Here is a 57,671-nt window from a genome sequence, read left to right as displayed (position 1 = left end):
TGAAGCTGTGCCAGCAGTACTGTAGGACAAGTTAGACCAACCTAATATGACATGAGAAAGCTTATTCATTTGCTCAATCGCAGCATAGGACTGGATCGCATAATAACCTGTGACATCGATCTTTTGCTCGGCAATACGCTTATCAATCAAACGATAGATAACAGCAGCAGCCTGTTTGCGTATCAAAGACTCCTTCGGGTTAAATCCCGCCTGATCTCCCTCCATAATGCCACGATGCGCTGCATAATACACATATGGCTTCATAGCTTCGTTCATTGCCGAATCATCTTTAAAACCTCTAACGATCCGCTCGTTCAACCAATCCGAAGTTAGCCATTGTTGGCGTGTCTTCTCGCTTTCGGAATCTAGCAACGATTTCCCTACGAGCATCGCAACTTCTTCTCTAGTAATCGTCTGCTCTGGATGAAATAAACCAGCTTGATCTATCAAGTTATCTAACCATTTCCGTTCATGAACAGCAGCAATATAAGGTGCCGACCAGCGATCCTTTGTAACATCTGCGGGAGTAGGCCCAATGGCGGCTTTGTTCTCTATTTTGCCTGCCATAACGAGTAACTTAACGAAAGCCTCTCTAGACAAATCATTATTGGGACGATAAGTTTGATCCTCGTAGCCGTTAATAATACCTAGTGCGGATAGTGTATAAATCGGATCCTTGGCATAATCTTGTTCTTCATCCTGAAAGGGCTTGAGTTGCACATCATAAGCAAACGCGTTATTTGCAAACAATAGGACAAACAGCGTGCCGAATAAGATTATCTTTTTCATAATAGACTTCGTCTTCCTCTCCACTATATCTGCGAATGCTAGAATTAGTTTTTTAGCAACATAGTAATAGACGCTTTAGGCACATGATTAGTTACGTTAAAATGAAAAAACCGCCCTATCACAGTTGGTGTGATTAAGGACGGTTTGTTTGTGGTAGGATTCCAATAAAAATTTCAATCCTCTTCTTCATCAAATCCGCCAACGTGTTGGTAATAGACATCAGCCAGTCCCGCTTGGAATCCCCAACCTACATTCCCTGCTCTCTCCATAATACGTATTAATCTATCACGGAACATGTGATACAGCCCGCCGCTATCATCAGTAGCGACTTTTTGAACGGCCGATTGATACATAGACACCATGCTGTTATAGAAGGACTCGTACATATCCCCGTAATCATTGGTCATTTGTACACCTAACTCAACATAGTAAACCATAATTTCTATCGTTCTAACTTGGTTATTGCTGAGCTTATTGAAATCTGAAATGGCCTTCCTAGCCTCTGCAAACTTGAGTTTGGGCTCACCACGGTCAGGGTAAAATTGAACCAAAACCTTCTTTTTTGCTGCTTCAAATAATTGATCTTCCGTACTTTCTGGATCTAGCATCATGTGGATATATTTTTTGACATCCTCACTAGACTTGTAGCAATCTACAATAATTGAAACGAGTTCCTCTGGTTTATATGTTTTCAATTGTTTCTTGAGCTCTGGCAATGAAATTTTGGGCATGTCGATGTTTTTCCTTTCGCTTAAAATTCCTCATCCCCATTATATTGCTTCCTAAGATGAATATCACCCTTCAAATCTTAGTCCCTCCTACTCAGGGTTACGTTCCAATAACATTCGAATGGGCATATATAAACTCAAGATTAGAAGAATGCCACCTAGTACGTTCCACAATATCATCAACATTTGGACATGCCTCCCTCGGAATTTCATAAATCCTCTCCCTATATTATAAGTGATCCCAAAGACCTATCCAAGATGAAGAAAATCACTAGAATCGCAACTAGACTGTCGATTTATGTCAGTTTTCTATGACTTAAGTCATGTTTATGGTAAAATGAATAAAATATAGCAGTTTGCTGCCATGAGGAAAGAGTAGAAGATGTAGGAGGAACGTTTGAAGGAGTGATTGCATTGTCTCACACAACTATTCTAATCGCAGATGACCAGCCCCTGATCCGGGATGGTTTGGCCGCTATTCTAGGCATGGAGGAGGGATATAGCGTCGTAGCAACAACGGGGGATGGCATAGCCACCCTTGAACAAGTACAACTTCATCGTCCTCAACTCGTTCTGATGGATATCCATATGCCTAAACTAGATGGTCTAGAGACTACCAAACGAATCAAAGCCGAATTCCCGGAGATCAAGGTGCTTATTTTAACCACGTTTGAGGATGAATCCTATATCTGGGAAGCGATACGACACGGCGCCAGCGGCTATTTGGTGAAAGGCGTCGAGACGAAGAAAATACTCTCTACCATTCAAGTGTGTCTAGATGGCGGCATTACATATCCCTTAAGTATTCAGTCGAGGCTTGTTCAAGCAATGCGTACATCAGAGGAATGTGAAGAGCGAGCTCTGGAAGAAAAGTCTAGCGAAGTGCAGCAACAGGATGACAAGCTTGCTGGTTTATCTACCCAAGAACGAAATATACTAAGGAATTTAAAACAAGGGAAGTCCAATCAAGCTATTGCTGCTGACCTGTTTTTGACCACGGGGACTGTGAAAAATTATTTAAGCGTGATCTATAAGAAGCTGAATGTCTCTGGAAGATCAGAAACGATTGCTTATTTGCATGAGAATGATTTGGTATAGGTTAAAAAAAAGGAGTAAGGTTCTTGGAACCTTGCTCCTCTTTGTTGTCTTACGTTACAACGTCATGGCCTGACCATACCGGGCTAAGAATGCTTCCTTCTCTTTAAAATCCGGCATGAGACTGCCTACGCGTCTCCAGAAGGAGCGATCGTGGTTCATATGCAAGAGATGACACAACTCATGCACGATGACATAGTCAATGACTTCAACCGGTGCCATGGCTAAGCGATAATTAAACGTTAGCTTTTTCTCCGAGCTGCAGCTCCCCCACTTTGTTCTCGATTCATCGATTTCGATGTTCTTGGGTTTGACTTTCAGTTGGGTTTGATACGTTTTGATTCGTTCCGCTATGACCTTCTTGCAGCTTGCGAAGTAGAATTTCTTCAGGTTAATTTTCAACTCGTCCTGCGAAAGACCATTTGTTTCAATTAACTCGTGTAGGAAATAATATTTCCCAAGATGAAGGAACTTGCCCTCGTCTTCATATTCTCTAACTTTGGGGATAGGTTGTCTAGCTCGGTTGATGGCGTCTAGCTTGTCTAGAATAGACTTGCTGTGTTGTTGCACAGCGTCGATGAGTTGTTCTTCACTGGTGCCGTTGGGCGCTTTGATCGTAATGAAACCTGTTTCATCGATGTGGATATATAGTTTTTTACGGATAGCATATTGGACGTTGACGTCAATGGTTGTGTTATTGAGTTCAATTTTCATTTGGTTTTATCTTTCATTTTGATAAATTCAATGATGTGATCAACGGTTTCCTGTTGCTGCTGCTCACTGGAAATCGTCGCAGTTCCATCGCCTTTTTGAGCGCCGTAATTGCCAAATTGCCCATGATTGCCGCCTTCAATAACGAACACGTTCTCTTTGTAGGTGATCTTCGATTTATCCAGTACACCATCAAGCGAGCCGTATACGGTTAACGCATTTGCTGGCGGAATGTCACCATAAATGTAGGCGCCAAGCAATATTAGCCCCTTGATCTGATCTTGGTGCTTAGCAGCGTAATTGCTTGCCATTGCTCCGCCTAGTGAATGTCCACCGATATACCAGTTTTTGATTTCGGGCAATTTGCCAAACACGTCATCTGCGGCATTGCTATTAAAAAACGCAAGGTTAAAAGGCATATCCACCAGCACACAAGTTATCCCGTTTTGACGCAACTTCTCAAGCAGAGGTAAGTAAGCAATATGTTCAACCTTCCCCCCTGGATAGAAAATGAAACCTGTCTCGCTCGGTGTTGAAGGTGACAGAATAGTCAGTTTGCCATCCGTTGTGATCGTCTTTTCATTGACTAAGGCATCCTTGGAAACATCAACCGCATGATAATAACTAGAAGCATAGATTAGAAATGCCACTGCGATTACAAGAATGAGAGAAAGAAGTGAAATCAGTGTTATTTTGAGCCATTTCTTCATGTATGAGCCTCCGAAGGTTGGTAGTACTTGCTATTTCTTATATGATCTACGAAAAATCAACAGAATGCAAACAAGAGCACACTTGGCTATCAAGTGTGCTCTTGTTTATTTTTAAAAATTAAGGAATTGACCACGACTACTCTCATTAATTAAATATGTGATAATTCGTTTCACGACATAATTAGCTGATTCGTCAACGGATGATTGGCTCGCATCGATGTGAATTTCCGAGTTCCCCAGTGAATCCTTTGTGCCCGAGCCCACATGAATCTCAATATATTCTTTGCCAATGATATCCCGTGCGGTTTCTAGATCGTTACCGTTCGAGGAATTATACGATACTAATGCAATAAGTCCAGCATCGTTCATCAATTTAGCAACTTCTGCTAATCGCTGTGCCGATTCTCCTTGGCCTTTCCCCAGCAACATGGTGTGGTGGCCTGTTGATACTAGACGTTTTTCGACTTCCTTCGCAAGGGTCGATTGATCTGAACCCGTGAACCAAAGGGTCAACGGATTCTGACCTTTTTGCTGAGCACGAACTTCTCTGTTGATTTCCGTATCTAATCCTACCGCGTTGTCGGAGCTTTGAAGAGTCTGCTCAATCACTCCACAGGCAGAAGTCATATTGGTGACACGATCAATGAGAATAAATCCGCCGATGCTTTTATTTTGCTCGAAAGAATCAATAACGATAGCGTCAGATAAAGAAAACTCACATTTGGCCAACTCATTTTTGACAATATGATCGGTTGGAACCGTTTTTCCCGTATTAATTTCAATTTTATGTGTAATCGCCGTTACAGTACCTGGCAGGATTTTCGTTCCTACTTTGACCAGGTAGTTCTTGCCTGGCGTCAGTACGGAGTCGTCCATCCAAAGAATCGTAGCACTAAAACTGTCTGCCTCTTGCATCTGGGTATCCTTCGTGAATACACAGCCCCGCGACACGTCGACTTCCCGATCCAGTTGAATGGTTACGGGCTGTCCAGCATAGGCATAATCTCGATCTTGGTCGCCAACGAGGATCCGTTTGACTTTCGCCTTCTCATGACTAGGCAATGTGATCAGCTCATCACCAACCGCGATACGACCACCCTCAATTTGACCTTGAAAACCGCGGAAAGTATGATCCGGACGGCATACACGCTGAATCGGCATCATAAATGGCTTCGTATTATCGCTCTGATGAACGTCCACATTTTCCAAATATGGCAACAAGGCAAGGCCCTCGTACCAAGGGGTATTTGGCGATTTCTTCGTAATGTTATCCCCTTCTGTGGCGGAAACAGGGATCACCTGAATGCTTTCAAAATGAAACCCAGCAGTCAATTGCGAGAATTCTTGTTTGATCGTATCAAATACCTTAGGATCAAAACCGACTAAATCCATCTTATTCACAGCAAGAACGATATGTTTAATTCCCATAAGTGCACAAATCCGAGAGTGGCGCTTGGTTTGGGTAATAACCCCTTTCTTCGCGTCCACAAGAATAATTGCCAGATCCGCAAAAGATGCACCTACGGCCATGTTACGGGTATATTCTTCGTGTCCCGGCGTGTCCGCTACGATGAACGAACGGTGATCCGTCGTAAAATACCGATAAGCCACATCAATCGTAATCCCTTGCTCACGCTCAGCTAATAGCCCATCAAGCAGCAAGGAGTAGTCAATTTTGCCGCCGCGGCTGCCAAGTCTGCTGTCTAGTTCCAGCGCTCTTTCTTGGTCGGCGAACAAAAGTTTGGCCTCATAAAGCATATGTCCAATCAGCGTGGATTTGCCGTCATCCACACTTCCGCAAGTGATAAATTTAAGAAGACTCTTCATTTTAGAAATAACCCTCCCGTTTACGTCGTTCCATACTTCCAGCCGCTTCTTGGTCAATTACCCGCGTCGTCCGCTCGGATGATACTGCACCCAGGGTTTCTTCAATAATGGTATCAAGTGTATTCGCTTCTGACTCGGCACCGCCAGTAAGCGGGTAGCAGCCTAGTGTGCGGAAACGCATCTTCTTCATTTCAACTTTCTCATGAGGCTCGATCCTCATGCGATCATCGTCCACCAAGATGAGATGTCCGTCACGTTCGATGACAGGTCTTTCTTTGGCAAAATAGAGCGGCACAATATCAATATTTTCCCTGCGAATATATTGCCAGATATCTTTCTCCGTCCAGTTGGAGATAGGGAACACGCGCATGCTTTCGCCCTTATTAATTCTTGTATTAAAAAGTTTCCACATTTCCGGTCGTTGGTTCTTCGGATCCCAGGCATGGTTCTTATTCCGGAACGAGAAAATCCGCTCCTTCGCGCGCGACTTCTCTTCATCCCGTCTTCCGCCGCCGAACGCTGCTGTAAATCCGTATTTGTCCAATCCCTCTTTCAGGGCTTGGGTTTTCATAATGTCCGTATACGCGGAACCGTGATCGAACGGGTTAATCCCCTGGTCAATTCCCTCTTGATTGGAGTGAACGATCATGTTGATTCCGAACTCTTTGGCTTTACGGTCGCGGAATTCAATCATTTCCTTGAACTTCCAAGTCGTATCAATATGCATGAAAGAAAATGGCGGCTTCTCCGGATAAAAAGCTTTCAGCGCCAAATGCAGCATAACGGAACTGTCCTTGCCGATCGAATACAGCATCACAGGCTTTTCACATTCCGCAGCTACTTCTCGGATAATATAAATCGCTTCAGCCTCGAGTTGATCCAGATGTGTCATTTCATCTATAGAATCAAGTATCAGTTTTTCCATGGAAAAGGTGCCTCCTTTTAATTCTTACTAAATCTATCGCCTTTCTTTATATACTAACAGAAAATGGCTTTCGTGCAAAGTGGAAGAAAGTGAAAAAGTTATGATTTCTGATAACTTTGTCGAATCACGTCGCACTTGCAAAACAATCATCATTGTATCATGGGAGCCTAGAGTATCTAAATTATATATGCAAATCGTGGGCTAAAAGTTACGGATGCGTGCTGTGGTCATAGGCAAGCTGCTTTAGATCGAAATCTACAAAAGTACAGGTAGGCTGCCGCTCGTCAGGACCGTGCAAAGTAAATAAGTGAATAAAAAAAGGAGCTTAGCGGTTTGATACACGGTACCTGCTAAGTTCCTTTTTAAGTTTCCGCTTCTCGGACTCGAACAATACTGTTATTTACTAGCTGCCTTCTTTTCACCAATGAGCGAACTCAATCTCTCCAACAGATCCCCACCGCCTGTTAATGAAATCGAACCGACTTTCTCGCATATTTTCTCGAGGAATTCCAGCTCCTTCAAACGGAACAACGTCTGATTCTCGTCCATTAGCTTAGCGGTGTTTAGCAAACTACGGGTCGATGCGGTTTCTTCACGACGCGTAATGAGATTCGCCTGAGCCTTCTTCTCAGCCAGCAGCACGGTGTTTAGGATATCTTTCATTTCTCCAGGCAAAATGACATCTTTCACCCCTGCGTTCAGGAACTGTACGCCGTACTCTTCGCCCTTCTCCCGCAAACGGGATAAGACGAACGATGCAACGTCCTCTTTCTTTTTCAAGAGATCGTCTAACTTTAGATTTCCGACATATTCACGCAGTATGAGCTGAAGCTGGATGTGGATTTGCTCGTCAAACGATTTCATCTCCAAGGCACGTAATGGCTTTATGATCTTGTATTGGCAGACGAAGTTCAAGCGTAGGGTAACCTTGTCTTCTGTCATGATTTCTTGGCCGATCAGATCCATTTGCAGCTGCCTTAAATCAGTCGTTTTTACCACAGTCGAGACAGGACCTCTCCAGAAGTAGTACTTGCCAGGAGCAAGCTCACGCTGCAAAACGTGATCATAAAACAAAAATCCAGACTCATAACTCGCAATTTCATAGCCCTGTACATAGGCCATAAGCTTCGGTAGAAGCGAACGATTTACCTCAACAGGTAACTCTGGTTTTCTAATATCCGCATGTAAAAATGTATGCTTTTTTAGGACATTCCAGTAAGCGTAGACACCAGGTTTGAGCAGTTGTATAAATTGACCTTCCTCATAATGCAGCACGTATTCATGATCTTGTACGCGAACGATTTCTAGTTCCTGCACCAGGTTGTCATCGTGGAGAAATAACTGTAAATCTTTGCCCGCTACAACGAACGGATCCGCGATATTCAGTACGACAACCGTAGATTGTGACCACATGACATAGTGGTAGGTCCCTGGCATAAGCTTTTTCACATAACTTCCTTTATGAAAGAGTAAACCGCGCTGGTCAGCTTGAATCGTTACTTTTTTTAACATGTTCGTTACCTCCTAAATAGTTCGACCATCGGATGTAGAATCCCATCTGTAAGTCCAGCGGAATCCCGTTTGAGATAAGCAGTCTCCCTGTGACGTTGAAGGACATTGGATTCTGGAGGTTGACCCTACTTCAGCCACCCTTCCTTCCCCTTCTTTCCTAAAAAATCTACCGGAGTCTCACTCCATCTGTATCCACGGACTGCAAAGCCTACCAACAGTGCGCTTAAACTAGCCGCTAGGGATTCTATCCTTTGGTCTTAAAAAATGAATTTTTTGCTCGATGGGAAATCGAGTGTTCAACCAGAATCGCTCAAATATGCGATTGGGGAATTGAACCCCAATGGTAGATTCTTATCGATCCGAGCGTACAGGATACCGTCGCATAGGATGCACGGCACTGCGGGATAACGGATATCCACGCCTCGTTACGACCGTCCGACTAAGAACTAATGTGTCTTACAAGTTCTATATTCGCTTATTTTGAACAGTACGAACATGGCGAAAGTATTACGAGTAGGGAAAGTTTCTGGTGAAAGAATAAAGAGGATGTCCCAAACGTCATAAAATGACCGCTGGGCACCCTCTGATTTTTTGTGTGCAGCGACTGCAAATAAAATAACGTTATGAGAAAACGTTATTCAGCCATATTGGGCAGATAGTTGGCTAATAGCGTTACGGGTGCAGCTATTAGCTCAAATTATTCGGATTCTTACCGAATACTGCACTATAGCGTTACACCATCACTCTATTCCTCTGAAAACATAAAAAGCCCAAAATAAGATGATACGATCACTTTACTTTGAGCTGGTTACTTATGGGACGGCCTCCTACTGATGTTGTATCTATTTCAAGTCGTGCGAATTAACTGGATTGCACTGTGGCGGAGTGTAGGTAGGCTTGCAGTTGCAACCCATGTAGCTAACTCTCGAGAACACCCTTCTCGAATCTGACCTGGAGCAGCTCCGTGTCAATATCCTGTCATGGCAGACATGAAATAACTCCCAACTAAAGTTAATCCTCCAATAACAGTTCACCTGTATGCTTTACATATAACAACAAGCCACTCATCGCAGGAGGAAACGATATTTGGGAATTCATACGTACTTCCAATCGCTAACCGATTTAGAGAGAATTATCCGCTGCCCGGGTAGATTCAAGTTTCAAGAGCATAGCGTATCCGCTCATTCCTGGAAAGTTGTCCAATATGCCAAAACGTTGGCTGATATTGAGGAAAGTAATGGCGTTGTCGTCGATTGGAAGAAACTATACGAAATCACGAGCAGTCATGATTATGGCGAGATTTTTATTGGAGATATCAAAACACCAGTGAAGCATTATTCCTTGGAGCTTCGCGCCATGCTGCAACAGGTAGAAGAAGGCATGGTCGACCATTTCATTGATGAGCATATTCCGCTTCCATTACAGCCCATATTTCGCAGACAACTTCGGGAGGGCAAAGACGATTCTGTAGAAGGAAGAATCTTGGAAGTCGCTGATAAGCTTGATCAGATCTATGAGGCCTTTACTGAACTGCAGCTAGGAAATACGGAAAAAGAATTCATCACGATGTATCGAAATGCCCTTATCAAAATCAAAGGAATCGACCTCCATTGTGTGAACTATTTTCTTGAGCATATTTTGCCCGATATTGTTCGTGCAGGCTCAACATCCCCTATTAATATTGAGAAGATTACCAACGAGGCCCTGGCTTCATAAATACCAAAAAAACCGCAGAAAAGGAGCCCACCTTCTCTACGGTTTTTCTATAAATACTATCCAACACCCGCCAAACTCACCAACGGCTGCACATACGGACGGCTTTCATACAGCGGAATTCTGACCTCAAAAGCGCTTCCGATGCCCAGCTCGCTGCGCACGCGAATGCTGCCATTGTGAAGCTCGACAAGCTCTCGCACAATAGCAAGCCCCAGACCGGAAGAGTCTTTATGCTTCACGGGTCTGCCTCTCTCCACTTTGAAGAAGCGCTCCCAGATGAGCCCTTGATCCTCCGGTGATATACCGATTCCTGTATCGGTTACCGTGATGAGGACACACCCTTCCGATGGAACGGCCATCGCCTTCAATTCGATTGTTCCGTTCTCGGTGAACTTAACGGCATTTTTGATCAAATTGTTCAGAATTTGTTCCAGCCGATCCGGATCGGCATGAGCTTGCGGCGAATTGTCATCCTCATAACAGTGAATGAACGTTCCGCGAAGTTCTGCCTCCGGTTGAAATTTAAAGGCCAGCTTGGACATCATCGCCTGAACATCGACCGCCAACCACACCAGATCAATTTCCTTATTTTCCAACTTCATTAGATCCGTAATATCATCAACCAGTCGGTTCATATGTAGCGTTTCGTTATACATAATTTCGTAATATTTATCCCGCGATCCTTCTTCAATCAAACCGTCCTGCAGTGCCTCCAAAAACCCCCGCATCGCCGTTAGCGGCGTTCGCAGTTCATGGGAAACATTGGCCAAAAAGTCATGTCGCAGCTGGTTCAGCTCTCTTTTTTCCAGATCAACGCGCGCCAGCTGCTCCACCATATGATTAATGGTCGTGGCCAGCTCACCAATCTCATCCTTGGAATCAATCTGGATTCTCTCGCTATAGTCACCGATAGCAATCTTGGCTGCTGCCTTGTCGATCTGTTGGATGGGTCGGCTAATGGTCCAGGACAAGTAAAAGGATACGCTAAATGAAAAAAAGATACCGAGCAGCGTAACCCAAAGGATGGTTTCTCTCAGCTGAGCGATCGTCTCATTCATCCCTTTAAGAGGCGAATGCAGGACAATCCCCCCGTACACATCGTTGTCCTTTCCCCATGGAACGGCAACCGAAAGCATACCTTCCTTAAAACCGTCGGATTGATTCCATATGGCAGGTTCACCATTCAGAACTCCGTTGATCACTTCCTTGCTGACAATCTTGCCTACATTCACCTCATCCTTGGACGAGGTCGTGACGATGTTTCCATTCAAATCAAATATCCAAATACGCGAATCAAAGGCTTCATCGAAAAAGCGTAACTGCTCTTTAAATCTATCACTCGGTCCGGTCTGATTTTGAATCGCGAGATTCACCTGCTTGGCTTGCCGGATCATCTCATTACTTTTGGAGTCGACGATATAAGCCTTGGCATACAACGAAATAACGAGCCCCACCGCACATAGCCCAAGCAGCACCGTAACGACGGAGCTAGTCAGCATTTTTCGTAAAATGCTCTTATTTAGATTTAGATGATTTAGGTACATGCGGCTACCTCAAATTTATAGCCCACGCCCCAAACCGTGTGAATGCATACATGATGACACGGGCTTAATCTTTCTCGAAGCTTTTTAATATGAACGTCCACTGTTCGCATATCGCCTAAAAAATCATATCCCCACACCTGCTCTAGCAGCTGTTCTCTCGTAAACACGTCGCCCGGAGATTTCGCAAAAAAGGCGAGCAGTTCAAACTCCTTCGGACGCATGTCAATTTTCATACTCCCCGCGAGCACCTCTCGGCGGTTCACATGAATAACCAAATCATCAAACTCATATTGGACGGGTGCATCTACCTCAACAATAGGCTGTCCCTTCTGCATTCTGCGAAAAATCGCTTTAATGCGCGCCACCAGCTCCCTCGGACTGAAGGGCTTGGTCATATAATCATCGGCGCCTAGCTCAAGGCCCAGGACCCGATCAAACTCATCATTCTTCGCCGTCAACATAATGATCGGCACATCCTCATAACGCTTGGTAATCTCACGGCACGTTTCATAACCGTCGAGCCCCGGCATCATCACATCTAGTATCACGATATCAGGCTTAACTTCCGCTAACAGGGTCAGGGCCGCGACGCCGTCAGGGGCTTCGAATAATTCGATAAGCTGCTGACGGAAATAGAGTCGGATGATTTCTCTCACATTCGGATCATCATCCGCAATCAACACTTTCCAAGTCACAAACGGTTCACACCTTTCAATGATCCTTCCATAGATTTCTACAACATTTTCCATTTTAAGGGGGTATTCGATATCGTATCCTTCATATTACACAACAGGAATTGCATGATATCGCTTACAAAAAGTGACAAAAAGCCGCAATATTAGTCCATCTCATACCGCCAGACCCCGCGTCCTACAAGGTATTTATCGCTTATTGCCAAAAAAAGAGACTGCTTCAAAAAGTCAGTTTAGACTTTTTGAAACAGCCTCTTTTTTTCTGTAAAGATTTAGTGAATACTACATCCGTTTGACATTACCACGAAGAAAGTGCCGTTCTCTTCCAAGTATTCGGTGCTACACACACGTAGACGAACCCATCATCCCACGCCATCTCGCCAACTTCTCCGGGAGCAGTAGATGAAGCAGGCGTCATAGACTTTCGGATGCGGATGCTGTCATCACTGACGTCCAGTTTCGTCTTGGCGTCCGAATTTCCGATACCGATATTGCCGCTGCTGCGGTTAATCGATAACGGATTGTCCAGGGCTTTACCATCATCCGAATAACGGATGATCTGCAGATTGGAGCCGGCGTTTCCTCCGGTTTCCTCGGAGTTATCTGCACGCATTGCCCAGCGTGGCGTCGTCACATTCCCATCGTCGGCTTTGGCCCAAGTGAGATCTCGATTAACGCCACCCGTGCCGGCAACCCTAAGGATGCCATCCATCACATTAAAATTAGAGGAATGCGTGCGAATTTCAGCTACATCCTGGTCGAACGGTATTTCTAGTCGCGTGAAAAGCTCATTCGCGTTCTTACCGTCAGGTGCCATCGTCGTCTCGAACGACATATGATTGTGATCGTGCTGCTCCGGGTTATTCGCTTTGGCATGAGCGACGATAGCCGCCTTGTCTTTTCCCTTCTCATCTAGCCAAGAGATGGCCGGCTTCGCCCGGTCTTTGGTCCACTGCAGCCGGATAAGATCCGACAAGTGACCTTCTGAGGAGATCCACTGCTTATCGGTAGAGAGATGAATCCGATCATTGTGGGGGACCTCTAGGCCGCCTCCTGGTAAAGAAGATTTCTGAAAGGTGCCGCCCGTACCGGCCGCCTCATTACCGCCTGCGAAGGCCATTCCTGAGACACCAAGCGCTGCACCAGCCAACAGAGAGATTACTAAAGCCATTTTTTTCATGCTGCATCCTCCTCCTTCTTGTTCATCGAACCCGTTCAACGATTAGCGTTCAATAGGTCGATCCATCTCACGTAATCATGGATAGCGATGCCGATATAGCTCGGATAAAGGGAGAGGTTTTCCTTGACCTGTTTCAATTCTGACTCCATAATCGAGGAATTCGACTTATAGAAGGTCGTATAATCGGCTTCCATACTGGGCAACGTATCCACGGCAATTACGGCCTGTTTCTTCAACGTAGCTGCTTCTAAAATGATGGATTTGGCTCTGGCAATGATACCATTGCTGCCGAGTGCCTTATTCCGATAAGCCATAATGACAACACTATCCGCTTTCTCCAGAAGCCAAGCGCTAAAGGAGTAGTTAGATCCGGGAACCTTACTGTTGTTGATCCAAAAGGGAATATCGAGGCCCATCGTCATGCTGCGATCCGAGTTGTTCATTTCCGATTCGATGAATCGGATCGTTGCCATCCACCGCTCGAGCACCCAGGTCTGATTGGTCTTCCACATATCCAAGGTATAGGGTTCAATATCAAAATGGAAACCTTGGAAGCGCTCCAGAGCACCTGCCGAGGCGTTATATTGCGTTACTGCTGCAATCCATTGCCGGATATCGATTTGGTTATCTTCGTAGATCCAATCCGATTGACCGGCCAGCGCCTCAATCTTGATGCCCTGCTCATTCGCTCTGCGGATAAAATTCCGGTAAACATCCTGACCTGGATACGTTTTTTCATAGCGCAGATAAATGGACGTCAGTTTTTGGCTCGCCGCAAACTGCAGGATGCGGTCACCATCCGTCTGAATCAGCTTGCTGTCCCAGATCCAAGTGGACCTTTGCGCTTTGTCCGCCGAAGTAATCAGTACCAAATTGCGTTCTCCCACCCAATCGACATCGGCTCCGAGGCTCTCGCTAACCGCTCTCAGCGGAACCATGGTTCGGTCATTCTTCAGGACTGCCGGAGCGTCTAATTCGACTTGCTTGCCGTCGATCGAAACTATATTTTGACCAATGGTCAATAATGTGGTTGCGTGCTGACTTCGAAAAGTTACCTGTTCCAAGGAACGATTCCATGTCACTTCAGCCCCCAGCTTTTCGGCAATTTCCCTAGCCGGCACCATCGTACTCCCCGTCTGTTCATTGATGTAAGGCGGAGCATCCGTAAAGACGATCTTCTCGCCGTTGACCTGCACGCCAAGCTCCGTGACAAGCGAGTACACGGGGAAAAATAAAGGAATGCTTGCTAACATTTGAATAAGAATTAAGCATACAATCGTCTTTCTCATCGGAACGAACAGATTAAACCATACTATATTCAAGCTCTTCCTTGACCACCTCTACAATGCCTTCCACATAACCGGACAATTCCCTTTCATCAGGTCCTTCCGCCATCACACGCACCAGCGCCTCCGTGCCTGAAGGTCGCACAAGTACACGACCACGGCCGGCCATTTCACTTTCCACCCGACGGATGACGGCATCGATGCGGCCATTGCCTTCCAGCTTATATTTATGAATCACGCGTACATTAACCACCAGCTGAGGGTATTTGACGACAGGCGACACGAGCTCCGACAAAGGCTTCCCTGCTTGAAGCATGACCTGCAGCAGCTGAAGGGCCGCTAACATGCCATCCCCGGTCGTTGAATCATCCAGCAAGATGATATGACCAGAAGACTCACCGCCTAAGTTGTACCCGCCACTCTGCATCGCTTCCATGACATGTCGGTCTCCGACCTTGCTTTGATAGGAGTCGAGGCCGAGGGTTTGCAGCGCTTGATGAAAACCAAGGTTACTCATAATGGTAGAAACGACGGTGTTGTGGCGCAGCCGGCCCTGCTTGGCCAGATGAGCGGCAAGGATATAGAGGATGTGATCTCCATCCAAAATTTCGCCCCGTTCATCAACGGCAATCAACCGGTCCGCATCCCCGTCGAACGAGAGCCCCACATGGGCGCCATGTGCCAGCACAGCCTTGCGCAGATGCTCCGGATGTGTTGAGCCGCAATCCTGATTAATATTTAAACCGTCTGGCTCATGATACATGAGCACCGTCTCCGCACCCAACTCGGCGAACAGTTGTGGAGCTAGCACAGAAGCTGCCCCGTTCGCGCAGTCGAGCACGATCTTGCAGCGAGACAGCCCCACTGCAGCCGTCGATTTCAAATAACTCACATAATCCTGCGCACCCTGTGGATCATCGCGCAAGGTGCCAATCGCCGCTCCCGTAGGGCGGGAACTCCGATGCTCGTCACCTTGCAAGCGGAGCTCGACTTCCGCTTCCCAGGCATCCGGCATTTTGAAGCCGTCGCTGCCAAAAAATTTGATCCCGTTGTCCTCCACCGGATTATGAGAGGCAGAGATCATGACCCCTGCGTCCATGCTCGACTGCCGAGTGACATAAGCCACCCCCGGCGTCGGCAGGACGCCTAGTCTTACCACATCCGCCCCGGCGGATAACAACCCGGAAGTCAAAGCCGCTTCCAGCATGTGCCCGGAAATGCGGGTATCCCGCCCGATGGCGACAGTAGGCCGATTCCCTTCACAGCTGCGCGTCAGCATATAACCAACAATCAGCCCTAATTCAAAAGCCAGCTCAGGCGTTAACCCGCGGTTGGCAACTCCTCTAACACCATCCGTACCGAAAATAGCTCCCATATCAGCTCTCCTCCCTATGACTTGTTAGGCAAAAATCCCCATGTGTTCATAAAAGGCGCGATTCGCCTCTTCCAATTGTTCCGGGGTATTAATCCCCATTACCTCTGTTGGATCCTCGAGGATCATCGCCTCAAATCGCTTCTGACCTCCGGCAATACCGGTCTGGCGCATCACCTTCACGATATCGGTCAAGTAGTATTCCTGCTGTGCATTCTCATTGGTAATGCCAGAAAGTGCTCCAAACAAGCTTTCATTATCGAAACAGAAAATACCTGTGTTAATCTCGTTAATCAATTTCTGCTCTGGCGTTGCGTCCTTCTCTTCAATGATATCGACCACTTCGCCGCTAGCAGCATCTCGGATAATTCTACCGTAGCCAGTCGGATCCTTAACGATCGCGGTTAACACCACACCAGCGCTCGTATGGGCCCGCTGGGCCGCTAGCAGCCGTTCGATGGTGGATTGCCTGATAAGAGGCGTATCGCCCGTCAGCACCAAGGTTGAGCCGCTACGGTTACGTAGCAGAGGCTCAGCCTGCTGAACGGCGTGTGCTGTTCCCAGCTGGTTCTCCTGCTGGACGTAGGTAACACGCGTTCCCAAGCACTTCTTCACCAGCTCCCCCCGATGCCCGATCACGGCCAATATCCGCGTGATCGGCATCGCTTCCAGCTTGCCCACCAAACGAGCTATCATCGGTACGCCTCCGACGGGATGAAGCACCTTGGGCAGCTCCGACTTCATCCGTGTGCCTTTCCCTGCCGCCAACAGAATAGCATATGCTTCCATGTAAGTGATTCAACTCCCCTCCGGTTGGTTATTCTACCGTCACGCTTTTGGCCAAGTTGCGCGGTTTATCTATATCGTTCTCCAGCGCCAAGGAGGCGTAATAGGAGATTAACTGAAGCGGCACGACAGCCAAGATCGGCGCCAGGAGCTGGTGAGATGGCGGGATAAAGCAAATTTCATCGACGCTATTCAACAGCCCCACATTGCCTTCTATTGTAATCCCCATGACATGCGCGCCACGGGCCTTAACTTCTTTAATATTGCTAACTGTTTTTTCATACAGATCCATCTGGGTAGCCAGCGCAATCACTGGTGTATCCTTCTCAATCAGCGCCAACGTACCGTGCTTAAGCTCTCCGGCTGCATAAGCCTCGGAGTGGATATAGGAGATTTCCTTCAATTTGAGAGAGCCCTCAAGCGCAACGGCGTAATCCAAGCCCCTGCCGATAAAGAACAAGCTTTCCGCATTCTTAATTGATTCCGCATACAGCTTCACTTCATTAGCATCTTCCAGCACCGTCTCCACCTGAACGGGAAGTGACTTCAAGCCTTGGATCAGTTCCGCATGAAGCTCGGTAGACAATGTCTGTCTTTCCTGAGCCAAATAAATGCTGAACAAATAGAAAGCAAGCAATTGAGCGGTATAAGCTTTCGTCGAGGCCACAGCAATTTCCGGGCCGGCCTTCGTCGCGATGACATAGTCCGCATCTCGCGCAACGGAACTGGTTGGCACATTCGTTATCGCCAACACTTTAGCGCCTTGCCTTCTGCTCTCTTGCAGGGCAGCAAGCGTATCTGCTGTTTCCCCTGATTGGCTCACGACGATGACCAGCGTTCGGTCTGTGATAATCGGGTCCCGATAGCGGAATTCCGATGCGATATCGCACTGCACCGGGATGCGCGTTAGCTTCTCAAGGACCGTGCTGCCGACAAGGCCGGCATGATAGGCGGTACCGCAGGCGACGATAAAGATTTTATCCACCTGTTGAAATGCGTCTGCGGCATGCGCCAATTCCGGGAAGCTCACTTCATCCCCCTCATTGATGCGCCCGAGCATCGTGTTGCGAAGTGTTAACGGCTGTTCATGAATTTCCTTCAGCATGAAGTGCTCAAACGGCCCCTTCTCTACCTGATCTGCGCTCCAATCGATATGCATCAGCTTACATGCCGCTGGCTCCCCTGTCTCGACCTTTGTGATGGAGACGCCCTCGTGCGTAAGGATGGCCAAATCGCCATCCTCCAATATATACACCTCACGTGTATGCTCAATCAGCGCGGAGATATCCGAAGCAATGAAGTATTCACCTTGACCCGCTCCAACAACCAGCGGACTGGATTGTCTGACTGCGATAAGCTTATCCGGCTCATATTCCGTCATGACGCCAAGCGAGTACGCCCCTTGCAGCCTCTGAATGACCGCAAGCATAGCGATGTAGATATCACCTTCGTAGTGCTCGGCAAGCAAGTGAGCAATGACCTCAGTGTCCGTCTCGGAAGTAAAGATAACGCCTTTATCCTCCAGCTCTTTCTTCAGTTCCATGTAGTTTTCCACGATGCCGTTATGCACGACCGTGAACTTACCCGACATATCCGTATGGGGATGGGAGTTAACATCCGACGGTCTGCCGTGAGTAGCCCAGCGCGTATGACCGATTCCCATCGATCCTTTCAACGGCTGCTTATCCAGTTGACCCGATAGGTTGGCTAGACGTCCTTCCGCCTTGCTAACCTTGAGTTGATTCTGCACCAATACCGCGATCCCCGCGGAATCATACCCTCTGTACTCCAGCTTGCTTAATCCGTTCAGCAGAATCGGCTGCACGTCTCGCGTTCCAATATACCCTACTATGCCACACATCGTTGGTTTCTCCTCTCTCTTTTAGGATGATTCTACACGCCTACTGCGAGCCTTACTTCTTGCTGGCGAATACCAGTTCCTAGTTTGTAAATATTATCAGCTTTTATGTCGACAAAAGCGTTGCGTGTATCAATAATCGGCACACCCAGATCCGCTAGTTCACGGTTATTGAAGATACGGTGATTCGTGATGAGGACCATGCAGTCATAGTCGGCAAAAGATGACAGATCATAGCTCACAGATTTTACTGTAAGGCCATCTTTATCAAGGAAGGAAACGGCATGTGGATCGTAATATTCCACTTGTGCTCCGCTCTCCCGAAGAAGCTCGTACAGCTCCAATCCCGGCGATTCACGGAGATCATCTACATCCGGCTTGTACGCCATACCTAGAATAAGGATCTTCGAGTTCCGAATGGATTTTGCATACATATTGAGAACCTGAGAAGCTTTGTACCGGACGTACTCCGGCATATTATCATTGATGGATTGCGCCAACTCAATAAATTTGCTATAAAAACGGAATTCCTTCGCTTTCCACGATAAATACATCGGATCCAGCGGGATGCAGTGACCGCCGATGCCAGGTCCTGGATGGAACGGCATGAAGCCAAACGGCTTCGTCGACGCCGCCTTAATGACCTCCCAGACGTCAATGTCCATTTTGTCGCACATCATGGCCATCTCGTTAATGAACGCAATGTTGATACTGCGGAACGTATTCTCCAGCAGCTTGGACATCTCCGCTACTTTCGGCGAGGAAACCGGTACAACGTCTTTCACCACATGGCTGTATAACGTGACGCCGAGGTCGATACACGCTTCCGTCGTACCGCCGATGACTTTAGGCGTATTATAGGTGTTGAATTTAGGGTTACCTGGATCGACCCGCTCCGGCGAGAAGCAGAGGAAGAAATCCTTGCCGACCTTGAGTCCTTGCGCTTCCAGCTCGAACTGGATAAGCTCCTCCGTCGTTCCCGGATACGTGGTGCTCTCCAGGATGATCAGCGCTCCACGCTTGAGATTCTTCTTAATTTCTCGGACTACACTCTGAATGTAGGAAGTATCTGGATCTTGGTTCTCACTAAGCGGCGTCGGTACGCAGATGGAGATCGCATCCAGCTTTTGAACCGTATAGTAGTCATCCGTTGGAATAAACCGACCGGACGCGACCACTTTCGCTACTTCTTCGCTCGGAACGTCCTGAATATACGATTGACCGTTTTGAAGTGACTCTACCTTTTTGAAATCAAGATCGATACCGTATACCGTAAATCCACCCTTCGCCATCTCCATACAGAGAGGCAGCCCTACATAGCCTAGACCGACGACCCCGATTTCGGCTGTTTTTGCTTGAAATTTATATTTTAATTGGTTATATGCATTCATTGTAATGCTCCCTCCTATATTTACACGTAGATTAGCCCAGACGGGAATTCAGTTTCTTAATTCGCCACTCCAACTCCGAAATGGAGAAGGGCTTCGTCACATAATCCGATGCGCCCAATTCAAAGGCACGGTCCATGCTTTTCGGCAATTGCTTGTCCGTTAGTACGATAACTTGCCCTTCACCGGCATAATTCCTCTGAATTTTGTCAATCAACTGGTACCCATCAAGAATCGGCAGGTTCAGCTCCGTAATGACTAAGTCCGGCATCGTTTGCTCATATTTCTCGAGCGCTTCACTGCCATCCTTGGCCTCCTCGACCTTGTATCCGTTAATCTCAAGCCGCAGCTTGACGAACTCTCTGCTCACCTCGTCCGGATCGGCGATAAGAATCGACGTTATTCCCTGCTGAACCCCATGATTCATGAACAGGTGAATATCTCGGCTCTCCCCTTTTCCTTGGAGCGTTGTTTGGAGCAGCTGTGACATTGACTGTTCCGTCAGCTCCCCACTCTCTGGGAAACTGGCGACGACCATCTGGCCTTGGAGCAAATCTTGCTGTTCTAGGAACTCTTTGAGTACGAGAGAAGCATAATGGGTATTGATCAGCTTTTGACCAGATAGCACAATTCCGATAAGGCCGCTTGCATTTAAGTAGAAGCAATGAAGGGGTACCTCCGGCTCAAAGCCGCTCACATAGGACTGCATTTGTTCCAATACCTTCTGGCTCACCACTGTGCTTGGCGCAAGGATCATCCCGTAGGGAGCACCCTTTTCATAGGAAGCTTCAACCTTTTCTGCTAATTGCAACATCGCTTCTTGAATCGGATCATGAACGAGTACCGCCATCTTCTCCACTCCTTTTGTCTTTGTTTATTTATTAAAATTGGTGCGGACCATCGTTCCCCATGAGTTGTTATTCCGTAGGAATTGAACATGTCCGTTTAACCTCCACCAAACACCGATTTGCCGATACCCCGCGAACATGAGGAGCGAGAACAAGAGCATTTTGTTCAGGTCGCGCAGCTTGGGATACCGGCTGAAGGCCGTCTCTTCAATAAACAAGGCCCCCAGACTTAACGCAAAGCAGGAAAATAAATTGACTAACGAAAAGATCACAACGGTGTGCCAATCTGTCATATTCAGCATCCAGTAGCCCAATATCGCCAACAGGCCGCTAAGGCGGAAATACGGATTCAGTGTTTCAAACACAATGTTATAAGGAAGTGTCAGCAGCCCAAAAATTTTGTATTTCGGACGCATCACCATGTGAATGCCTTCTTCAATCATATTTTTCAGATTTCCACGCCCCCAGCGCTTACGCTGGCTGCTCAAGATCCGGTACGAATCAGGGGCTTGTGTCCAGCACACGGCATCTGGGCAAAAGGCTACCCGGTAGGGAATTTTATTCTCCAAACAGTGACGGTGAAGCTTAATCACAATGTTCATATCTTCACCGGGGTAGCCCCCACGGTAACCGCCGACGGCGATGACCATCTTCTTTTGAAACACGCCAAAGGCTCCCGAAATAATAATGAGACCATTCACAGCGCTCCAGCCAATCCTGCCACCCAGAAAAGCTTTCGTATATTCGACATGTTGCAGGGCTGGAAGCAGCTTACGTGGGAATTGAATATCCTTCACAATGCCATCTTCCACCGTGCAGCTGTTCACGATACGAACATTGCCCCCAACGGCGATCGTCTCCTCGGGGTTCTCCATATAGACACGGGCAATCCGCGTTAAGGCATCTTTTTCAAGCAAAGAATCCGCATCAATCGTGGAGATTAACGCATAATGGGAAAGGTTGATACCAGCGTTTAACGAATCCGCCTTCCCGCCATTTTCTTTATCTATGAAAAAAAGATTGGGATACTCGGGATTATGGTACACCCCTCTGACTTTTCCGGTCTTAATGGAGTTAGAGAGCACCGGATGAATGAGATCCAGCTTAAATTCTTCCAGCATGCACTTCAAAGTCCCATCCTGTGAACCGTCATTGACGACGATGACCTCATATTCCGCATAATTGAGTGCCAGCAGCGACCTTACATTATCAATAATCGTTAACTCCTCGTTATAGGCCGGCACCAACAGAGAAACCGGCGGGAGCTGGCTGGAACTGGATAGCTTATTGATCCGATTGTACTGAATACCCCGCTTGATCGCGAAAATATGCCGAATCGAAAATCCGAAAATGAAATAATAGAGCAGCGTGACAAGAACGACATAAAAGAGCGCGGCGTAGCTGTAATAGAGCAAAAACTCCCTTAATCCGTTTAGAAATGAATCCCATATCACTTGATATCCAAAAACCCACATGTTTACACAACCCTCCTATACGACACGATAGATACGTTTTGACTTGCGAAAGATTTTGTCATAGGTATACATCAGCGTGTTATATTGCATGAGCTTATTCCAATTGTGCAGCCCCATCGATAGATGCTTGATCTCATCCTCAATCAGCTGCTGCATGAACTGACCGCGTTCCGTGCCTTGAGCCGCAGCAGCACTTTCACAAAATGCCACCATACCCTCTTCTCCCATACGGAGCAGCCCCTTGCCTACCGCATACACGATTCGTTGATCGGGGTCGCTCAGACTGATTGTCATTAACTCGACGTAAGCCGTATTCTTGAGATCGGCCAAAGCCTCAATCGTTAAATGGCGAATACCCAGATTGGGATGATTCAGCAACTTGCTAACGATGTTTCTAGGCAGCAGACGGGAGCTTTTTAGGTACAAATCCACCGCTTTCGTTTGAATGTCCTCCTGCTCGGCATCCATGAGACGATAGACCGCGGAAGCCGCTGCCGGATCGGTATAGACATTCAGTCCGATGAGCCCAATTCGAACGTAAGCCAAATTCTGATGACTCACATAGCCCGTGTACAAGGAACCGGCATCCACATCCGAATCGGCGATAATATTCACAATTAACTCGTAGTATTTCTTGTTGTGCTGAAGCAGCATCCCAACCATCGCTTGGAGATCCTGCTGGCTGCGGGCACACTTAGCGACCACTCGGGCGACAACAAACAGCGACGAATCGAGCGGGTGCTTCTGTAACATGTCCAGTAGGGATGGGGCTGCCTCCTTCACCCGCATGCATCCCAAATGATACGCGGCATCCAGCTTCACCCGATATGTTCGGCTTTTAAGGCGTTCCAGATGGTGCTGCACGAGCCCCAGATCTACGCAAAGCTGCACGAGCTTGTGTCGCTGTTCACCCGCAAAGATTTCCATCATGTCGTTCAGCTTCTCTTGCATCGCTTCTCTCTCCACCGAGTTCATGGTCCAAGGAGGGACTCTTAACGGCTCCATCCCATCCAGATTGGCTTGCACATACGTCAGGTAATCCTTGAACTTCGTTTGGAAGCGGTCGTTCAACTTCCTCCTTCTAATACTTCTCAACTTAATGGCATAAATAATGGCCACACAAATCAGATTAAAAGCCAAAATAATATATAACGCCTGTATGGCTGCATGAAGATTGGTGTACACACCTGCACTCTCCTCTATATTCAGCTCCCCGATTGATCGTTAGTCGTAATGGGGCCATTGATCTTATGCAACGCCTCTTTCATAATGTTGTAGCTTTGTTTCGGCCGTTCCACGTAATTCACCTTATCCTCCCAGCCCTGCCAGGTGTATAGCGGCATCTCGGACACTTGCACCGGCTGCGCCGCAGCTGAGCTGTCTCGGCCAACAACCTGATCATTCTTCACAATCCACGGAACAAAGCGAACGCCTTTCACATGTGTCATTGCAAATTTGTTCTTCGTCGGGGCAGTGTAGTTAATCACGCTCAGAGAGCTTGGATCGCTGAATCCCAGCAACATCCAAGGAATACGCATTTCGAGCACCTGCCCTTGAACCTGCCACATCGCCTTCGAATTGTAGTCAGGACGTGCTGGATCACTATAGCCTCTCGCAAAAAGGCCAACCTCCACATCCCCGAAAGGGTGATTCACCCTGGAGTCGGGATATTCCAGCAGATAATTAACCGCTAGCTTCCATGGCTTGAAAATCCCCGAGTCATCCTGCTTTTCCTTCGGATCGATGGTCGGGAGACCAGAGCGCTCATATAGCCGCGCGTGAATATCGTAGTTAGAAGCGATCGTTAAACGGCTTTTTTTGTCATCCGACAGCTCGATTAACGTTTCCAATCCTTCATCCAGCGTCATGCCGTGAAGCTCTGGTCCGTGACGATTGCCACCCGGCAGCGTATCTGCCCCGAAATAGATACTTTCCTTAGACGGGTCAAATGGCTCAGATAGCTTGGCCTGCAAGTAAAGGTAACCTTCGTCCTGCGTAGCCCAAATCTCCTCAAAGCCGGGTGCCTGCACATCGAGCTTCTTCTTATCCTTCACCTTGTTCCAATCTGAGGCGTCCCCATCGATGAGGAGTTTATTGTCTTTACTCGGGAACATCCCGAGTACCCCGAAGAACGACTCATTCGTCAGCGTGTTATACCAGTACGCCCGGCGGTCTGCTTCATCATAGCGCTGCGTGTTCCACGTCTTCTTGAACCATTCGTCCTGCCACGTGAACAAAATCGCTCCAGCATAGCCGGACCCGTGGATCTGTTGTAGTAGATCCGCATCAATCTCTCCCTGCTGCTGCTCGCTATGACCACCTTGATTGCGGCCGAGCGTGCCTAAGTGGGCTACACCGACGGATGCTGGCACACCATATTCGGTAACCATGACCGGCAGATTGGGATGCGCTGCTTTTAACTTATTCAGGTACGTAAGGTAACTATCCGGTTCCCCCTTGTTGTTGGTCATTTCCTGGAACGACTTATCAAAGGCGAAGAAATCCGGATAATACGGATACACATGATACGAGGCAAAATAGCCCGCGTCCCAATTCACCGCCTCAATATGCGTTGGATCGACACTAACCAGATCCTCTTCAACCAGCGGCTCGCCGGGATGCGCAATCGGATCCGTCGTCACCCAATTGGCGAAAGCCATGGGATGCTGCCAACCATATTGAATTTCCGTTTGCGCCGCCGTGTCGACCATCAAGGCCAGCCACTTTTCAAAAGCATTCGCGCCCGGTTTATTCCGGAAATATTTCCCGTCATAGTCTGGGGTGTCCGCGTGCCGATCATTGGTCCCTTTCACCATCTTCGGATCCCATTCCGTCCCAACAATCCAGCCCATCAGATACGGACCAGCATTGTATTTGTAGGCACCTCCTGCTTTTCCCGAATGCGGCTCGGGTGTGAGCGTCGTCTGGCCATAAACTGCCGCAACCGCGTCCTTAATCTCTTGCTCGAATTTCTCCTTAATCTTAGGATCGAAGGCATCCTGCCCTTCAATCAACTGTTCCTCCGGGCTCCAAATGCCCTGAAGGAAGAACAGCGGATCTTTCTGATGCTTCATGTTGTATTTGGAAAGCGCCTCGTAAAACTCAGGCATCATGATCGTATACACCCGAATCACATTGACTCCCATGTCCTGAATCATGCCAAACCATCTCTCATAGTCGTCCTCCGAGATGACCAGTTCACCAGGAAAATGTCCGGGGATCGTCGCCCCCATATTAATTCCCTTAGCAAAATAAGGCTGCCAGGCTTCATTCGTGTATTCCTCGACATTCATTCCTACAGTCCTAAATTTGACATGTATGCCGCTTGCCAGCGTCGTGCTTTCAATTCTGACCAAAAGCGGACGCAGCCAATAATAAAACGCACCGGCTATAATCACTAGGACAAGACCTAATCTTACCAACCATTTGATCCACTTCCGCATCCTATTCACCTTCGATAATTTGCTAAATTCATCTGTCTATTGCCATGGTACGACAGGAAAGTGCATATGTCTGTTTTCAAAGTGTTAAACATTGTGAGCGAATTAAGCGCATTGTGTTCGGGATTTGAATTGTGTGATCAAAGATTAAAAAGATTGTTAGAGGATTGTTAACAGGGGATAAGATTGTGTAAATTGGGGGGTAAAATGTAAAAAACACCTGATTTGGGTATCAGGTGTTCTTCGCGGGCAGAGGATTTATAAACGGATAACATTCGTTTTCCCCTGAAAAGTTACAGAGGTTTGAAGCTTGATTTTGTCCACTTCAATAACGGGAGACTGCCTGTACAATTGCTGCAGCTCCGATTCCACAAGCTCCTTATCATGCACATGAAAGCATGTAGCAAACGTATAAACGCCTGCCTGCAGCGGTTCCGTTGTCCGCCAGACGGGATACTTCGCAAGTGGATACATCAGATGCATCGAGGGATGAATTTCTTGAGCATTTAGTTTAAGCTCGTTCCTGGTGTCATAGATGCGGAACCAAGAATTGCCTGCCTCCGTACCGTAGCCGATCCAATCGTCCCCTTGGCTGATGCACTCATAGTCGCTTGGCTTTCCAATCGAAAACCCGCCTTCTAGCACCACATATGGTTGTGATAGTTTTACCTGATGCACACGAACATGAAAACCGCCCTTCAATGGCAGCAGTGCCGTCTGAATAACTGTACTCCCATCATTGGAAAATGGTACTTGCCTGCTATACAACACGCCATCCCGCTCCCCTAAATCTTCAAAACGGTAGCGATGGGAAGTCAGCTGACCGTCTGGCGTCTCCAAACCAATCATACTGTCGAGCGATACATTCTCACGTGTGGACATTCCGAAGCCCGCTCGTGAATTGTAAGCGAACTTGCCATACAGTGCAGCTGTATCGTTGAACTTGATGCCGTAGTTATACATCATACAATTGTTATACAGCGTAACCCCGCTGCCCGAAGCCTCGCCCTGAAGCAGCAGATTAACGCCTGGTACTTCGATCTTGTGCAGGAAGTCCCCCTCCTCAATGGGCAGCTTCCGCGCAGGCGCCGTCCAGAAAGGATGGTCTTCTGCGAACAGCAGTGCGAGGAACGCTTTGGATGACCAGTAAGGGGCGCCGTCCGACATATAGCGCTCGACCATATTGACATTCGGGTACGTGTAGCCCGGTACAATCCGTTTGCCATCCTCGGCTCCCGCCTGCCGGAAAAAGTCGATATTGCGAAGCGTCACCGAACGCGCCAGGCCAGGGTCAATCTCACAACCCTGATAGACAGCAAGCGGCAGCAAGCTCGTTACGGCATAGCGGTACGCCAACGACCGTCCGAACGGCACATGTGCCCCAGTGCTATCGAAGAAATACAAATAGTACTTCAGGAACGCATTCGTCCGCTCCACATATTTGCGCTTGCGCTCCGCATAACCAGGCTCTGCTTCATCCTCCAGCAGCATCCACAGTAGCGGGTAAAAATGATGCGCCCACGGAATATAGTAGTCGTATCTCCCCTCATCGCCGTCCTTGTACCAGCCGTTATCCATATACATGCCATCCAGCCTCGCGATGCCCTCGTTAACAATGCTCCGGCTATACGGCAATCCAAGCTTGCGCAGCGCCAGCATGTTTAGCACGATGAACCAGACATGGTTGTTCGGCCAGCAAACCTGGTATGCCTTCTGCGAAATCTCTAATACCCAATCGCCAATCTGTTTCTGCTCATTCTCCGACAGCGTATCCCACAGCTGCTCCTTAGCTGTCACGAACGCAATCATCAGCCCGCATAGCTCTGTCTTCATCTGATTGTAGAAATTGCTGCCCATATCCTCTGGAAGCCCTTTGCCCCAATAGTGCGGCGATTGCACATCGCTCCCCGCTGTAATCGCTTTCTGAAACCAGCGAACAACATCAATGTCTCCATGCATAAGTTGCCCTTTGCGATGCGACAAAATCGGACCTAGTCCCCAAAGCGGGCGAATAATCTGCTCTGTATGTGAAAATTGATAGCCCGCATTATCGTGCGGTCCCTTATAGCGAACCTTGTCCCAAACCTGATCAGCCTCATCTAGCACCGGCAACGTTACGGAAAGCGCATAAGCCTCCAAATCAGCTCTGCTTGTCAACGGCTTGAAATTCGTCATTATTACACGCTCCTTTGTGAGTCATCTACTTAAGTATAGAAGAGATCACAAAGTTATACCTGCACGATTTTATGGGATTAATACACTTTTTTAGGATGGTTGCTAAAAAATAGCCCTACACTATAGATGTGGCTAGTAGGGGCTCAACTGGATTGCACAGTGGCCGTGGTTAGATCCGCTTGCAGTTGCAACCCTCGGAGCTTGTTCTCGAGGATCCCCTTCTCGAATCTGACGTGGAGCAGCTCCGTGTCTAAATTCTGTGCCATTGCGTGGATCGTAGTAACAATATCCTCAGAGGTGAGAATGTGAATCGAATCGGCGTGGCGGGAGATATATTCTAGTAAGATGTCGATGGAGTCTTTGCAGAGTGAGATTCTTTGCGTGAGCGTGACTTCTTCTTCGATGATGGATTCGTATTGGGTTTGGATGGGTTGCATGGAATCGCCTCCGGAAGTAGATGATACGTATATGCGTACCAGTATTCAACATATTATATGGTACGTTATCGCGTATAGTCAACCTCCAAACATGGAAAGGTGATCCTTTATGGCAAAAAAAGTCGTAGTTAAAATCGCGGAGCTTACTCAGAAACACAACATCTCCTTACGTGAGCTGTCGAGATTATCGGATGTGAGACACGCCGCGCTTAGCGAGTTGGCGAATGGAAAACGTGAGAATATTAATTTTAGTCATATTGTAAGGATTGCGGAGGCGCTGGGGATCGAGGATATAAGGGAGATTTTGGATTTGGTTGAGGGGTAAAAAAGCAAAAACCCTAGATTTTTGTCTAAGGTTTCGTTGATTTCGAATCTAAATTCTTTCTATTTTTCATTTTCAATCTGACCTCGTCTGCCTACACTTTGGTAATGTGGAACAACCTAAGAATGCCTTCCCCTCTTTTAATCCCCCAACCTAACCCCCTTGATCCACATGCAACCGATTCAATATTATACTCTTTGTTGCCTCTTGGCTTAGTTGTCCGATCGTATGCTTTCTCTGGACTATCCATGATGAATTGATCCAAGAACTTCTCCGCTAAGCCTTGGCCAGATCTCTTGGTGATAAGCATTTATCTTGCTTTGAAGCTTGGAGTAGGTTGAGAGCTAAATTGATTCCAACTGTTTGAAACAATAAAGTATCTGGTTATAAGTTCACAAGGAATATTTTTTAGGATCAAAAAATATATCTTTAAGAGGTATATCTCTTTATCCAACAGGAAATACAGTTAGCTACAGGGGGAAGCTATTATGAAAAGAACTATCTCAGCGAAATGCCCAAAATGTAGCAATTATAATTGCTTCAATATTCCTCTTCGTAGCCAGCTGTTTGACGTTAAAGTAGAATGGTTTATGTGCTCTTTTTGTTTTAGGAAAAGCAACAAGAAATATTGGTTATAGTTTCAAGCCTTGTACCTTTAGATGAATCTCTTCTAAATTGCTTCTGTGATTACTAATATCTTTTCTTATTTTTTTACATGAATCGTCATCAAAAAATATTTCAACTTGATTTACAGTACTTTTAACACCCTTTCGTCCATCGACAAAAAATTCTTTTGCATGAGCTAAAGCGTTTCTTATATTCAGTATCTCTTCTACATATTTACTTAATGTTTCTTTATTATTATTAAAATGTTTTTCACTTAACTTATTATCAGTATGGTTAATTAACCTAACAATAGCATTGAGTCTATCTGCTGCATCAAGTCGTTCACAAAATTGATTAATATCAGTAGGCTGAGTCTTTTTTAATTTTTCAAGTCTATCATGTCTATTATTCACAGTGGAATTGATTAACTCTTGCTTTTTTAGTTCACTGTCACTAAAAGTATCAAAAAAGTCCGTTAAAAGCTCAGTCATCTTCAAATCTAAATCACTTGTCTCAGCCATAACCAATCCTCTTACAGTATTTACTTCTTGTAACTTCTTTATGGTAAGGGACACTAATTGCTTGATCTTGTTCTGTACTTGACCAGCTCCAACTGCAAAAGAGACCCTCTCGACCCATTCATGTCTCTGTATTATATTGTTTATCTCTTTAACATTGCTAGAATAAAAAAGCACTTCAGTTAAGATACTATGATCCCGAATCCTTGCAATAATTTTATCCCCAGTGTCTTCATCATTTAAATTCAAATCAGTCAATATTAGATCGAATCCTTCATCGATGTAACTATCCAAATCCATTCCATTATCCTTATGAAGAATCTCTAACTTTAAACCATAGTTAGCTAGCAATTCTACTAATTCTTTTTTGTTTTCTTCGACTATTTCAACGTCATCTTCAAACCACAAAATCTTATAGTTAAGCCCCATGATGTACCTCCAGAATAAACTGAACACCTTTTTCCACTTTGTTATTCACTGTTATTTTTCCACCCATACTCTCGATCATTTGCTTAACATGATATAGACCTAGACCTGAACCATCAGTTGTTGTAAATCCAAATTCAAAAATCTTACCTATAATACTCTCAGGTATTCCTTTACCATCATCTTGATAGTAGAGTAGCAGCTTCGAATCAGAATTTTTCTTCCACGAGATAGAAATTTCTTTAGAATTTGCTTTATATGAATTACTTAGTAGATTATCAATTATTATTATAATTTCCAGCGGTTTAAATCTACACACAAACGAAAGATTCTCTGGTGTAGAAATATCTACACTTAATAATTGGTTATTAATTCGTAAATCTTCATAGTCTTTATAAACATTCTCAATATACTCATTAACAAATTGCACTAAGTCACGCGTTAAACTTTTTGATGTAGTATTAAAATTTGCTTTAGTAACAAATCTTGCTATGGTGGAAATTTTATTATTTTCTAGACTTATTCTCTCAACATAGCTCATCAATTCAGATTTTGGTGCATCATTTTCAATTGCAATTGCAAGCTTTGTTAGATTACGAGTAATCTTCACAGTTCCATGATCTATATGATGTTGTAAGCTTGCTATTTCCTTAATATCAGCTGAAGCAATTGATTTTAAGAAAAGATTTTGATTATTAATTTGCTCCAATTCTTTAGTAGTTTTCTTTAACTCTACAGTTTTTTCCTCAGTCTCTATTTCAAATTGATTTCTTTCATCTATTAACTTATTTACTTTTCTACCTAGCTTTTCCAGGCCTAAATGTAATGAAGGGTCATCAGAAGAGACTACAGCTTTTGCCGTTAGATCAGTTAGTGTTCTAGTAACACTATTTTCTTGCCTTTCTTCAATAATGGCTAAAAAATCATCATCGAATTCAATCGAAAGTATCTCATCGGATGCCGATAAATTTTTTATAATACCTTGAATATCGTTTTTCACATCTTCAGGGTTTAATGCTGGTTGCTTTTCTTCATCATCTTTATTGAGTCTGTAGGGCTCACCCCATCTTATAATATTAACTACATATCTCTCTAATTTTTTCAAAGCCTTATCATAAAAAAATTGTACAAGATCTTCATAATTGTGATTCTTTATTAAACCGCCATCTCTACTTGTTGTTTCAATAAATGAATCTTTATGGTCTACTATTTCAATTCGTCCTATTAGTTCACGATTACCCAAATATCTACTATGACCTTGTGTTTTTCTAGCATCAAGTTTCAGAGGATCTTCTCCCACTTCACCAAAAGGATAGATTCTAAAACCGTTTTTATACATAAAAATGGATCCATATCTAACTGGGCGAATCCCCATTAACTTAGTGAAATTGATCTTCGCTGTTTGATTTAAATAGAAGAGTTCAATCTCAACACCTGAAATAGAAAAAGGGTTGTTTTCAACTGTTTTATAGATTAATTTCCCACGATCTTCTAAAGTGGTAGTTATTTTACTTCCATCTTCAGATACTAATGTATTTATTCGAGTTGTTTTTACTTTTAGAACTTCAAAGATAGTATTATTTACAAAGCCATTAATTTTCTTGCGTGGATCTTTTATACTAGCATCTTTTTCTAATTCTTCATTAACTATTAGTTCAATTGAGAACTCATCACTTTGTTGATTAGGATTAATTAATTTTTCCAGAGATTGTTTTAATTTCAGAAGTTTGGTTCTATCCCATGTATCTCGCAAATCTAATATTTCTAAAATAGTTCCGTGATATATCTCATAGCTATGTGATTGAAGTACGTTATGCTCAAGTTCGATTTCAAAGAATTCTTCTTTAGAATCTTTTTCGAAGTCTTCCCAGTTAATCTTAATATTTTCTATAAGAGATTCTGGTTTATCCTTTATTGTTATTAAATTTAATTTACTTCCTAGTCGATCACAAGAAAACCGGCCTACTCCTTTTGCTCCTGCGTAACCTCGATGTCCCTTTAACGTATTCCGATAATCATCCAATTCGTTATTATCTTCGGATCCATCTTTTTTGGCTGAATAAGCTACAAACAACCATTTTTCTTCTATATCAGTAATATCCATGCCTTTTCCTGTATCGACAATTATTATTCGAGCATCCCTATTAGAATATATGTTCTCAAAAAAAATTTTCACACTCTTCGCATGTGCATCAAATGAATTTTTAACTAACTCAAATATTGCAATAAGCTCATCAGTAATTAACTCTTTACCAATAAGGTTTTTTAATCCAGAACTTATTTTAAAGTTAACCGTATCTTTTTCCATTTTCATCACTCTCTTAGACAGAGATTTTTTAAATATCATTTAGACAATCCTTAACTTGAAACTGCTTCTAAATAATTACTGCCTCTCTGGTAGTCTCTATTTGTTGTAAAGCACACATTACTTCCACCGCAATAGCTCTAGCAAATAAAGGAGGTACTGCATTCCCGACCTGAGTATACTGAGGAGTCTCAAATTTTCTTCTATCTCCACCTGTTGTTCGTTTACCGCAAAACTCAAAACTGTCATCAAATGATTGAAGTCTCGCAAACTCCCTCACAGTAAGAATCCTTGGATTACTTTCCTCGTAATGAATAATATCATCTGGGAGAGTTAGTACAGTAGGGGAAACTTGATCTCTATCTAACTTAGAACATCTATATTTCTTAGTAAAATAATAATCATAATCCACTTCATCAAGTCTGTTTAATAGCTCGGCGATAGTCTCACCCGGGTTTAATTTTTTGAATCTATCTACCGTTTTTTCTAAATGTTTTGATGCTTTATGATTCAACAACTCTTCGCATCTTATAGTTCTATTATTAGCCCCTGGAGTAAGACCATTTCTTAACATTGATTGATAGGCAGTTTGCTCAAATTCTTCATTATAATTAGTTGAACTCTCTCCATTTTTCAAGAAGCTTAAATCAGAAATTGCCTCTTGAACAGTAACTATTTTCTCTCTTTTTTTAGGTAGGCTTGGCCTAGGAACTACATCAATATATTCTTTACCTTTTTTTTCAACCTTATTTGCAATAAAAATTACCCGCGGCCTATTTTGTGGAACACCATAGTCTTTTGCATTTAATTGAAGACATTGGACTCTATAGCCTAGTTTAAGTGCTTCTTCCTCAATAATTTTTGACGCAAGCTCGTTTATATAGACCTTACCAGAAACTCCTCTAATCTTTGTAAACCTATACGATAAAATACCCTCAACATTTTCCATAACAAAATATTTTGGCTGCACACTCTTAACAATTTTTAAATATTCAAGAAACATTTTATTTCTGGGGTCATTTTCATCCCTTTTCCCTGAAAGACTAAATCCTTGGCACGGAGGCCCTCCTACAATTACATCGATTGAAGCCCCATTTAAGAATTCGGCAAGCTTAGGCTTTCTTGAGAGACTTCTAATATCTCCTTGAAAGAAAGTAAGCTCATGGCCTAACTGCGCGTGTCGATTTTTATACGTTTCCGCTGCTTCTTTACTATAATCGCTAGCAAATGGAATGTAGAATCCCGCTTGCATGAATCCCTCTGACATTCCGCCTGCACCGCAAAAGAGATCTAGAACAGTATATTTTTTTTCTTTGCTCATTGTCATCACTATCCACCTGTCAATGGTTTATCTAGAACCAGGATAGCATATTATTAATGTATTTCATAGATTGAAAGACAAATGCGTTATTATATCATTTTTTTCAATTAAAAAGTTTGAATAGGTTCATTTAAACTATCCCCTATATTATTTCCCAAAATTAATCTTGAAAGTTACGATTATGGTATTCTATGGCTTTTTCACTAGGGAATAGAGACTTTTTTTCAGGTAAATTCAGTTTTTGATTATGTAGGTACCAGTAGATAGATGTATTTAATTGACTAGATACTCTAACTGTTAAGGTTCCTGAATTTATTGTAATCAATCCAAGATCAAACAAGGTATGAATATCCCCTCTTAATAACAGTCCATTAGTACTATTGTTTGTTTCCTCGCCATGGTACGGAACAATATGTGCTGCTTCTAGGGTTTCAAGAACGTCACAACCAGTTACTGCGCATCTACCATTATATGCCGCAAGAAGCTTTTCTCTAAATTTCTTTTGACCTCTTCTATATGAGATGTACCTCGCTATTTTCTCTTTTGCGTTATTAATGTTTTCAGGATTAAAAGGAAGATCGGAATTAGCTTGGACCAATGTCGAAATTTTAAGATCTGATTCTTTATCTTGAATTAGTTTCAAATGATAAAGACATAGCTCTAACGATTCCTTCAAATGTTCTTCTATTTCCTCTATAGTGGACCTTTCAAAATAAAACTCTTTAGGATTCTCAAAAACATCATTATATTTTGTTGTTGGTCTTCTTCCATCTACATCTATTAGTAAATCTTTATTTTTTGAACGTAGAATTCTATTCAATCCTTGGGGATTTGTTTTAGATTCTGCGCAACCAATTAATGCGCCTCTTCCTTTTATATCAAAACAAATTACAACATATATCCCTTTAGATACCTGTTGACCTGGGGGTAAAAGCGAGACATGGAATATACTAGGAAACCTTGCTATCCCTTTTGATTGTTCAAAAGTATAGGTTACACCCTTATAACCCTGAAACCTATCTTTGAGCCAATCTACTACGGACGATAGATCTTTTTTTACACCCTCTAGTACGGGGTCGTTACTGAGCATTGCACTTCCCTTAGTACCTGGATTTAATCTCCTAAACTCGCAAAGGGAGTTAAATGATTCTAACATAAGCTTCACCCCTTAAAACTATATATGTATTAATTTACATTATTCGACACCCAACATTATCCATCCTTCCTCAATTCAAAACTTTTGAACTATTTTTATAGTCACTCCGGCCTAATAGTTACTTTTCGCCTCATCTACTCCTTCCACTATGAGTTTACAATAATGTTAAGATTTTCGAACTACTCATTAGGCAATACCGCCATAAAACTTAAGTTGTTAGTACTAATTACAAAAAAACAATATTTTTCTCCAATACTCATTCGTACATGTTGAAAAGAATTTTTGGCTTATTCCCTTCCCAAAAGTTTTATCAGTTTAGTTTAGACATAGCACAGTGGAATATTTTGACGGACTGCCTAGAATCAAACGGAGTTCACACTCTAGTTTTGCATTTGCTGTCGAGTTATGTTGTATTTTCTGATCTTCTAATACCCGAAATGACAAATTTTGATATACTATTAAATACAGAATCATCAGTATAATGGACAAAATTACCATTAAGGAGCGATTCACATTGGCATGACAATGGTTAACAGAGATTAAAAATAAGATTAACTTTTTTAAAAACGAAGTACCTAAAGGGGCTACTTTATTAAATAACATTGATTCTATGGACATAGAACAGCTCTTATCCATACTCAACGATGCATTTTCTCTGGAAGAAGAGGCTATTGAAGCAGAGAATCGTAAGAACTTCGTGACAGATACTTACGAGAATAATGTAAGATTTTTCGCCAAGCAGCTTATCTCCTCCATGATTACAAGCCATAACGAGCTTAAAGAATATGAAGAGTATCAAACTTTACTGACCCAGCGACATATTTCTTATGGCTTCTACAGTGCCCTTGGAAACAATTCAGCAGAGGGTATTTCCATTTTAAAAGATTCGTATATTGAAAAGCTGCTTTACTCCGGCCTGGTGAGTTTCTACAACAAGTTTTATGGAAGTTTTTCCGACAATCAGGAAGCCATTAAGTTGCTCTGCAAGTTTTACCCCGCTAATGATGGCCTATTACAAAACAAAGATAATATTGTATCTGCCTTATTCAGACATGTCTCCAACGCGGGGACATCGAGCGATACCGGATTTGCGTTCAGAGGCATTGAATTAATTAAGGAGAACATCGGTCGTCTGCCGATAGACATAATTGATCAATTACTTCAGAAATATGAGTTATACAGGATCATCAATGAGAAAGTTTATCGTCATCAGGTTTTTACGATCATTGACAACGCTTCTATGACAGTAGAAGAGAAACAGACATATAAATTCAGTTACTTAGACAGTCTGATTCTAGCTAATGTCATGAACAGTGACCTTTACAGCAAATACGGAAATCAAGAGCACCTTAGTAGAAATTATCTCTCTTCCTCACAAACGTTGAAGGCAGGTAACATAGGACTTATTTTTAACGATGATCTAGAGAGTACTTACGCCTACTGGACGCATCAATGCTCAATAGACCAACAATTCGTTGTTGATGGAAAGGAAATCATTTACATTCGTCTGCATATTGCCCAAAAGCAGGTTTCGGTAGCTTATTTGGATATGCGACGTACCGAATTTCATTTTGAGTTTATTTACAACGATTGGATGCTAGATCAATATCGTGCCATGAATTCTAATCAGAAATTGTTAGAATTTATTAACGGAGACCACGACGAGCAAGCTGACCCTCAGCATCATCGTCTGACATTTTCGCTCCTTTTCCTTCATCGATATAGAGGATTGCAAAAACAATTGGTCGATTTCGATCACCGATTCACCTATAACACAAATACAAATGAGCTTAATTCAGTGCTAGAATCACCTGATATCTCGCATTTCTATGGAGAGAATATTTATTCTCTCTCCTGTTTAGTTGGTAAAAATGGGACAGGGAAAACGAGCACTGTGGATTTTTTAAGAGGTACATTTTTCAGACTCCTCCACTTGATCGATGAGCAACAAATCACGTGTAATCAGGGGTATGTCAGGGAAATCGATTATGAGGCCTATGGTATACTGGACAGCGGTAGTGAGTTTTTTGTCGTATTTCACTTAGGCGATCAGCCTTATTATTTGACCAATATTATAGATGCAACTGCTTCGGCAGCAAAACCATTTGATAGCAAATCTTATACGAGCGTCAATGAATTGGGCAAAGTCGTCTATTTCTCGAATATGCTTAGCGTTCATCAAGATAACCTCTTTTCGGATGGAGCCATAGCACATAGGGACAAAAGCGACAAAGAAAAACTAGCCCTATCTCTTAACCATTTTGGACAAGCCGATTATTCAGAAGCTTCAAGTTTTATACAAAAGCGCAAAGACATGGAATCAGCTGAGTGGGATAACCCTTTAAGATCGATCAATCGAGACTTGTGCTATCAACTGACATTTTTGGCCTGTTTACCACAGGGAGAGCTGCAAAAGTATTTCGATATGCCGGAAGACAAGGTATTTACGATAAAAAGCGAATTACTCGGTCTGGAAGAGGTCGGGCTTACGGCAACGAATGTGGATAAGAAGCTCGCATCTCTTCAACCATTCTTTACAGCGCCAGATGCCAAACTGAAACACTTCTCATCGGGACAATATGCCAAGTTTTCTTTCTTGGCAAAGCTTTACTGGTTTCTGGAAGGTCATCGGAAATATGCCGAACGTTTGGGGCCTTACATCGGAACGAACGTCTTTAGCCAAGATGAGGTGCTGCAAGAGTGGGAGACAGCACTTCTATTCATCGATGAAGGAGAGCTCTATTACCATCCTGAGTGGCAGCGAAAGTTTGTTACTATGCTCATAAACTTCATACACAGCACTAGTATAGAATCCCAAATTCAAATCGTGATCACGACGAATTCGCCATTTATGATTTCAGATATTCTCAGCGAGGATATCACTTATCTTTCAAAAGAACAGCAGGAGTTTGACCAAACCTTTGGGCAAAATATTCATAAACTGCTCAAACACAATTTTTTTATGTCTTACACTATCGGCGAGTATAGTAGAGAACTGATTGAACAGATTATTGATTGGCTTTGTCTTAAAGAAGACGAAGTAAGCCTTATCGGTAAAGAGTTAAGCCGATATTTTGAAGGGCCTATAGCTCCAGTGGACTATTCGAAAAAGATACGCCTTTTGATTAATAAAATCGGCGAGCCTGTCTATAGGGAAAAACTGTTGGACACGCTCAGCACATCCAAGTTAGAACAACCTTCTGAATTAGAATTATTGTTACGACAACGGGCTGATCTTGATCGCGAGATCAAGCGGTTAAGCGAGGGCGAGAGAAAATGATTCAACTGGAATCTTATTCGGATACATTTAAAAATGAATATTGGAAAGCTGTTGGAGATAGAATAGATGCTTCCGTTCGAAGGAAGATCGTGGCCAGTTGTAAAAAATACATGCCACCTGACTTTTTCACGGGTAGCCAGGACGAATTTCAGTTCTTAATTCTTGCTCCTTTAGAAAAATTGATAGCGGCGCAAGCATATATCGCCAGCAAGACAATTGATATCATGAATCAGGAATGTTTTAGAGATTCAAATAAAAAAAAACCTCCGATGAGAGGGATGTATAAAACAATTCATGACTCTTACACGAGTCTTGCAGGTTCCGTCGTAGGTGGGACATCGTTGCGTGTAAGAATAGTACGGAGAGCTGGTCTTACCGTCTGCCCTTATTGCAACAGAGATTACATTAACAGTAGAGCGGAGAACGTTTCGGGGGCACAACTGGATCATTTTTTCAACAGATCAACTTTCCCTTTGTTCTCCATCTGCCTCTACAACCTTATTCCCGTTTGTGGCAATTGTAATAGAGTTAAGAGCAGCAAGGCATTGATCTTTGCTTCCCCATACGACAGCTCTATTAATTGGGCTGAAGACTTAACTTTCTCCTATCAAAGGAGCGCTCTAAACGAAGTGGAGATCATTATCGACGCCAAAGGGAATCTAGAAAACAATATACAAGGAATGAGAATTCGCGAAGCTTATCAAATACATGGCGATGAAGTGCTGGCATTAATCGAAAAGCAACAGATGTACAACAGAACGCAGAAGGATGAGCTTCAAACGATGCTGGGTCGAGTCGGTTTGACTGATTTAGAAATCAGGAAAATGGTCTTTGGTCCCAAAATCACAAAAGAAGCGATGAGGACAAAGCCGCTTGGGAAGATGATGCATGATCTGCACAAGGAGCTGAAAATCTACAATTAAACTTAATCCTCATACGGGAAAAGAAATTGATATGTAAGCATAGGCACTTCTATTATTGTTCACGCTTTCTACCTAGGGTTATTGTTGGAAAACAATTGAGGAAAACCAATTGGATCATGATCGAGCCGAATAATTGATTGAGTTCACAATTAAAAATAAGCCTTGAATAATCAGGGATAATTTTACCTCGGCGATAAAATAGCCTGCTTTCTTGCATTGTCTAATACCTTTGCCCTGACAAAAAGAAAAACCGAGTGATTCCAGGTTAGGACCTGATTTTCACTCGGTTCTTTTGGCTTTCTATTCTAACCTCTACCCACACCTATTTCCGCATTAGCAGGACTTATTTGATTTTTGTCACTGGTTTATTTTGAATATCAGGTCTTTATTTGTTGGCTACAACATCCCTCTCCAACAACGCCACCGACTCCACATGCACCGTCCAAGGAAACATATCCACCGGCGTCACCTTCGCGACGCCGTACCCGCCATCGACCAGCACGCGCAGGTCGCGCGCGAGTGTCGATGCGGAGCACGACACGTACACCACGCGCTGCGGCCGCAGCTCGAGGATGGTCGCCAGCAGCGCCGGGTCGCAGCCCTTGCGCGGCGGGTCGACCACGATCACGTCAGGCCGGACACCCTGACGTGTCCACTCCGGCAGGACAACCTCGGCGGGTCCTGCCTCGAAGTGCACGTTCGTCATGCCGTTTAACTCGGCATTCTTACGTGCATCGGAGATCGCCTCTTCGACGATCTCGACGCCGTACACCTGTCCCGCGCGCTGCGCCAGGAACAGGGAGATTGTGCCGATGCCGCAGTAGGCATCGACAACCGTTTCGCCGCCTGTCAAAGCGGCGTACTCTAGTGCCTTCCCGTACAAGACTTCCGTCTGGACGGGGTTCACTTGAAAGAAGGATCGCGCGGAAATGGCAAATTTCACTTCGCCGATATAGTCATAAATGACTTCGCTTCCCCACAAGACGCGCGTCTCATCCCCAAAAATAACATTCGTCTGTCTCACATTAATGTTATGGCAAATGCTCTTCACCGCAGGCAGAGCCTCGCGAATGCCAGCAATCCACTCATCCACACGCGGAATCTCAGTCCCATTGGTCACCAAAACAACCATGACCTCGCCCGTACGGAAGCCGACTTTGACAACGACATGGCGCAGCAGCCCAGATCCCGTCTCTTCACTGTAAGCGCGAATGCCTAAGCGCGAGCCAATCTCTTTCACACGCGCCACGACTTCGTCGTTAGCCCCATGCTGAATCAAGCACTCTTCCATATCAATGATGCGATGGCTGCCCTGCGCATAGAATCCGCCGATGAGTCCACCCTGCTCTTCCCCAAAAGGAACCTGAGCCTTGTTCCGATATCTCCACGGATCGGTCATCCCCAACGTGGGATGAACAACGATTCCTTCGCTGTTTTCCCCCGCAACCCCCAACTTCCCAATCCGCACCAAATTATCCACTACCTGCTGCCGCTTCACGCGAAGCTGCGCCTCATAACTCAAATGCTGCAGCTGACAGCCGCCACATTCATCATAAATCACACAGTCGGGAGCAATACGATCCGGACTCACAGCAATCATCTCTACCAGACGAGCATACCCGTACTGTTTCTTCAAATGTTCCACGCGAACCAACGCACGCTCACCCGGCAGCGCCCCCGCGACAAAAAGGGTAAAGCCGTTCACACGGCCCACCCCTTCGCCATCATGGCTGATCCCAATGATCTCAGCCTCGTATTGCTGCCCGATTTGCACAGGCAAGCCAGCCATCCAAGCGGGCACTTCTTTTTTCCCTGCTGACCTGCCACTACCTCTATGTTTACCTGGCGCGGAGCCAGACGTACCTTTTGTTTTCATAATAACCTCACTTAATTCTACCTAAAATTAATCATTATTCTTTGGTGTTGGTGTCTCGCATTTCCAACCCTACTCCTCATCATGCCCATTCCCATGCCCCTTCAAATGAAACGGCGTGGTCAATGTCTCTAAAAATTTCTTTTTATAAATCGACTGCCCCGACTCATCCACAATCACCTGCAAATGGCTCTGCAAATTCGTCATCACGCAAGGCAACGTACCGCCAAACTCACCGTCTAGGTTCAACTGAACGTAGTCCGGAGAATTAATTTCGATATGATTCGTCTGAAAATAAATCAAGTTCGGATCACTCAAATGCTCGCCGCGCAGCGCCAGTGTGACGATGCGGATGAACTCTGCCAGATTGCATTTCTTCAATATAATCACATCAAACATACCGTCGTTAATATTCGCTTCTGGAGCCAACTTCTCAAACCCACCAACGGAGTTGGTGTTGCCCACGAGGAAGAGCATGACTTCTTCATGCATCTCGCGATCGCCGGCTTTGATATAGAGCTCGATGGGCTTCAGCCTAGGCAGCTTCTCGAGTCCCTTCATATAATAGGCCAACTGGCCGATCATGGTTTTGAGTTTGCTTGGGACTTCATAGGTCAGCTCGGTCATTGAACCGCCGCCAGCGATATTAATGAAGTAACGGTTGTTGATTTTGCCTACATCAATCGAGGTTGTATACTGCTGAATGATGAGGTCGCAGGCATATTCCAAATTCTTGGGAATACCGAGCGCACGCGCAAAATCATTCGTCGTCCCCAGCGGCAAAATGCCCAGCGGCGGCCTGCCTTCTCTTTCGGCCATGCCGTTGACGACTTCACAGATGGTGCCATCGCCGCCAGCCGCGATAATTAAATCGAATCCCCGTCGCACAGCCTCAGTCGCTGCGAGTGTCGCATCGCCTTCACCAATGGTCGCGTGAGCGGAGGTCTCGAACCCGCCGCGTTCTAAGCGCTGGAGAATTTCGGGCAATCTTTTTTTCATTTCTTCCCGGCCTGAAGTCGGATTATAGATCAATCGTGCTCGTTTGACCACTCAGTTCATCCCCTGTTCACCTGATGGGAATACGGAGGCTATCTGCCCCTCAATCCATTCGGAAATTTGCGGACTTGGCAACAAAGCCTGTCCATGATATTGGTATGTGAACCCTTCCAATCGGGAAGGAATCACTTTATGTGTAAAATACCCTTCACTTAAAAAAAGCGGTGCCACAATGACTTTATACGACGGCTTCTCGCGTGCCCACCAGGCCATCTTCTCGGCCAGCTGATCCGGCAAAAGCATAGCAATATCCGCCTCGGCGAAGCCGCCCAGTTGTTGAACCCGCTCCGCGAGTCGTTCCAGTCCTTGGTGCCATTTCTGATGGAAGCCATCTTCCTTACTCCCATGCCCCACCAATAAAAGAATCTCTTCCTGCGGCGAGACCGAAAGCTCTTTGATTTTGCCATATAGAATAGCTGCAATATCGGGATGATCATCGATCGGCGACGTGAAATGAATCCGTGCTTGGATCTCCATAAGTTCCATGTCGGTTTCGAGCAACGGCTGGGCAATAACACCTAACGCGTAGCTGATCTCATCAATATGTGTACTCCCAGAGGACACGAACAGCGGAACGACAATAATGTCGGTCACGCCCTGTTTTTCCAAGTTGGTTATCCCATCTTGTATCAATTTACCCTCGACAAGCTCCAAATATGACGCATATATGGGCATGGCATCCGGCATCCGAACCGCGTTCACGGCATCTTCCACTAGCTGAACCCAACCCTCATCACGGGATCCATGGCTAATGACCAGCACACCATATTTCTTCATTCTAAAATTCCCCCACCCGTACGAACTAAGCCTATCTTCCTATGCTACAGAATGTGTTCCTCTATGTCAATTTGAAGCTGCTGTCTGCTGTTCAAAAGGAAATAGACCTCCCTTGCGCTTCGCGGCTTTGGAGGTCTATTATCATTCAACTGCGTCATTATTTAACGATTCAAACGATCCAACGTCAACACATAACCATCGTTCCCGTAATTCAGGCACCTTTTGACCCGTGAAATGGTAGCTGTGGAAGCCCCTGTTTCCGCTTCGATCTGGTTATACGTGCATCCCTTGCGCAGCATACGAGCTACTTCAAGACGCTGCGAAAGCGACTGAATCTCATTCACGGTGCACAAGTCATCAAAAAAGACGTAACACTCTTCAATATCCTTCAAGGTTAGTACAGCTTCGAAAAGCTGGTCTATGGCTTTATCATTTAATTTTTTTAATTGCATCTGCTGTCAACTCCCGGTCAAAAAGCATGTTAGCTCATTGGTACTTCTTTAAGCTCCTGTGTATCATTCGACGCGACGTGTATAATTCCTTCCTTTAGGATTGCGATTCGTTAAAATTTCTATGCGTTAATGAGGTAAACAATGACAATACCATGACAAGCGCCCTTAAAATAGGTGCATTCGCACAACAAATCCCCCTGACCCGTGACATTCGTCCATACCAAAGGTAGGCAAGTGACATATCCTGTAGGAGACAAATCTGATAAAAAGGATCGTGAATCCTAGTGACCAACCCAAGACAACAAATTATTGGTAATGGCGGAAATCGTCCTGAAGTAGTGGAAACAAGGAGCTTAACCCTTCCAGGTGAAGGCTTCGGTCAATACCCCGGCTTAGGCGGTGGCAATCCCTTTGGCGGTGGAGGTGGCGGCTTTGAAGGCGGTGGCGGCTTCTTCGGCGGCCCTCCTGCTGGCGGCAACGCCGGTGGAGGTTTGTTCGGCGGCGGCGGCGGTGGCAATGCAGGCGGAGGTCTATTTGGCGGTGGCGGAGGCAACGCCGGTGGAGGTGGAGGTGGCGGCGGTAACTTCCTAAGCAATCTCCTTGGTGGCGGCGGCGGTGCTGCTGGAGGTTCCTCGAACCCGCTCAGCGGCTTAAATATGAAACAAATCTCCGGCTTCGTCGAGCGGATGGGTGGTATTGACGGCATCATCGGCACGATGGGCAAGGTCCAGAAGTTCATGTCTACCTTTCAGCAAATGGCACCGATGGTGAAGACACTCTTTGGCTCTATCGGCAAAGGGAAGGTCGCTTCTGGCGACACGGAGGAAGTCTTCCGTCCAAAACGCAAACGCCGTAAGAAATCCGGCACAGGCAAGAGACGCAAAGGCCGCCCTACATCCGGCACGGCTAAGCGCAAACGCAGATAACGTAACAACACAGTGAAAAAGCGGGGACCCTCCCGCTTTTTGTCTTATCAGTCCCTCATCTCAGAAACAATAGGAGCTGTCTCATGACAAAGACAAATCAATCTTCCCAACCACTATTGGAATCGCGTTTTATTAAAAGCTCCGACCCATCGGTTCCCCATTTCATCTATCCATTGCCCAAAACCTGGTGGAGCCGCCCTTATGAATATGCCTGGTGCGCCTCTTTTGCGAATCCTACGGATACTGTGCTAGACGCTGCCTGCGGTATTTCGCATCCATTCAAATTCTATTTGGCACGGCACTGTAGAGACACTTACGCTTGTGACCTAGATCCCGCCATTTCCACCTTCGACAGCATACTGAATGAGATTAAGACCGATATCGGAGAAGATGCCGCCGAACAAATCGCAGCCGAATTCCGTATGAATCATTCCTATATTCAAGCTAGTATTACTTCGCTTCCTTACGAGGACAATAAGTTTGATACCATATTTTGCATTTCTGTTTTGGAGCATCTTCATCCAACTGATGCCATAGCGGCGCTTTTAGAGTTCAATCGCACATTGAAAGACAATGGTAGGCTCGTACTAACACTTGACTACCCCACTGTTAATTTGCGTTATTTCCAGGAGCTCGTTGACACTACGGGGTTCGAATTTTGCGGGAGTGTAGATTATGAACAACCAGCCGATGCACTAAATACCGATCTCTGGGGAGGACTTTACTGCTTCCGTGCCCTATTACAAAAGAAATCCTAGAATACCAATAAGGCGATGGCTTCCCCTTTTGAAGGGAATCTATCGCCTTATTGGTACGTAAATCTAATCCACTGCTATTCACTCCACTTCACGAGACGCGGCGCAGGGTCCAGAATGGATTCATATTGTTCCTTCCAGCCATAGCTTCCATCGGGATCAAGCCTCATGTATCGTTCGTATTTATGCGCACGAATCTCAGGCGTTGACCAACCTAGATGCTTCACACGATTGGGCAGAATGAAAGCCGGTAAGTCGAACATATTATCTGGGAACCGCCCACAATGCAAGGGCTGTTCTTTCCATTTAAAAGCAAAGTTCTTTCGATAGCGTAACAACAGCGGACGGTATACAAAATGAGCACGCCAATATTCGTCTTCGCGGTAATGCGTATCGGACCACATATCATAAAGACGAAAACATCCGACATCTCCATCCACTTGCTGTAAAACAGACGCAATGTCAGACGCAAAACCTTCCTCGAACTCTTCGTCCGCATCCATATTAAGGATCCATTCCGGCTCTCTGCGTATCGTTTCTTCCCACTGCTGTTTCCTTAACATGACCTCATTGTTGAAATTGGCTGTTTCATTGCGTATCAAATGCAGAGGAATGCCTTTCAGGATCTCGCGGCAAATTTCCGAACTGTTGTCACTACTTCCATCATCGATAATCACGGCTTCATCTATATACGCCCTATGTTTGGTTAACACCTGCTCCAGGTATTTCCCAGCTTCGTTATGAACAATCATAGACAGTGTGAGCTTGGGACGGGCTATTGTAGGGGTTGGAAAGAGAATTGCTGGAGGAGCCTCTGTTTCATTCAATGGCTGCAGGGTACTTGGCGTTCCATGATATCGCCGCATAAAGTCTTCTGCCCCCGGTAGATCCGTTTCCCTATAGATATGAAAAGCAGGATAATGCGTATCGACGAACAAGGAAAACCCAAGTACTTGAGCACGAATACAGAAATGGCGATCTTCGCCCCAAAAGGATAAATTATTGATTTTATTAAAGTTGACACCTTTCTGTAAGGCATCTTTCCGAATGCATGTACATGCACCAAGACCGCCTACTTCATAAACACCTGGTTGACGAAGTCGCGCTAGGAACCTGTGCTGACGCACAATCTCCTGCTCTTTGGACAGTACCTCCCTGCCAATTCGCTCAAACATGATATATTCATCGCTTACCCACACTTGAGGAAGTGGAATTGAATTTGTCTGCCAATGGGTCCAAAAGATTTCAGAAATAATGCTTTTATCCGATTCCAAGAGCTTATCTAGCGTTTCTGGACGAAGCAGTAAATCGGAATCAATCAGGAGCAGGGCATCATAATCGTTTTCTACTGCATGTTCAATGATACGATTTTTAAATACTGCGACTTTCCATATTAATTTGTCATTCCAATGATGCGTCAATTGATCCCGATAATAATTGCCTGAAGTAGCATTTTCATGAAAAATAGTCGTTTGCTCTAGATGATCTTCTTGAAATTGACGCAACAGCTGCTTGGATTCCCCATCCGAATTATCATCAATAAAGAGATAATGAATTTCTGCCGTTGGTACGGACAATAGATGAAGTGATTGCAGAAACAATCGAAGTATGGAAGGTGCTTGGCAAACAGGACTTCCGATGAGAACACGCATTCCAGTTACCTCCCGCGGGCTATTCGGCAGCACAGGCGCCTACTTGCGCCCCTTTGTAGTACTTTCCCATCTAGTATTATTCTTCTCCGGATACAAATATGATGCCTCTCACCCTAATTCGCGTACATTGTGACAAAAAGACTCCTCGTCTTTTCAGACGTAGGAGCCTTTGGACAATTTATTTCTTCAATGTTCGTAAAATGATGGCTGAAGCTTCTGCGCGCGTCGATATCCCTTGCGGTTTCAACATGCCGTCTTGGTACCCATTTAATAACCCCTTTGAAGTCAACACAGCAACTGCCTCTTGTGCCCACTCCGAAATAGCAGTGCTATCCGTGAATTGCGTGCCTACTGTGCCTTTATCCGTCATATGTGCAGCACGTACAAGAATGACTGCCATTTGCTCGCGGGTAATCGTATCGTCCGGACCAAACGTCGTATCCGTGTATCCAGAGATGATGCCATTCGCTGCTGCTGTAGCAATAGCATTCTTAGCCCAATGGTTCGTCGTATCGCTGAACGCTTTACCGCCCTGATCGCTGAGCTTTAAGAATTTGACAACAATAGAGACGAATTCTGCTCTTGTAATGCGACCTTCTGGTTTAAAAGTGCTATCTGGATAGCCATTAATCGCGCCTTGTCCAATTAATTCGCGAATGCTAGCCTCTGCCCAATGTCCCTTAATATCCGTCAGATTGGCTCCATCTGATCCAGGTTTACCCTCTTCTTTCGGAGTAGCAATAACGGCGAATTTTGTGAAGTGTGTAACAGACCCCGTCACAGTCCCTTTCACCTTATCCACGACAATGTTGTCTAGTTGCACCCATGTACGTGTTGTTTCATTAAACCAATATAGACTAACGTCTGATTGATTGAGATCTACTTTATTCACCTCAAAAGGCAAAGTAACTTGGATCGCTTTATTAAACTCACCCGCTGTATCTTTCAGGATCTCATATACAGCACTTACGAGTTTCGATGATGTTGCAATAGGTAGCGATGCTGCATCTGAGAGTTTCTTCACAGTTACTTTAATCTTACTTGTAACCGCACCATCTGGAACAACAATGTGCACACCATCGAGAGTCGCTGTTCCTCCATTGACTGGAATGGTGGCTTCTGTGTTATTCGTTGGTACGCCAGAACCTCCACTACCGCTGCCGGAATCTGACTCTCCCGCTAGGGTCGTGAATTTCCAGATATCGGACTGCGATCTGCCTCCGTACACATCTTCCGCAACCGTATACCATTGGTGAGTTGTACTCGAAGCAAGGCCGTGCCAAACGACAGATGCTTCTTGTCCACTTTTTACACCATCAACGCTTCCGATTTTCTTATCCGTGTACACGTTGACCCCGATATAGTCAGTAGCCACTCGTTTCGTTACTGGTTGCAGATTCAAGTCGATGGAGAACTCATCTTTACCAGGATGTTCGATCGGATCATAGAAATTATAATCATCTAAGTAAGGTGAATATGTCTTCATATTGATTTTGTTATGCGCCAAGTCGAATTGCATAAGTCTCATATAGCCAAGCCCACCCTCAGGAGCGCCTTGGTAGTCTGCTAGCATTTGATAGACGTTACGATCCGGCTTAGTGTCCCCGTCATCATCAATCGCATCAATTTTCAATTGTGCATCATGGTAGTGACCGGATAGCGCAGCAATAACGTTCTTATTCGGTTTGATAACGCGTTCGAACACTTTTTCCGCCATCGGCGCGCGATTATTGGAAACGAGCATGAATTCATGGAAGTTCAGAATGGCCTTCCGGTTCGGGAATTCTTTTAAAACCCCATTAATCCAATCAATCTCTTTATCCCCATAACCCCAACCCATGTAAACGACGATAAAATCATTACCGTTCGAAGAAACAAGGTCATAATGTCCCCGATTGTTATCGTAGGATTCGCCGTACGTCGGCTGATCCTTGAAACGTTGTTCCCCAAACCATTTGGAATAGTAGCTATAATCGTTGTCTTGATGACCTACGTCGTGGTTACCAGCCAATACACCATACGGAATGCCAGCCTTTTCCAAGACTTTCATATCCTTATCGGCTTCTACCCATTGATACTCTTGATCTGCATTATCAACGATGTCACCAGTGTGGATGACATATTTAATCTTATTATCTTCTTTGTGATCTGCAATCCACTTCACCATTTGCTGATAGATATGTGGGTAGCCTTTGGAATAATACTGCGTATCCGACATCCATACAAAAGAGAAATCGTAATCTGTTGTCTCTGCCGGTTGATTATTTTGAACGACGGCAATCTGATCCTGCACCATCACCTGAATCTTACCCTTGTTCGCGTAATCACCAGCTGTTACCACAGCCTTCAATTCAAAATTCGTCTCGCCGGTAGCAATAACCGTCTTCAGTGGGCTCCAAGATTGCTTGCTAGGACTCCAGGCATACAAGGTAACTTTGCGACCGTCTAGTGACTTCCCTTTCCAGTTAATTTCCACTTTATCTGAGCTTTGAATCGCTGGATCGAGTGAAACCTCAAACCGTTGATACGGGAACTTTTCATCTGAATCATCAATGAGGTAATTCCCATCAAGCTTACTTACTTTCTCATAATCTTCTGGGGCAAAAGGTTTCTCTCCATCCGGCTTCTCCTGCTTAGGAGGCTCGGTATCGGACGCATTGCGGTATCCCGTGAACTGCCCTGGGGTGCTTGCATCGTATTTGAATCCGCCATAGAAGGATACCTTCATGTCGTCATTCATCGGGTCTGATACTTTCACCGTTAGTTCCGTATCGCTACTCATGCCTGCTGCGCCTTGTGTTGGTGCAACTAACACGGGCTGCTCTGGATTTTCATTCGGTACCTCGAAGTTAATGGTCTTCTCGGAGACGTTCCCGACTTTATCCGTCGCTTTCAAGTTAAACACATGCTTACCGCCTTGAAGCTGTGCAGACGAAGTTGAGAGCGGCATAGTAATTGGTTGCTTGTCCAGCATGGCCTCAACTTTCTCAACTCCCGCTAGTGCGTCGTCGATGACCGCATCCAGCGTGAAGGGACCACGGTACGTTTTGCCATCCTCGATAGAAGGTTCGATGGTTGGCGCAGAGTTATCCACAATGACTTTAACGGTAAACGCACCTGCAGTCGTGTTGCTGACTGTAATCTGATGTTCCCCATCATTCATCGTTGGTGTGTTCCACGTATAAGCTTTGGAAGCTAAAAGCCCCGCCGGAACGGTGAAATTGAAGTCAACAACCGGTGCTTTACCAGAAGAATCTCCCATGCCAATTACTTTGGACGGAACATTATATTTGGGATCATAAATAACGGTACCATCGTCAAATACGAGACGTACGTTTTTCACATCGAAATTATCTTTATTCTCCAGTGGATTGTTGTCAAAAGGCGAAGCCTTCGAACCCGCTCTAATGGAGAATACATTGCTGCCTTCATTCAAACGATCTGCGTTAATCGGTGTCGATAACGTCGTGTAACTATTTACCGTGTCTTGGAACGTATAGAGAATTTCTTGCCCTTGGGTAACGGCATTTTTGAAATAGTAATTGACACCTGTGACTTCAAATGCAAAGTAAGCATTATGTTCAACAGCATGGAACGTAGAACCGGATACATCGTTCCCATCAATCGCAAGCTTTAGATCATCAGCGCCAAGTCCTTGACCTGTTCCTTTAACTACTTTGGACCCAGCAACAATATCACCGTCTTTGAAATTCAAGCGCAGAGCTGAGTGATCAGAACCACCTGTTATGGCAATTCGCTTCGTGGCTGTTGTCGTCTCATTGTGTCCATCGGAAGAAACAAAGTAGTAATCTATATAAGCATTACCAATGAGCTCTGGTGAGAAAATCGTGTTGTGGTATAACGTATCTGCGAAGCTTTCTTTTAAAAGCTTTTTGGTAAACGTCGACTGCTTCTCTGTTTTGTAGTAGAGTACTGCGGTTTTAACCAGTGTTTCATCCTTGAAATCGGCGATCATTTCGAGATCATTAGATTGTTCAATAACAGTCTCTTTCGTCAAATCAGTGATAACCGGCTTGATCGTATCTGGTTTCACGATGATTGTCTGATCGGGTACTTGAGCCTGACCCACAGTTCCCGGCGTTGCGGCCACAGGTACTGCTGTGTATTTTTCCATCATTTTGCTGCCGTCTTGCGGGTACTTATACAAGGTCCCCTTATTTTCATTGACATCTCCAGCTGTATAATAGGCAGAAGACACTTCAATGCCTGTTTTCGTAGTGACCAGAATGCCCCTGTTGGCGCCATTGGCCATGCCGTCATTGTGCATGCGCACCAAATTCGTGCCTTCCACCAAATTAACATTATAGTTGGCATTGAATTGAGCCACTGTATAATTCGAATTCAGAGCATTGTTAACCCAGAAGACAAGCGTACCCTTGGACGGTATGATCATATCTTCCTTGTCTGCTGGCCAAATGACATCCGCATCTGGTCCGCTATCGGTATAGCGGTAGATCATTTGATAATCTTTAAAATTAACAGGTTGATCCGAATTATTGTACACTTCTATAAATTCATAGGCATCTGTCGATGTCGTTTCCACATTCGTAGAGTTTGGCACAACCTCCGTGACCAGAAGAGAAGGTACCTTCGTATAGTCGATATCATCGCGTGTAAAATCTACATGGTTAACGCTCGTGCTCACGTTATTTTTACCATCATAAGCATTAATATAGTAGTTCAACTGGCTCTTAATCAGCTTGTCCTTCGAAATGACAGCTTGATACGTATTGCCTGTTACTGTCATAGGGATCCGACTGTAATTAGGCTCTGACCCTATTTGATAATACACGGATGCTGATACTGTTTCGTCTTGCTCTGCGTTGGTAATCTGCGCTTGCAGGATAAGATCGTTTTTCTGATCTGTTTGTGTAACTGGCGTATGACTGATAATTGGAGGCTCCGATAAATTTAGCGGTACAGGCGGAAACTGTGTAGGATCGACTAAACCTGGCGTTGCTGCATTTTCCCCTACAGAATACATGGCCATATTCTTTGTACCGTCTGACGGATAGCGATATAAAATACCTTTATCCGGTTTCGAAACCCCATTTACGGCGCTTGTTTGGTAGCTTGCGATCGAGATGTCACTGCCGGATTTCTCTTGAATGAGGAGGGCTCTTGGACTTGTATTCGCCATGCCCCCGCCGCCATACACTCGGAAAAGATTAACATATTCCTGCAGATTCGTACCGAAGTTCGCATTGAAATCGGCCACCGTGAAATTGCCATTAGCCGTATTCGTTACCCATAGGGTAATGGCGGATTGCGCAGGGATTTTCATCGTGGCATAGGGTGTTTTATCATCATGCATCCCTGGCCATACGGTATCCGTTCCACCGTTGCGATAAACCAAGTTGTAATCTTTAAAATCCATGTCCTTGTTCGAATTGTTATACACTTCAATGAACTCATAAGCATCCGTACTAGTACCACTGATATTAGTAGTATCAGGCACAAGCTCCGTAATCAACAGCTTCGGTACCTTCGAATAATCCACCGCGCTCACTTGAACGCTGTTGTCCGCTGCAACCGCCATAGGTGCCAGCATGCCGAACATCATTCCGAATACGGTTACCCCGGAAACCAATCGTTTTAAACCTTTTTTATACACGTCGTAACGCCCTCTCCTTATAAAATGGTGCAAACTTCCTACTGCTATCTATTACAAAAGAACACGCTCAATCAACCAGTACAGCCCGAATACGCCAACGATGCCGGAGGCATACATATTCCAATTGATTTTTAGCGGTATACGGCGAATTAATAAGAGCGCAGGAATCAGAACGCCTACGACAACAAGCTGACCAATTTCCACGCCTAAATTGAAAGAGAATAAAGGCAGCGCCATATGTCCAGACAGTGTTCCTCTCAGCACTTCTGCGAATCCGAAGCCGTGCACCAAGCCAAATAACATCGTAACGACGACGCGTGCACTCTCTTTCTTCTTCCATATGTTTTCAGCTGCTACATATACAATGCTTAGGGCAATCAAGGGCTCCACGATGGTAGGTGAGAGATAAGCGATCTCCAAGGAGGACAATACAAGCGTTATGCAATGTCCCACTGTGAATGCCGTGATCAGCTTAACGATTTTCCATACCCTTCGTTCGGCTGCAAGCAGCAGGCCAAATAGGAACAGCATGTGATCAAGACCTGACCAGATATGCTCCATACCCATGAGGACGTAGGTCTTTAGCGTATTTTGCCAGGATCCAGTTGCATTGGAAGACACTTCATTGACTGGCTTGGTTGTTGATGCTGTCGCTGATGCATTAACTGGATTCCCCGCAGCCGCTCCTGGCCCTTGAATCTGCACAATATAATTCTGGCTGCCCAGCACCTGCTCAATGGTCTGTCCACCGACTTGAATGGTCGCATAGTTGCTATGATTCGGATCAGCCCCGCTGTACCAGAAGAAATTATACTGCATGAGATAACGCTTCACGGTGGCAGCAAATGTATAGCGAATATCAATGCCTATCATATCTAAACTGGCACGCTTCTCATGTTTGGCTGCCACAATGATCGCTGTTCCAACCTTGCCATCGCCAGTAACGATGATCCCATCATCGACCAGCTTGCCGATTGCCCCTAAGGAACCGGCTAATTGCTTATCACTGATCTTGTCGCCACCATCTGGCTTATTCGGAAAGATTTGAAGAAAATCATGCTCCAACAAGGAGAGATGGTACGTCATCGTATCTGAACCTACTTGGATATCCGAATAACCACTCGAAGTGAAATGCGCCCCTGCTGAACTTGCTGCTGTAAGAGATATCATGACAGTTAAAGCGAAAGCGATGATGCTTTTTCTAATGTTCCACACATTCCTATTCCCCTCATCCTTCATTTGCACATACGCATGATGAAACTTTGCTGATGACTCCTTTCTCTAAGCCTCGTTGCTACATGCTCATCATATCCAGCCGTCTGCGCCTTGCCTATGTACATGATTTTCGTTCTTGCTCGATTGTTACGATTTTTCTTTTAAGCTTTTATAAAGCCAAAAATACATAAAAGCGCCCAGCTTCCAATAAAAAGCCCATACCCTTCCCCGCCGTTTTCATCTACAATTAATGTAGATAACTCGCGGAAGCACGACAGCGGAGCATTTAGAAGGAGCCTGCGGCTTATGAAACTTTTCTCTACACAGCAATCACTATTTCGAACGATCCTAGCTAGTTTTATGATCTTAATTCTCATCTTCTGTTCGTTTAATCTCTTGATTTTTTGGCTCGTCAAAAAGCACCTCCGCAGCGAGATGATGGCACAGAATCGTCTCACCTTGCAGAAAGTGGCTGAGCGTTATCAATTTCAATTAGATAAAGTACGAGAGGCTTTATACAAGCAATTTACAGATAAGAATGTCATTACACTTAACAATCAAGTGATTTTGAAGAGAGATAGCGAGACACTGTCTACGCGACCCATTGTGTTGAGCTTGCAAAGCATCGCAAGTGATTCGGAGTTATATGTGGATAACATCATCCTCATGTTCCGATCCTCGGATCTGACGCTAAGTAAGCTGGGTCCCGGCAGCACGCTTGATTTATTCAGCAGCATCTACCAAAGTACGCCCTATCCGCTCTCCTACTGGCAATCACAGTTTGAGCGTAGTGACAATTATGTGCTTCATCCGGGAACTGTATTTGGGAGCCCCACGCCATCTGGTGAATCGGCAGGAAGACTATTAATTCCTTATTCCATTAAACCAGCGCTAGCCGACAATATGATGATTGCGATGATCGACGCGAACCGCTTGCGTGATGCGGTTCTTAAGGAAAATCCCGATTTGGACATCACGATATTGGGCCCTAACCAGACGGTCCTTTACGAAACGCACCAGGATACACGCCAGCTCCCTGAACCCGTTGATGTTACTTATCAAGGTGAAGACGGTTTGCGTTATGTCATGAAGATAACGAGTCCCAAAATCCTTCGTCTGGATACTCTCATGATCATTCTGTTAGGGATATCTATTGCCATCGCCTATATCGTCGCTTTATTTTTCAGTAGACGTATTCATAAACCTGTCCGACAACTCATCCAGGAAAAAGGGGACATAGAGCAGGAGCTGCAGGATCAACAATCCGAGTTAATCAACTATCATTTCATGAATAAGCTAAAAAATATCCATCCAGATCCCGATGAATGGCAGCATATTCAAGGCACCGAGGGGACTTACACCATTGTGCTGTATGAGCTGCGCTTCCGCTCGCCTGCATTCGCCCAAGTCCCCATGAGCAGAGAACACATTTCGCTTACGATCGGTGAGCAGCTCAAACGATTAACCGATGAGCGGTTTCCGGATGCCCATACACTGCAAATGGAACATCATCAGTTCCTAACAGTGTTCCCTGGTAATGAGCGCGAACGCATCCTTCATATGCTCGCAGAGTTGAAGCTACTTCTGGACGAGGATCTGCGATACTGTCTAGTGACAGCCGCCATCAGTTCGGCGTTCGAGCATTCCATGCAGTTCGGACATGCCTACCGACAGGTGAATGAATTAGCTGCTAATGCCCGGTTACGTGAAGAAACACAGATCGTCGTTGATTATCGTTCAGATCGCGCTGCGTATTTGCTTACCCTTACCCAGGAGCAAGAACTGACCACAGCGCTGAAATCAGGCAAAGAACAGGAAACGCTTGACCTTTTCCTTCCTTGGCTAGATGAGCTTGACCTGAAGGAAGCCTCTGTGGATATGTTTAAGCACATGGTGCTTGCTGTAACTGATAAAGCCAAAATGGTGCTTGAGCATTACAAGGTTCTTACAGATGATACCTTGCAGCTGAGATCCATTCTGCTTCAATTAGAGGAATGCTGTACGTTAGACGAGTACAAACGAAGCTTCGAAGCTTATTTCCGTATCGTCACTCACCTTATCCGTGAGAAAAAAGAGACGAATGATCCCATCATTGATCATGTGCTTAACGTCATTAAAGATCAGTACGCCGAGGATCTTTCACTCGATGTTCTGGCTGATCAACTAACACTGAGCAGTTCCTACCTCTCGACGTATATCAAAGAGAAAACCGGCGCTAATTTCATGGAGCATTTGCATGATCGACGCGTGGGTTACGCGCAGGAGCTACTGATCCAAACCGACTCGAATATCCAAGATATTGGGATTCAAGTCGGCTACCGCAACATCTCTTCCTTTAATCGCATGTTCAAGAACCGCACAGGCTCTTCCCCTGGTGAATATCGCAGGACACATTTGCTGGATAAAAGAGCATGAAAAGACCCTGAGGCTTGCCTCAGGGTCTTTTGTGTAGCGTAATTGTAGCTGAGTGGTGCGGGGAGAGTGCAATGGAGGCGGGGTGGATGCTGGCAGTGCGGCGGATTTGCCGCTCTAAGTCGAATTTTTCGACTTAGGGAGCTGCAGTGCGGCGGACTCGCCGCCCTAAGTCGATTTTTTCGACTTACGGAGCTGCAGTGCGGCCGATTCGCCGCTGTAAGTCGATTTTTTCGACTTAGGGGGCTGCAGGACGGCGTATTCGCCGCTGTAAGTCGATTTTTTCGACTTACGGCACTCCAACACGCCGATCCCACGCTGTAAGTCGATTTCCTCGACTTACAGCACTCCCAATGAGCCGCCCCGCCCGCCTCCACTACTTCATTTCAACGCCTTATTATAAACATCAATTTTGGCGTTGATCTCTAACGTCGCTGCATCGAGTGCTTCCTGTGGCGATTTTTGCCCGCTTAGCGCTTGCCCAATGGCGTTATCCGTCAGCTTTCTTGCTTCGGGGTACACCCCTAGGACTCCGCCTTGTGTCGCTAGATTTCGCTTTGCGGCGTTATGCTGATCAATCGCTGTCTTAAACTGGGGGAACTGCTTCATGTTTTCCTGCACGATCGGCAGCTCATAAGCTTTTTCTGTAATCGGAAAATAGCCCGTATTTACATGGAAGAACGCCTGCTGCTCCGGTTCAGACAAATACTTCATGAAGGCCCAAGCCGCCTGCTGCTCTGCATCCGACTTACTGTTCATGATCCAGTTGCTCGCTCCACTGACCACCACACCGCCGCCCTCATCGGTAGGCTTAGGAAAGAAGCCTGTTCCGACTTCGAACTTACCGTCCACGGAATGGAGGATATCTCGCAGCGCAGCCGTTGTATCGAAGATCATCGCGACCTTGCCTTCGGCGAACACTTTTTTGAATTCGTCGCTCTTAGTCGCCGAGTACATCGCCGCTTTGCTGTCGACTAACTCTTTCCACCAAGTTAACGCCTTAACGCCTGCTTCATCGTTCAACTGCCACTCCGTTGCTCTACCATCGCGCCCGTTACCAACATTCACAAGCTCCGCACCTTGATTGGCAATGAGCTGTTCCATGTACCAACTATGTGAGCCGAAATAGGCGCCGGACACGCCGTCTTTGGTTAGCTTTTTCGCCGTTTGTGCGAGATCGGCATAAAGAACCGGCGGTTTATCCGGGTTGAGCCCTGCAGCCTTGAATAGATCTTTATTGTAATAAAGAATCGGATTGGATGTGTTAAAAGGCATCGAATACAACGTATTCTCCACCCGATAATAATTGAGAATGGCTTTGTCCATTTGCGACACATCATACTTGTCCTGGTCCACGAAAGTCTGAATCGGCGTGACCGCCTTAGAATCAATCATGTATCGCGTCCCGATATCGTACACCTGAATCATGGTAGGTCCCAATTTGGAACCGATGGACGCTTTCAATCTGGTCAAACTATCGAAGTAGGAGCCTTGATAGACAGCCTCCACCTTAATATCCTTATGCGCAGCATTAAAGTTCGTTACGAGACTGTCCACCACTTGACCA

At 45.2% G+C, this 57,671-nt stretch carries 42 protein-coding genes (2 of these 42 cut by a window edge); 9 read left to right on the top strand and 33 right to left on the bottom strand.

What is annotated here, in order from left to right:
* Nucleotides 1-789, bottom strand: partial view of a glycosyl hydrolase family 18 protein gene (locus AC58QT_RS31095; RefSeq protein WP_497412376.1) — the 5' end (the start) only. It extends 816 nt beyond the left edge of the window; the window shows 789 of its 1,605 coding nt (coding positions 1-789); the start codon lies at nucleotides 787-789; its stop codon lies off the left edge, out of view.
* Between the two features lie 173 nt (nucleotides 790-962).
* Nucleotides 963-1,520 carry a DUF6155 family protein gene (locus tag AC58QT_RS31090; protein ID WP_497412375.1) on the bottom strand — a complete coding sequence of 186 codons (558 nt, stop codon included), beginning with the start codon at nucleotides 1,518-1,520 and terminating at the stop codon, nucleotides 963-965.
* Between the two features lie 411 nt (nucleotides 1,521-1,931).
* On the opposite strand from AC58QT_RS31090, the gene AC58QT_RS31085 reads away from it, so the two are divergent.
* Nucleotides 1,932-2,615 (top strand): response regulator, encoded by a 684-nt coding sequence (locus AC58QT_RS31085; protein WP_497412374.1) that lies wholly within the window; start codon nucleotides 1,932-1,934, stop codon nucleotides 2,613-2,615.
* 54 nt (nucleotides 2,616-2,669) lie between these two features.
* Here AC58QT_RS31085 and AC58QT_RS31080 read toward each other — a convergent pair whose 3' ends face one another.
* From AC58QT_RS31080 to AC58QT_RS31060, 5 genes are all read right to left on the bottom strand, one after another.
* Complete coding sequence (locus tag AC58QT_RS31080) at nucleotides 2,670-3,326, bottom strand: M48 family metallopeptidase (protein WP_497412373.1); 657 nt, start codon at nucleotides 3,324-3,326, stop codon at nucleotides 2,670-2,672.
* Complete coding sequence (locus AC58QT_RS31075) at nucleotides 3,323-4,033, bottom strand: alpha/beta fold hydrolase (RefSeq protein ID WP_497412372.1); 711 nt, start codon at nucleotides 4,031-4,033, stop codon at nucleotides 3,323-3,325. The genes AC58QT_RS31080 and AC58QT_RS31075 overlap by 4 nt, the downstream gene beginning before the upstream one ends.
* Nucleotides 4,034-4,144: 111 nt before the next feature.
* Nucleotides 4,145-5,860, bottom strand: a complete 1,716-nt coding sequence (locus AC58QT_RS31070; protein ID WP_497412371.1) for a GTP-binding protein — start codon at nucleotides 5,858-5,860, stop codon at nucleotides 4,145-4,147.
* Nucleotide 5,861: 1 nt separating this feature from the next.
* Nucleotides 5,862-6,785 (bottom strand): sulfate adenylyltransferase subunit CysD, encoded by a 924-nt coding sequence (gene cysD, locus AC58QT_RS31065; RefSeq protein ID WP_310502103.1) that lies wholly within the window; start codon nucleotides 6,783-6,785, stop codon nucleotides 5,862-5,864.
* Between the two features lie 396 nt (nucleotides 6,786-7,181).
* Nucleotides 7,182-8,297, bottom strand: a complete 1,116-nt coding sequence (locus AC58QT_RS31060) for a slipin family protein (RefSeq protein ID WP_497412370.1) — start codon at nucleotides 8,295-8,297, stop codon at nucleotides 7,182-7,184.
* Nucleotides 8,298-9,383: 1,086 nt separating this feature from the next.
* Between AC58QT_RS31060 and AC58QT_RS31055 the strand changes: the two genes are divergently transcribed.
* Nucleotides 9,384-10,013 (top strand): YfbR-like 5'-deoxynucleotidase, encoded by a 630-nt coding sequence (locus AC58QT_RS31055; protein WP_497412369.1) that lies wholly within the window; start codon nucleotides 9,384-9,386, stop codon nucleotides 10,011-10,013.
* A gap of 56 nt (nucleotides 10,014-10,069) precedes the next feature.
* Here the strand turns inward: AC58QT_RS31055 and AC58QT_RS31050 are convergent, their stop codons facing one another.
* From AC58QT_RS31050 to AC58QT_RS30985, 14 genes are all read right to left on the bottom strand, one after another.
* Complete coding sequence (locus tag AC58QT_RS31050) at nucleotides 10,070-11,512, bottom strand: sensor histidine kinase (protein WP_497412368.1); 1,443 nt, start codon at nucleotides 11,510-11,512, stop codon at nucleotides 10,070-10,072.
* A 35-nt stretch (nucleotides 11,513-11,547) separates the two neighbouring features.
* Nucleotides 11,548-12,252, bottom strand: a complete 705-nt coding sequence (locus tag AC58QT_RS31045; RefSeq protein WP_497412367.1) for a response regulator transcription factor — start codon at nucleotides 12,250-12,252, stop codon at nucleotides 11,548-11,550.
* A 295-nt stretch (nucleotides 12,253-12,547) separates the two neighbouring features.
* Nucleotides 12,548-13,429, bottom strand: a complete 882-nt coding sequence (locus AC58QT_RS31040; protein ID WP_497412366.1) for a hypothetical protein — start codon at nucleotides 13,427-13,429, stop codon at nucleotides 12,548-12,550.
* A 35-nt stretch (nucleotides 13,430-13,464) separates the two neighbouring features.
* Nucleotides 13,465-14,751, bottom strand: a complete 1,287-nt coding sequence (locus tag AC58QT_RS31035; protein WP_497412365.1) for a copper amine oxidase N-terminal domain-containing protein — start codon at nucleotides 14,749-14,751, stop codon at nucleotides 13,465-13,467.
* Nucleotides 14,732-16,090, bottom strand: coding sequence for a phosphoglucosamine mutase (gene glmM, locus AC58QT_RS31030; RefSeq protein WP_497412364.1), 1,359 nt, complete (start codon nucleotides 16,088-16,090; stop codon nucleotides 14,732-14,734). Before glmM ends, AC58QT_RS31035 begins: the two co-directional genes overlap by 20 nt.
* A 24-nt stretch (nucleotides 16,091-16,114) precedes the next feature.
* Entirely contained in the window at nucleotides 16,115-16,831 is a 717-nt protein-coding gene (locus AC58QT_RS31025; protein WP_497412385.1) for a sugar phosphate nucleotidyltransferase, read from the bottom strand.
* Between the two features lie 73 nt (nucleotides 16,832-16,904).
* The gene (gene glmS / locus AC58QT_RS31020) at nucleotides 16,905-18,734 is read right to left on the bottom strand and encodes a glutamine--fructose-6-phosphate transaminase (isomerizing) (protein ID WP_497412363.1); all 1,830 of its coding nucleotides are present in this window, start codon (nucleotides 18,732-18,734) and stop codon (nucleotides 16,905-16,907) included.
* 32 nt (nucleotides 18,735-18,766) lie between these two features.
* Complete coding sequence (locus AC58QT_RS31015; protein WP_497412362.1) at nucleotides 18,767-20,122, bottom strand: nucleotide sugar dehydrogenase; 1,356 nt, start codon at nucleotides 20,120-20,122, stop codon at nucleotides 18,767-18,769.
* Between the two features lie 31 nt (nucleotides 20,123-20,153).
* Complete coding sequence (locus AC58QT_RS31010) at nucleotides 20,154-20,969, bottom strand: response regulator (RefSeq protein WP_497412361.1); 816 nt, start codon at nucleotides 20,967-20,969, stop codon at nucleotides 20,154-20,156.
* Nucleotides 20,970-20,993: 24 nt separating this feature from the next.
* Nucleotides 20,994-22,442: a glycosyltransferase family 2 protein gene (locus AC58QT_RS31005; protein ID WP_497412360.1), complete on the bottom strand. Its 1,449-nt coding sequence runs from the start codon at nucleotides 22,440-22,442 to the stop codon at nucleotides 20,994-20,996.
* 15 nt (nucleotides 22,443-22,457) lie between these two features.
* Nucleotides 22,458-23,627: a HEAT repeat domain-containing protein gene (locus tag AC58QT_RS31000; protein WP_497412359.1), complete on the bottom strand. Its 1,170-nt coding sequence runs from the start codon at nucleotides 23,625-23,627 to the stop codon at nucleotides 22,458-22,460.
* Nucleotides 23,628-23,647: 20 nt separating this feature from the next.
* Nucleotides 23,648-25,885: a hypothetical protein gene (locus tag AC58QT_RS30995; protein WP_497412358.1), complete on the bottom strand. Its 2,238-nt coding sequence runs from the start codon at nucleotides 25,883-25,885 to the stop codon at nucleotides 23,648-23,650.
* 255 nt (nucleotides 25,886-26,140) lie between these two features.
* The gene (locus AC58QT_RS30990) at nucleotides 26,141-28,057 is read right to left on the bottom strand and encodes a DUF2264 domain-containing protein (RefSeq protein ID WP_497412357.1); all 1,917 of its coding nucleotides are present in this window, start codon (nucleotides 28,055-28,057) and stop codon (nucleotides 26,141-26,143) included.
* A gap of 143 nt (nucleotides 28,058-28,200) precedes the next feature.
* A complete protein-coding gene (locus AC58QT_RS30985; RefSeq protein ID WP_497412356.1) occupies nucleotides 28,201-28,494 on the bottom strand; it encodes a hypothetical protein in 294 nt (97 codons plus the stop codon).
* 109 nt (nucleotides 28,495-28,603) lie between these two features.
* On the opposite strand from AC58QT_RS30985, the gene AC58QT_RS30980 reads away from it, so the two are divergent.
* Nucleotides 28,604-28,819, top strand: coding sequence for a helix-turn-helix domain-containing protein (locus tag AC58QT_RS30980; RefSeq protein WP_497412355.1), 216 nt, complete (start codon nucleotides 28,604-28,606; stop codon nucleotides 28,817-28,819).
* A gap of 629 nt (nucleotides 28,820-29,448) precedes the next feature.
* Here the strand turns inward: AC58QT_RS30980 and AC58QT_RS30975 are convergent.
* The 4 genes from AC58QT_RS30975 to AC58QT_RS30960 all read right to left on the bottom strand — a co-directional run bounded on the left by AC58QT_RS30975 (nucleotide 29,449) and on the right by AC58QT_RS30960 (nucleotide 35,148).
* Nucleotides 29,449-30,369 carry a response regulator transcription factor gene (locus tag AC58QT_RS30975; protein ID WP_497412354.1) on the bottom strand — a complete coding sequence of 307 codons (921 nt, stop codon included), beginning with the start codon at nucleotides 30,367-30,369 and terminating at the stop codon, nucleotides 29,449-29,451.
* Nucleotides 30,359-32,674, bottom strand: coding sequence for an ATP-binding protein (locus AC58QT_RS30970; RefSeq protein ID WP_497412353.1), 2,316 nt, complete (start codon nucleotides 32,672-32,674; stop codon nucleotides 30,359-30,361). Before AC58QT_RS30970 ends, AC58QT_RS30975 begins: the two co-directional genes overlap by 11 nt.
* 67 nt (nucleotides 32,675-32,741) lie before the next feature.
* The gene (locus tag AC58QT_RS30965) at nucleotides 32,742-33,998 is read right to left on the bottom strand and encodes a DNA cytosine methyltransferase (protein ID WP_497412352.1); all 1,257 of its coding nucleotides are present in this window, start codon (nucleotides 33,996-33,998) and stop codon (nucleotides 32,742-32,744) included.
* A 154-nt stretch (nucleotides 33,999-34,152) separates the two neighbouring features.
* Nucleotides 34,153-35,148 (bottom strand): HNH endonuclease, encoded by a 996-nt coding sequence (locus AC58QT_RS30960; protein WP_497412351.1) that lies wholly within the window; start codon nucleotides 35,146-35,148, stop codon nucleotides 34,153-34,155.
* A 610-nt stretch (nucleotides 35,149-35,758) separates the two neighbouring features.
* On the opposite strand from AC58QT_RS30960, the gene AC58QT_RS30955 reads away from it, so the two are divergent.
* Both AC58QT_RS30955 and AC58QT_RS30950 read left to right on the top strand, forming a co-directional pair.
* Complete coding sequence (locus tag AC58QT_RS30955) at nucleotides 35,759-38,428, top strand: ATP-binding protein (protein ID WP_497412350.1); 2,670 nt, start codon at nucleotides 35,759-35,761, stop codon at nucleotides 38,426-38,428.
* Nucleotides 38,425-39,351, top strand: a complete 927-nt coding sequence (locus AC58QT_RS30950; RefSeq protein WP_497412349.1) for an HNH endonuclease family protein — start codon at nucleotides 38,425-38,427, stop codon at nucleotides 39,349-39,351. Before AC58QT_RS30955 ends, AC58QT_RS30950 begins: the two co-directional genes overlap by 4 nt.
* A 385-nt stretch (nucleotides 39,352-39,736) precedes the next feature.
* Here AC58QT_RS30950 and rlmD read toward each other — a convergent pair whose 3' ends face one another.
* From rlmD to AC58QT_RS30930, 4 genes are all read right to left on the bottom strand, one after another.
* On the bottom strand, nucleotides 39,737-41,227 hold the full coding sequence (gene rlmD, locus AC58QT_RS30945) for a 23S rRNA (uracil(1939)-C(5))-methyltransferase RlmD (protein ID WP_497412348.1): 1,491 nt from the start codon (nucleotides 41,225-41,227) through the stop codon (nucleotides 39,737-39,739).
* Nucleotides 41,228-41,296: 69 nt separating this feature from the next.
* Nucleotides 41,297-42,223 carry a diacylglycerol kinase gene (locus AC58QT_RS30940; RefSeq protein ID WP_497412384.1) on the bottom strand — a complete coding sequence of 309 codons (927 nt, stop codon included), beginning with the start codon at nucleotides 42,221-42,223 and terminating at the stop codon, nucleotides 41,297-41,299.
* Between the two features lie 51 nt (nucleotides 42,224-42,274).
* Nucleotides 42,275-43,057, bottom strand: coding sequence for a sirohydrochlorin chelatase (locus AC58QT_RS30935; RefSeq protein WP_497412347.1), 783 nt, complete (start codon nucleotides 43,055-43,057; stop codon nucleotides 42,275-42,277).
* Between the two features lie 161 nt (nucleotides 43,058-43,218).
* A complete protein-coding gene (locus AC58QT_RS30930; RefSeq protein WP_056612830.1) occupies nucleotides 43,219-43,509 on the bottom strand; it encodes a YerC/YecD family TrpR-related protein in 291 nt (96 codons plus the stop codon).
* Nucleotides 43,510-43,793: 284 nt separating this feature from the next.
* Between AC58QT_RS30930 and AC58QT_RS30925 the strand changes: the two genes are divergently transcribed.
* On the top strand, nucleotides 43,794-44,435 hold the full coding sequence (locus tag AC58QT_RS30925) for an aminotransferase (RefSeq protein WP_497412346.1): 642 nt from the start codon (nucleotides 43,794-43,796) through the stop codon (nucleotides 44,433-44,435).
* Between the two features lie 83 nt (nucleotides 44,436-44,518).
* On the top strand, nucleotides 44,519-45,193 hold the full coding sequence (locus AC58QT_RS30920; protein WP_497412345.1) for a class I SAM-dependent methyltransferase: 675 nt from the start codon (nucleotides 44,519-44,521) through the stop codon (nucleotides 45,191-45,193).
* A gap of 74 nt (nucleotides 45,194-45,267) precedes the next feature.
* Here the strand turns inward: AC58QT_RS30920 and AC58QT_RS30915 are convergent, their stop codons facing one another.
* The 3 genes from AC58QT_RS30915 to AC58QT_RS30905 all read right to left on the bottom strand — a co-directional run bounded on the left by AC58QT_RS30915 (nucleotide 45,268) and on the right by AC58QT_RS30905 (nucleotide 53,692).
* Nucleotides 45,268-46,842, bottom strand: a complete 1,575-nt coding sequence (locus tag AC58QT_RS30915; protein ID WP_497412344.1) for a glycosyltransferase — start codon at nucleotides 46,840-46,842, stop codon at nucleotides 45,268-45,270.
* Nucleotides 46,843-47,020: 178 nt separating this feature from the next.
* On the bottom strand, nucleotides 47,021-52,477 hold the full coding sequence (locus tag AC58QT_RS30910; protein WP_497412343.1) for an S-layer homology domain-containing protein: 5,457 nt from the start codon (nucleotides 52,475-52,477) through the stop codon (nucleotides 47,021-47,023).
* Nucleotides 52,478-52,528: 51 nt separating this feature from the next.
* Nucleotides 52,529-53,692: a HupE/UreJ family protein gene (locus tag AC58QT_RS30905; RefSeq protein WP_497412342.1), complete on the bottom strand. Its 1,164-nt coding sequence runs from the start codon at nucleotides 53,690-53,692 to the stop codon at nucleotides 52,529-52,531.
* 306 nt (nucleotides 53,693-53,998) lie between these two features.
* Between AC58QT_RS30905 and AC58QT_RS30900 the strand changes: the two genes are divergently transcribed.
* Nucleotides 53,999-56,107, top strand: a complete 2,109-nt coding sequence (locus AC58QT_RS30900; protein ID WP_497412341.1) for a helix-turn-helix transcriptional regulator — start codon at nucleotides 53,999-54,001, stop codon at nucleotides 56,105-56,107.
* A gap of 66 nt (nucleotides 56,108-56,173) precedes the next feature.
* Nucleotides 56,174-56,428: a hypothetical protein gene (locus AC58QT_RS30895; protein WP_497412340.1), complete on the top strand. Its 255-nt coding sequence runs from the start codon at nucleotides 56,174-56,176 to the stop codon at nucleotides 56,426-56,428.
* A 57-nt stretch (nucleotides 56,429-56,485) separates the two neighbouring features.
* On the opposite strand, the gene AC58QT_RS30890 is transcribed toward AC58QT_RS30895, so the two are convergent.
* On the bottom strand, nucleotides 56,486-57,671 hold the 3' portion of the coding sequence (locus AC58QT_RS30890; protein WP_497412339.1) for an ABC transporter substrate-binding protein. It continues 209 nt past the right edge of the window; the window shows 1,186 of its 1,395 coding nt (coding positions 210-1,395); the start codon falls outside the window, past its right edge; its stop codon occupies nucleotides 56,486-56,488.

The organism is Paenibacillus sp. J31R109 (assembly GCF_059692055.1).
This window is presented reverse-complemented; position numbering and strand designations above follow the sequence as displayed.

What these genes read in the sequence shown, in the direction of transcription:
- AC58QT_RS31090 (WP_497412375.1), bottom strand. Translation starts at nt 1,520, where the DNA reads ATGCCCAAAATTTCATTGCCAGAGCTCAAGAAACAATTGAAAACATAT.
- AC58QT_RS31080 (WP_497412373.1), bottom strand. Translation starts at nt 3,326, where the DNA reads ATGAAAATTGAACTCAATAACACAACCATTGACGTCAACGTCCAATAT.
- AC58QT_RS31075 (WP_497412372.1), bottom strand. Translation starts at nt 4,033, where the DNA reads ATGAAGAAATGGCTCAAAATAACACTGATTTCACTTCTTTCTCTCATT.
- AC58QT_RS31070 (WP_497412371.1), bottom strand. Translation starts at nt 5,860, where the DNA reads ATGAAGAGTCTTCTTAAATTTATCACTTGCGGAAGTGTGGATGACGGC.
- cysD (WP_310502103.1), bottom strand. Translation starts at nt 6,785, where the DNA reads ATGGAAAAACTGATACTTGATTCTATAGATGAAATGACACATCTGGAT.
- AC58QT_RS31060 (WP_497412370.1), bottom strand. Translation starts at nt 8,297, where the DNA reads ATGTTAAAAAAAGTAACGATTCAAGCTGACCAGCGCGGTTTACTCTTT.
- AC58QT_RS31050 (WP_497412368.1), bottom strand. Translation starts at nt 11,512, where the DNA reads ATGCTGACTAGCTCCGTCGTTACGGTGCTGCTTGGGCTATGTGCGGTG.
- AC58QT_RS31040 (WP_497412366.1), bottom strand. Translation starts at nt 13,429, where the DNA reads ATGAAAAAAATGGCTTTAGTAATCTCTCTGTTGGCTGGTGCAGCGCTT.
- glmM (WP_497412364.1), bottom strand. Translation starts at nt 16,090, where the DNA reads ATGGGAGCTATTTTCGGTACGGATGGTGTTAGAGGAGTTGCCAACCGC.
- AC58QT_RS31025 (WP_497412385.1), bottom strand. Translation starts at nt 16,831, where the DNA reads ATGAAGTCGGAGCTGCCCAAGGTGCTTCATCCCGTCGGAGGCGTACCG.
- glmS (WP_497412363.1), bottom strand. Translation starts at nt 18,734, where the DNA reads ATGTGTGGCATAGTAGGGTATATTGGAACGCGAGACGTGCAGCCGATT.
- AC58QT_RS31015 (WP_497412362.1), bottom strand. Translation starts at nt 20,122, where the DNA reads ATGAATGCATATAACCAATTAAAATATAAATTTCAAGCAAAAACAGCC.
- AC58QT_RS31010 (WP_497412361.1), bottom strand. Translation starts at nt 20,969, where the DNA reads ATGGCGGTACTCGTTCATGATCCGATTCAAGAAGCGATGTTGCAATTA.
- AC58QT_RS31005 (WP_497412360.1), bottom strand. Translation starts at nt 22,442, where the DNA reads ATGTGGGTTTTTGGATATCAAGTGATATGGGATTCATTTCTAAACGGA.
- AC58QT_RS30995 (WP_497412358.1), bottom strand. Translation starts at nt 25,885, where the DNA reads ATGCGGAAGTGGATCAAATGGTTGGTAAGATTAGGTCTTGTCCTAGTG.
- AC58QT_RS30990 (WP_497412357.1), bottom strand. Translation starts at nt 28,057, where the DNA reads ATGACGAATTTCAAGCCGTTGACAAGCAGAGCTGATTTGGAGGCTTAT.
- AC58QT_RS30985 (WP_497412356.1), bottom strand. Translation starts at nt 28,494, where the DNA reads ATGCAACCCATCCAAACCCAATACGAATCCATCATCGAAGAAGAAGTC.
- AC58QT_RS30980 (WP_497412355.1), top strand. Translation starts at nt 28,604, where the DNA reads ATGGCAAAAAAAGTCGTAGTTAAAATCGCGGAGCTTACTCAGAAACAC.
- AC58QT_RS30975 (WP_497412354.1), bottom strand. Translation starts at nt 30,369, where the DNA reads ATGGGGCTTAACTATAAGATTTTGTGGTTTGAAGATGACGTTGAAATA.
- AC58QT_RS30970 (WP_497412353.1), bottom strand. Translation starts at nt 32,674, where the DNA reads ATGGAAAAAGATACGGTTAACTTTAAAATAAGTTCTGGATTAAAAAAC.
- AC58QT_RS30965 (WP_497412352.1), bottom strand. Translation starts at nt 33,998, where the DNA reads ATGACAATGAGCAAAGAAAAAAAATATACTGTTCTAGATCTCTTTTGC.
- AC58QT_RS30960 (WP_497412351.1), bottom strand. Translation starts at nt 35,148, where the DNA reads ATGTTAGAATCATTTAACTCCCTTTGCGAGTTTAGGAGATTAAATCCA.
- AC58QT_RS30955 (WP_497412350.1), top strand. Translation starts at nt 35,759, where the DNA reads ATGGACATAGAACAGCTCTTATCCATACTCAACGATGCATTTTCTCTG.
- AC58QT_RS30950 (WP_497412349.1), top strand. Translation starts at nt 38,425, where the DNA reads ATGATTCAACTGGAATCTTATTCGGATACATTTAAAAATGAATATTGG.
- rlmD (WP_497412348.1), bottom strand. Translation starts at nt 41,227, where the DNA reads ATGAAAACAAAAGGTACGTCTGGCTCCGCGCCAGGTAAACATAGAGGT.
- AC58QT_RS30940 (WP_497412384.1), bottom strand. Translation starts at nt 42,223, where the DNA reads ATGAAAAAAAGATTGCCCGAAATTCTCCAGCGCTTAGAACGCGGCGGG.
- AC58QT_RS30935 (WP_497412347.1), bottom strand. Translation starts at nt 43,057, where the DNA reads ATGAAGAAATATGGTGTGCTGGTCATTAGCCATGGATCCCGTGATGAG.
- AC58QT_RS30930 (WP_056612830.1), bottom strand. Translation starts at nt 43,509, where the DNA reads ATGCAATTAAAAAAATTAAATGATAAAGCCATAGACCAGCTTTTCGAA.
- AC58QT_RS30920 (WP_497412345.1), top strand. Translation starts at nt 44,519, where the DNA reads ATGACAAAGACAAATCAATCTTCCCAACCACTATTGGAATCGCGTTTT.
- AC58QT_RS30915 (WP_497412344.1), bottom strand. Translation starts at nt 46,842, where the DNA reads ATGCGTGTTCTCATCGGAAGTCCTGTTTGCCAAGCACCTTCCATACTT.
- AC58QT_RS30900 (WP_497412341.1), top strand. Translation starts at nt 53,999, where the DNA reads ATGAAACTTTTCTCTACACAGCAATCACTATTTCGAACGATCCTAGCT.